55 protein-coding genes (1 of these 55 running past the window's edge) are annotated in these 57671 nt (G+C 70.1%); 38 read left to right on the top strand and 17 right to left on the bottom strand.

The window, feature by feature from the left end:
• Together gcvPB and HY049_12885 are read left to right on the top strand one after the other, a co-directional pair.
• A protein-coding gene (gene gcvPB / locus HY049_12890) for an aminomethyl-transferring glycine dehydrogenase subunit GcvPB (GenBank protein MBI3449799.1) crosses the window boundary here: on the top strand, positions 1–236 show its final stretch. The gene continues 1489 nt to the left of window position 1, outside the view; the window shows 236 of its 1725 coding nt (coding positions 1490–1725); its start codon lies beyond the left edge, outside the window; it ends in the stop codon at positions 234–236.
• The gene (locus HY049_12885; GenBank protein MBI3449798.1) at positions 237–2636 is read left to right on the top strand and encodes an ABC transporter permease; all 2400 of its coding nucleotides are present in this window, start codon (positions 237–239) and stop codon (positions 2634–2636) included.
• Between the two features lie 6 nt (positions 2637–2642).
• Here HY049_12885 and HY049_12880 read toward each other — a convergent pair whose 3' ends face one another.
• Positions 2643–3491: a DoxX family membrane protein gene (locus tag HY049_12880; protein MBI3449797.1), complete on the bottom strand. Its 849-nt coding sequence runs from the start codon at positions 3489–3491 to the stop codon at positions 2643–2645.
• A 273-nt stretch (positions 3492–3764) separates the two neighbouring features.
• On the opposite strand from HY049_12880, the gene HY049_12875 reads away from it, so the two are divergent.
• Both HY049_12875 and HY049_12870 read left to right on the top strand, forming a co-directional pair.
• Complete coding sequence (locus HY049_12875) at positions 3765–4289, top strand: sigma-70 family RNA polymerase sigma factor (protein ID MBI3449796.1); 525 nt, start codon at positions 3765–3767, stop codon at positions 4287–4289.
• 1 nt (position 4290) lies between these two features.
• Positions 4291–5043: an anti-sigma factor gene (locus tag HY049_12870; GenBank protein ID MBI3449795.1), complete on the top strand. Its 753-nt coding sequence runs from the start codon at positions 4291–4293 to the stop codon at positions 5041–5043.
• 15 nt (positions 5044–5058) lie between these two features.
• On the opposite strand, the gene HY049_12865 is transcribed toward HY049_12870, so the two are convergent.
• Positions 5059–6561 carry an amino acid permease gene (locus tag HY049_12865; GenBank protein MBI3449794.1) on the bottom strand — a complete coding sequence of 501 codons (1503 nt, stop codon included), beginning with the start codon at positions 6559–6561 and terminating at the stop codon, positions 5059–5061.
• A gap of 66 nt (positions 6562–6627) precedes the next feature.
• Positions 6628–7197 carry a septum formation protein Maf gene (gene maf / locus HY049_12860; protein ID MBI3449793.1) on the bottom strand — a complete coding sequence of 190 codons (570 nt, stop codon included), beginning with the start codon at positions 7195–7197 and terminating at the stop codon, positions 6628–6630.
• 94 nt (positions 7198–7291) lie between these two features.
• Between maf and HY049_12855 the strand changes: the two genes are divergently transcribed.
• From HY049_12855 to HY049_12775, 17 genes are all read left to right on the top strand, one after another.
• Positions 7292–7507 carry a hypothetical protein gene (locus HY049_12855; protein MBI3449792.1) on the top strand — a complete coding sequence of 72 codons (216 nt, stop codon included), beginning with the start codon at positions 7292–7294 and terminating at the stop codon, positions 7505–7507.
• Positions 7508–7591: 84 nt separating this feature from the next.
• Positions 7592–8764, top strand: a complete 1173-nt coding sequence (locus tag HY049_12850) for a hypothetical protein (GenBank protein ID MBI3449791.1) — start codon at positions 7592–7594, stop codon at positions 8762–8764.
• Between the two features lie 56 nt (positions 8765–8820).
• Positions 8821–9297, top strand: coding sequence for a Holliday junction resolvase RuvX (gene ruvX, locus HY049_12845; protein MBI3449790.1), 477 nt, complete (start codon positions 8821–8823; stop codon positions 9295–9297).
• Positions 9294–10319, top strand: coding sequence for an endolytic transglycosylase MltG (mltG, locus tag HY049_12840; protein ID MBI3449789.1), 1026 nt, complete (start codon positions 9294–9296; stop codon positions 10317–10319). Before ruvX ends, mltG begins: the two co-directional genes overlap by 4 nt.
• A complete protein-coding gene (locus HY049_12835) occupies positions 10316–11557 on the top strand; it encodes a hypothetical protein (GenBank protein MBI3449788.1) in 1242 nt (413 codons plus the stop codon). Before mltG ends, HY049_12835 begins: the two co-directional genes overlap by 4 nt.
• Positions 11554–12579, top strand: a complete 1026-nt coding sequence (locus HY049_12830; protein MBI3449787.1) for a CPBP family intramembrane metalloprotease — start codon at positions 11554–11556, stop codon at positions 12577–12579. The genes HY049_12835 and HY049_12830 overlap by 4 nt, the downstream gene beginning before the upstream one ends.
• 182 nt (positions 12580–12761) lie before the next feature.
• On the top strand, positions 12762–13073 hold the full coding sequence (locus HY049_12825) for a DUF721 domain-containing protein (GenBank protein MBI3449786.1): 312 nt from the start codon (positions 12762–12764) through the stop codon (positions 13071–13073).
• Positions 13074–13493: 420 nt separating this feature from the next.
• The gene (locus HY049_12820; protein MBI3449785.1) at positions 13494–14516 is read left to right on the top strand and encodes an ATP-binding cassette domain-containing protein; all 1023 of its coding nucleotides are present in this window, start codon (positions 13494–13496) and stop codon (positions 14514–14516) included.
• A complete protein-coding gene (locus tag HY049_12815; protein MBI3449784.1) occupies positions 14513–15283 on the top strand; it encodes an ABC transporter permease subunit in 771 nt (256 codons plus the stop codon). The genes HY049_12820 and HY049_12815 overlap by 4 nt, the downstream gene beginning before the upstream one ends.
• 6 nt (positions 15284–15289) lie before the next feature.
• Complete coding sequence (locus HY049_12810) at positions 15290–16864, top strand: GldG family protein (GenBank protein MBI3449783.1); 1575 nt, start codon at positions 15290–15292, stop codon at positions 16862–16864.
• On the top strand, positions 16861–18270 hold the full coding sequence (locus HY049_12805) for a DUF4340 domain-containing protein (GenBank protein ID MBI3449782.1): 1410 nt from the start codon (positions 16861–16863) through the stop codon (positions 18268–18270). Before HY049_12810 ends, HY049_12805 begins: the two co-directional genes overlap by 4 nt.
• The gene (locus tag HY049_12800; protein MBI3449781.1) at positions 18267–19205 is read left to right on the top strand and encodes a peptidylprolyl isomerase; all 939 of its coding nucleotides are present in this window, start codon (positions 18267–18269) and stop codon (positions 19203–19205) included. The genes HY049_12805 and HY049_12800 overlap by 4 nt, the downstream gene beginning before the upstream one ends.
• 11 nt (positions 19206–19216) lie before the next feature.
• Positions 19217–20872, top strand: coding sequence for a glycosyltransferase family 39 protein (locus HY049_12795; protein MBI3449780.1), 1656 nt, complete (start codon positions 19217–19219; stop codon positions 20870–20872).
• Between the two features lie 65 nt (positions 20873–20937).
• Positions 20938–22062 (top strand): peptidylprolyl isomerase, encoded by a 1125-nt coding sequence (locus tag HY049_12790; protein ID MBI3449779.1) that lies wholly within the window; start codon positions 20938–20940, stop codon positions 22060–22062.
• 32 nt (positions 22063–22094) lie between these two features.
• The gene (locus HY049_12785; protein MBI3449778.1) at positions 22095–23261 is read left to right on the top strand and encodes an MFS transporter; all 1167 of its coding nucleotides are present in this window, start codon (positions 22095–22097) and stop codon (positions 23259–23261) included.
• 20 nt (positions 23262–23281) lie between these two features.
• Entirely contained in the window at positions 23282–24460 is a 1179-nt protein-coding gene (locus HY049_12780; GenBank protein ID MBI3449777.1) for a class I SAM-dependent rRNA methyltransferase, read from the top strand.
• Between the two features lie 10 nt (positions 24461–24470).
• Positions 24471–25379 (top strand): hypothetical protein, encoded by a 909-nt coding sequence (locus HY049_12775; GenBank protein MBI3449776.1) that lies wholly within the window; start codon positions 24471–24473, stop codon positions 25377–25379.
• Here HY049_12775 and HY049_12770 read toward each other — a convergent pair.
• Positions 25366–26331 carry a tetratricopeptide repeat protein gene (locus tag HY049_12770; protein MBI3449775.1) on the bottom strand — a complete coding sequence of 322 codons (966 nt, stop codon included), beginning with the start codon at positions 26329–26331 and terminating at the stop codon, positions 25366–25368. The genes HY049_12775 and HY049_12770 overlap by 14 nt on opposite strands.
• A 248-nt stretch (positions 26332–26579) precedes the next feature.
• Here HY049_12770 and HY049_12765 point away from each other — a divergent pair, with 248 nt between their 5' ends.
• The 8 genes from HY049_12765 (at position 26580) to HY049_12730 (ending at position 35536) form a co-directional block, all read left to right on the top strand.
• Positions 26580–28112, top strand: a complete 1533-nt coding sequence (locus HY049_12765) for a PLP-dependent aminotransferase family protein (protein MBI3449774.1) — start codon at positions 26580–26582, stop codon at positions 28110–28112.
• Between the two features lie 47 nt (positions 28113–28159).
• On the top strand, positions 28160–29041 hold the full coding sequence (gene pdxS, locus HY049_12760) for a pyridoxal 5'-phosphate synthase lyase subunit PdxS (protein MBI3449773.1): 882 nt from the start codon (positions 28160–28162) through the stop codon (positions 29039–29041).
• Positions 29035–29631 (top strand): pyridoxal 5'-phosphate synthase glutaminase subunit PdxT, encoded by a 597-nt coding sequence (gene pdxT / locus HY049_12755; protein MBI3449772.1) that lies wholly within the window; start codon positions 29035–29037, stop codon positions 29629–29631. Before pdxS ends, pdxT begins: the two co-directional genes overlap by 7 nt.
• A 64-nt stretch (positions 29632–29695) precedes the next feature.
• A complete protein-coding gene (locus HY049_12750; GenBank protein ID MBI3449771.1) occupies positions 29696–30991 on the top strand; it encodes a hypothetical protein in 1296 nt (431 codons plus the stop codon).
• Entirely contained in the window at positions 30988–32529 is a 1542-nt protein-coding gene (locus tag HY049_12745; GenBank protein ID MBI3449770.1) for a hypothetical protein, read from the top strand. The genes HY049_12750 and HY049_12745 overlap by 4 nt, the downstream gene beginning before the upstream one ends.
• Positions 32530–32557: 28 nt before the next feature.
• Positions 32558–33565 (top strand): DUF1028 domain-containing protein, encoded by a 1008-nt coding sequence (locus tag HY049_12740; protein MBI3449769.1) that lies wholly within the window; start codon positions 32558–32560, stop codon positions 33563–33565.
• The gene (locus tag HY049_12735) at positions 33562–34185 is read left to right on the top strand and encodes a hypothetical protein (GenBank protein ID MBI3449768.1); all 624 of its coding nucleotides are present in this window, start codon (positions 33562–33564) and stop codon (positions 34183–34185) included. The genes HY049_12740 and HY049_12735 overlap by 4 nt, the downstream gene beginning before the upstream one ends.
• Before the next feature lie 37 nt (positions 34186–34222).
• Complete coding sequence (locus tag HY049_12730) at positions 34223–35536, top strand: hypothetical protein (GenBank protein MBI3449767.1); 1314 nt, start codon at positions 34223–34225, stop codon at positions 35534–35536.
• 12 nt (positions 35537–35548) lie between these two features.
• On the opposite strand, the gene HY049_12725 is transcribed toward HY049_12730, so the two are convergent.
• On the bottom strand, positions 35549–36196 hold the full coding sequence (locus HY049_12725) for a cyclase family protein (protein MBI3449766.1): 648 nt from the start codon (positions 36194–36196) through the stop codon (positions 35549–35551).
• A gap of 119 nt (positions 36197–36315) precedes the next feature.
• Between HY049_12725 and HY049_12720 the strand changes: the two genes are divergently transcribed.
• Genes HY049_12720 through orn form a run of 5 tightly spaced genes read left to right on the top strand, consistent with a single transcriptional unit; the run spans position 36316 to position 41814 of the window.
• On the top strand, positions 36316–37998 hold the full coding sequence (locus HY049_12720; GenBank protein MBI3449765.1) for a DUF1538 family protein: 1683 nt from the start codon (positions 36316–36318) through the stop codon (positions 37996–37998).
• Entirely contained in the window at positions 37995–38378 is a 384-nt protein-coding gene (locus HY049_12715; GenBank protein MBI3449764.1) for a P-II family nitrogen regulator, read from the top strand. The genes HY049_12720 and HY049_12715 overlap by 4 nt, the downstream gene beginning before the upstream one ends.
• The gene (locus tag HY049_12710; protein ID MBI3449763.1) at positions 38375–39583 is read left to right on the top strand and encodes a DNA polymerase IV; all 1209 of its coding nucleotides are present in this window, start codon (positions 38375–38377) and stop codon (positions 39581–39583) included. Before HY049_12715 ends, HY049_12710 begins: the two co-directional genes overlap by 4 nt.
• Before the next feature lie 2 nt (positions 39584–39585).
• On the top strand, positions 39586–41214 hold the full coding sequence (locus tag HY049_12705) for a glycosyltransferase family 39 protein (protein ID MBI3449762.1): 1629 nt from the start codon (positions 39586–39588) through the stop codon (positions 41212–41214).
• A 42-nt stretch (positions 41215–41256) separates the two neighbouring features.
• Positions 41257–41814 (top strand): oligoribonuclease, encoded by a 558-nt coding sequence (gene orn / locus HY049_12700; protein ID MBI3449761.1) that lies wholly within the window; start codon positions 41257–41259, stop codon positions 41812–41814.
• A gap of 22 nt (positions 41815–41836) precedes the next feature.
• On the opposite strand, the gene HY049_12695 is transcribed toward orn, so the two are convergent.
• Genes HY049_12695 through HY049_12660 form a run of 8 tightly spaced genes read right to left on the bottom strand, consistent with a single transcriptional unit; the run spans position 41837 to position 48323 of the window.
• Positions 41837–42163, bottom strand: a complete 327-nt coding sequence (locus HY049_12695) for a DUF59 domain-containing protein (protein MBI3449760.1) — start codon at positions 42161–42163, stop codon at positions 41837–41839.
• Positions 42141–42545 carry an iron-sulfur cluster assembly accessory protein gene (locus tag HY049_12690; GenBank protein MBI3449759.1) on the bottom strand — a complete coding sequence of 135 codons (405 nt, stop codon included), beginning with the start codon at positions 42543–42545 and terminating at the stop codon, positions 42141–42143. Before HY049_12690 ends, HY049_12695 begins: the two co-directional genes overlap by 23 nt.
• Positions 42546–42572: 27 nt before the next feature.
• Positions 42573–43034, bottom strand: coding sequence for an SUF system NifU family Fe-S cluster assembly protein (locus HY049_12685; GenBank protein MBI3449758.1), 462 nt, complete (start codon positions 43032–43034; stop codon positions 42573–42575).
• Positions 43034–44281 carry a cysteine desulfurase gene (locus HY049_12680; protein ID MBI3449757.1) on the bottom strand — a complete coding sequence of 416 codons (1248 nt, stop codon included), beginning with the start codon at positions 44279–44281 and terminating at the stop codon, positions 43034–43036. Before HY049_12680 ends, HY049_12685 begins: the two co-directional genes overlap by 1 nt.
• Positions 44278–45621 carry a Fe-S cluster assembly protein SufD gene (sufD, locus tag HY049_12675; GenBank protein ID MBI3449756.1) on the bottom strand — a complete coding sequence of 448 codons (1344 nt, stop codon included), beginning with the start codon at positions 45619–45621 and terminating at the stop codon, positions 44278–44280. Before sufD ends, HY049_12680 begins: the two co-directional genes overlap by 4 nt.
• Complete coding sequence (sufC, locus tag HY049_12670) at positions 45621–46388, bottom strand: Fe-S cluster assembly ATPase SufC (GenBank protein ID MBI3449755.1); 768 nt, start codon at positions 46386–46388, stop codon at positions 45621–45623. The genes sufD and sufC overlap by 1 nt, the downstream gene beginning before the upstream one ends.
• 4 nt (positions 46389–46392) lie before the next feature.
• A complete protein-coding gene (gene sufB, locus HY049_12665; GenBank protein MBI3449754.1) occupies positions 46393–47835 on the bottom strand; it encodes a Fe-S cluster assembly protein SufB in 1443 nt (480 codons plus the stop codon).
• Positions 47832–48323, bottom strand: coding sequence for an SUF system Fe-S cluster assembly regulator (locus HY049_12660; GenBank protein ID MBI3449753.1), 492 nt, complete (start codon positions 48321–48323; stop codon positions 47832–47834). The genes sufB and HY049_12660 overlap by 4 nt, the downstream gene beginning before the upstream one ends.
• Before the next feature lie 169 nt (positions 48324–48492).
• Between HY049_12660 and HY049_12655 the strand changes: the two genes are divergently transcribed.
• Positions 48493–49479 (top strand): ornithine cyclodeaminase family protein, encoded by a 987-nt coding sequence (locus HY049_12655; GenBank protein MBI3449752.1) that lies wholly within the window; start codon positions 48493–48495, stop codon positions 49477–49479.
• Here HY049_12655 and HY049_12650 read toward each other — a convergent pair.
• The gene (locus HY049_12650) at positions 49476–50372 is read right to left on the bottom strand and encodes an oxidoreductase (GenBank protein MBI3449751.1); all 897 of its coding nucleotides are present in this window, start codon (positions 50370–50372) and stop codon (positions 49476–49478) included. The genes HY049_12655 and HY049_12650 overlap by 4 nt on opposite strands.
• A complete protein-coding gene (locus HY049_12645; protein MBI3449750.1) occupies positions 50369–50695 on the bottom strand; it encodes a GIY-YIG nuclease family protein in 327 nt (108 codons plus the stop codon). The genes HY049_12650 and HY049_12645 overlap by 4 nt, the downstream gene beginning before the upstream one ends.
• Here HY049_12645 and HY049_12640 point away from each other — a divergent pair.
• Positions 50694–51272 (top strand): CoA pyrophosphatase, encoded by a 579-nt coding sequence (locus HY049_12640; protein ID MBI3449749.1) that lies wholly within the window; start codon positions 50694–50696, stop codon positions 51270–51272. The genes HY049_12645 and HY049_12640 overlap by 2 nt on opposite strands.
• 310 nt (positions 51273–51582) lie before the next feature.
• Positions 51583–53886 (top strand): serine/threonine-protein kinase, encoded by a 2304-nt coding sequence (locus tag HY049_12635; GenBank protein ID MBI3449748.1) that lies wholly within the window; start codon positions 51583–51585, stop codon positions 53884–53886.
• 6 nt (positions 53887–53892) lie between these two features.
• Here the strand turns inward: HY049_12635 and HY049_12630 are convergent, their stop codons facing one another.
• Positions 53893–55272, bottom strand: a complete 1380-nt coding sequence (locus HY049_12630; GenBank protein ID MBI3449747.1) for an FG-GAP repeat protein — start codon at positions 55270–55272, stop codon at positions 53893–53895.
• 116 nt (positions 55273–55388) lie between these two features.
• The gene (locus tag HY049_12625; protein MBI3449746.1) at positions 55389–56066 is read right to left on the bottom strand and encodes a type IV toxin-antitoxin system AbiEi family antitoxin domain-containing protein; all 678 of its coding nucleotides are present in this window, start codon (positions 56064–56066) and stop codon (positions 55389–55391) included.
• Positions 56067–56600: 534 nt separating this feature from the next.
• On the opposite strand from HY049_12625, the gene msrA reads away from it, so the two are divergent.
• The coding region (gene msrA / locus HY049_12620; protein MBI3449745.1) for a peptide-methionine (S)-S-oxide reductase MsrA at positions 56601–57671 on the top strand (1071 nt) is incomplete at its 3' end.

Genomic DNA, 57671 nt, shown 5'->3' with positions numbered 1-57671 from the left:
ACCCCCCGACGATCTACTTCCCCCTCGTGGTGCACGGCGCGATCATGATCGAGCCGACGGAGACGGAGTCGAAGGCCGAGATCGACGCCTTCATCGCCGCCATGCGCTCCATCGCCGCCGAGGCGGACGAAGACCCTGAGATGGTGCGGAAGGCGCCGCACACGACGCCGATCGGCCGGCTCGACGAAGCCGAGGCGGCGAGGCGCCCCCGGCTCCGGTACACGCGCGAGGGGTAGCTGAGCCGGTCTCTCCGCGCCCTCTCGCGACATCCGGGGGCGGCGGCCCTCGCGATCGCGACGCTCGCACTGGGGATCGGCGCGGGGACGGCTGTCCTCAGCGTCGTCGACGCCGTCCTCATCCGGCCGCTGCCGTACCCCGAGCCTGCGCGCATCCTCCAGATCTGGGGGGGCTCCGCCGGGCGGGACGCGGATCGCGTCCCCTTCTCGCACCAGCGGTTCCTCGCCCTCGCCGATCAGGGGCGATCGTTCGGAAGCGTCGCCGCGTCCACGATCGACACCGTCAACCTCACCGGGGTCGCCGAGCCGGAGCAACTTCGGGCGCTGCGCGTCTCCGAGCGGATCTTTGACGTCCTCGGCGTGATGCCTGCGATCGGCCGCGGCTTCAACGCCGCGGAGGAGATGAAGGGAGGCCCCGACGCCGTCCTCCTCGGCCACGCCCTCTTCGAGTCGCGCTTCGGATCCGATCCGGGCGTCGTCGGCCGATCGATCTCGCTGAACGGGACGCCGCACACCGTCGTCGGCGTCCTCCCCGCCGACATCGGCTATCCCGCGACGGCGGCCGACCTCTGGATCCCGCGCGTCTTCGAGCCCGGGTTCATGACCGCGGGCGCCGTCGATCGCGGCGCCGGATATCTCGACGTCCTCGCCCGCCTCCGCCCCGGAGTTTCGCGCCCGGAGGCGCAGGCCGAGCTCGACCTTCTCGCGGATCGGGACAAGCGACCCGAGGGGCTCGACGCCAACCTCTCCTACGCGAGCGCCCCTCTGGGCGAGCCCCAGGCCGCGGCCGCGCGCCCGACGCTTCTCCTCGTCGCGGGGGCGGTCGCCTTCGTCCTCGCCATTGCGTGCGCGAATGTCGCGAACCTCCTCCTGGCGCTCGCCGCCTCCCGCGGGCGCGAGATCGCGCTCCGCGCCGCGCTCGGCGCGAGCCGCGGACGCCTCATCGCGATGTTCCTCGGGGAGAGCCTCGTCCTCGCCCTCGCGGCGGGGGCCGTCGGCGTCGCGCTCGCCCGGGGCGCCCTCGCCCTTCTCGCCTCGGGGGCCGCCGCGCAGATCCCGCGCGCCGCGGGGGCGACGATCGATCTCAGGGTGCTCCTCGCGGCGACGGCCCTCTCGCTCCTGACGGGAATCGTCTTCGGCCTCGCGCCGGCTGTCCATGCTTCAAAGGCGGACTTGAACGCTTCGTTGCGCGAGGCGGGGCCGGCTTCGGCCGGGGGACATCGCGAGCGCCGGACCCGGAGCGCGCTCGTCGTCGCCGAGGTGGGCCTCTCGATCGTCCTTCTGATCGGCGCGGGCCTTCTCGTGCGGAGCTTCATCTTCGTCCTGCGGACGGACCCCGGTTTCGATCCCCATCACATCCTCGTCGCGGAGCTCCACCTGCCCCCGTCGAAGTATCCGGGCCCGCCGCAGATCCGCGCCCTCTTCCAGCGCGTCGAGCAGGAGGTCTCTGCTCTGCCGGGCGTCGTCTCGGTCGGCTCGGCGGAGGCGCTCCCTCTCGCCGGCACCGGGGCGCAGACGCTCATCGCGGTGGACGGCGGGGCGATCCCGCCGCCGGGGGAGCGGTCGGTCGTCTCCTTCGACACGGTGAGCCCGGGGTTCTTCAGGACGCTGGGGATCCGCGTGACGCGCGGCCGGGTCTTCACCGGCGCCGACGACGGCGCCTCGCCGATCAAGATCGTCGTCACCGAGGAGTTCGCGCGCCGGTTCTTCCCCGGGACCGAGGCGGTCGGGCGGCACGCCGTGCTCGGGAAGGGGGCGACCCTCTTCGAGATCGTCGGCGTCGTGTCGGGGATGCGGGATCAATCGCTCGACGCCCCGGCGCGCGAGGCCTTCTACCTCTCGTCGAACCAGCGCGCGATCGCGTCGATGTCGGTGATCGTGAGGACGGCGGGGGAGCCGCTCGCGCTGGCCGGGACGCTGCGCGCGCGCCTTCGCGCACTCGACCCCGATCTTCCGATCGCGAGCCTCCGCACGATGGACGACGTCGTGTCGGGTTCGGTCGCCGGCCGTCGCTATCTCCTCACGCTCGTCGCCGGCTTCGCGGCGCTGGCCGCGGCGCTCGCGGGTGTCGGGATCTACAGCGTGACGTCGTACTGGGTGAGCCGTCGGCGATCGGAGATCGGCATCCGCATGGCGCTCGGCGCCGAGCCGCGCGAGATCGTGAGCCTTGTCGTGGGAAGCGCGCTGAGGCTCACGCTGGCCGGCGTCGCGATCGGGGCGGCGGGGGGTTTGGCGCTCGGGCGGACCCTCTCAGCGCAACTCTACGGCGTGGGGGCTGCGGATCCCCTCACGTTCGCGGTCATCGCCGTCGGGCTCGTCGCGGTGTCCGTCGCCGCGAGCGCCGTCCCCGCCCTTCGCGCCGCCCGGGTGGACCCGTGGGGGGCGATCCGGCACGAGTGAAGCGATCTACGTCACCTTCACCCTGAGGGACATGCCGGCCTTCTTGTGTCCGCGCATCGGGCAGTAGACCTCGTAGACGCCCGGTTTCAGATCGAGCTCCAGGGTCGTCGACTGACCGGCTTCGACTCCGTCCTCGATCTCCTCCTCGATCCCCTTCCCCTCGATCTCGAAGCGATGGAGCATCGTGCCGGCGTTGGTCACCTTGAACAGCGTCCGGCCGGCGCTCCACTCGAGCGGCATCTCGATCCGGTACTCGGTCAGCCGGACCTCGACCGTCCGTGCCCCGCCCTGCGAGGCAGTGTCCGCGGCGAGGGCTCGACCGGAAGCGCCCGCGATCACCAGGCCGGCCGCGAGGATCGACACAACCGTCTTGCCGAGCACGAAGCGCCTCGCGAGAGACGGAGCTTCGATCTCCTCGCGGGCGAAGAGGGAGTCGAGAGAGAGGGGGCCGGCCCCGACCCGAAGAAGGAAGATACAGGCGAGGAGCATCGAGACGTCAAGACGCGCCTCGTGGGCCGCCTTGAAGAAGCCGTCGTGGAGGAGCATGGGGATCTTCGTCGAGGTGATGGCGACGATCATGTTGACGATCATCGAGATTGCGCCGAGGCGCGTCATCAGCCCCAGGATCAGGAGGACCCCGCACGCGATCTCGAACACCCCGTCGAAGGGAGCGAAGAAGGAAGGGAACGGAATTCCAATCTTGACGAACCGCCCGACGCCCAGCTCCTGGGGGTTGATGAATTTCAGTATCCCCTCGAGGAGAAACACCGCGCCCACGACGGCGCGGACGAGGAGAGTCGCCGGGGGGGCCGTGCTGGCGGTGATGCGGGTCGTGAACGGCCCATGACGCGTCATCGAATTCGGGCTCATCTGAGCACCTCCATGGAGTGTGGTTACGGGACACACCCGCAAGGACCGGGATCGCCTCGCGTTTAATCCCGGGCCCGCTCCCGACGCAACTCCGGGAATAACGAACCGCGATCGGCGGTCTTACCTGGAGGAGAGGAGCGAGGAATCGACAGGATGGGACCCGCCCGGCGTGTGATACCGTTTCCGCCCGCCCGACGGGCGCCGCGTCCCTCACGGACCCAGGCGCACGCCGAGCCGGATGCGAGGTCCCATCGCTCCATGGACCCGACCGAGCTGGAACGGTTCGAGCGCACGCTCCTGCCCCACATGAGCGCCGCCTACAACCTCGCGCGCTGGCTGACCCGGAGCGATCAGGATGCCGAGGACGTGGTCCAGGAGGCCTACGTCCGCGCCGTCCGATTCTTCGGCGGATTCCGGGGCGGCAACAGCAAGGCCTGGTTCCTGACCATCGTCCGGAACACCGGGTACTCCTGGCTCGAGAGATCGCGGGGGGAGGAGCTGACCACCGCTTTCGACGCGAACCTTCACGACGTCGAGGACGCCGGCCCGGGCCCCGAACTCGAGCTGCTCCGGCGCGCGACGCGGCAGGAGCTCTTCGCGGCGCTCGAGAGCCTTCCCGTCGAGTTCCGCGAGGCGCTGGTCCTCCGGGAGCTCGAGGGGCTGAGCTACAAGGAGATCGCCGACGTCAGCGGCCTGCCGATCGGCACCGTCATGTCGCGCCTGGCCCGCGCCCGGCAGAGGCTGCGGCAGATCCTTACCGATCGCGGTTCGAAGGAGGATTGAGGTGGCCTGCCCGAAGACGAAAGACCTCATCGAGGCGTACGGGGACGGCGAGCTCGATCTCGGATCGAGCCTCGAGATCGAGCGGCACCTCGCCGGCTGCGAGGCGTGCGCGGCGGTGCTCGAGAGACACCGGGCCCTGCGATCCGCCCTCGCCGGCGCCTCCCTCCACTACGACGTCCCCCCACGCCTCGCCGCGCGCGTCCGGTCGGCGGTGCGGAAGGAGGCGAAGGGACGCGCCACGGGGTGGCTTCCTTCCTGGCGGTGGGCCGCTGTCGCGGCTTCCGTCGCGCCGCTGGCGATCCTGACCTGGGCCCTGGTGGCGCTCTCGAAAACCCCCTCGCCGGGAGATCTCCTGAACCAGGAGATCGTCTCGGCCCACCTCCGATCACTGATGGGGAACCACCTGATGGATTTCCCCTCCTCCGATCAGCACACCGTCAAGCCGGCCTTCGCCGGTCGGATCGACTTCTCGCCGGATGTCCGGGGTCTTTCGGGAGTGGGGTTCACGCTGATCGGCGGGAGGCTGGATTACCTGGACGGCAGGCCTGTGGCGGCCCTCGTCTACGGGCGGCGCAAGCACGTCATCAATCTTTTCATCTGGCCGTCGGCCGGCGGGGAAGGGGCGAGGGGTGTGGAGACGAGCCTCCGCGGCTACAACCTGCTGCGCTGGAGCCGCGCGGGGATGCTCTACTCGGCCGTCTCCGACCTCAACGCACCCGAGCTGCGGGAGCTGCGGAAGGCGTTCGAGGAGTAGAAGAGTCCGGCCGATCTACTTCTTCCCCGCCGCCCTTCCCACCGCCAGCACGCTGTGGTGCCTGCCGTAGCCGAAGTAGATCATCAGCCCCAGCCCCAGCCACACGAAGAGTCGCAGCCAGTTCTCGGACGGCAGCGAGACCATCAGGAGAAAGCAGCTCAGGATCCCCATGACGGGCACGAAGGGGACGAGAGGAGCCCGGAACGGCCGCTCCGCCTCGGGGTGCGTCCGCCGCATGATCAGCACCGCAGCGCAGACGATCATGAACGCGAGGAGCGTCCCCATGTTGACGAGCATCAGCAGCACGTCGATCGGAAGGAACGCCGACAAAGACCCGACGAAGAGCCCTGTGAGGATCGAGGATTTCCACGGCGTGAGGAACTTCGGGTGGACGGCGGCGAAGAACCCCTTCGGCAGCAGCCCGTCGCGCGACATCGCGAGGAGGATGCGCGGCTGGCTCAGCATCATGACGAGGAGCACCGAGCTTATCCCCGCGACCCCCCCGACCGCGATCAGGAACTGCGCCCACGGGAGGTTCACCTTCGCGAAGGCGTCGGCGATCGGCGCGCTGATGTCGAGGTCTTTGTAATTGACCATCCCCGTCATCACGGCGACCACGGCGATGTAGAGGACGGTGCAGATGAGGAGCGACGCGATGATGGCGATCGGCACGTCGCGCTGGGGCTTCTTGGCTTCTTCGGCCTGCGTCGAGACGGCGTCGAAGCCGATGTAGGCGAAGAAGGCGAGGGCCGCCCCCGCGAGCATTCCCATCGGCTTTCCGCCCGCGTCGGCCTGGCCGAAGACGTGGCCGAAGAGCTTGAGGCCCGTGAATCCGTAGGGGGCGAAGGGATGCCAGTTCTCGGGCTTGACGAAGAAGGCGCCCACGCCGATGACGAAGAGGACGCAGAAGAGCTTGATGAAGACCATCACCGCGTTGAAGTTCGCGCTCTCCTTGATCCCCACCACCAGGACGATCGTCATCGCGGCGACGATCAGGACCGCCGGTAAATTGATCCACGAGCCGGTCGACACGAAGTGCCCGATCGAAGGGTCGTAGTTCCACATCGGGCCGGCGACCGCGTGCGGGATCTTGATGCCGAAGATCCCCAGGACCGATTGGAAATACCCCGACCAGCCGTTCGCGACCGTGGCGGCGCCGACCGCGTACTCGAGGACGAGGTCCCAGCCGATGATCCAGGCGAAGAGCTCGCCGAGCGTCGCGTAGGCGTAGGTGTAGGCCGATCCCGCGACGGGCACCATCGAGGCGAACTCGGCGTAGCACAGGGCCGCGAAGATGCAGACGCATCCGGCGGTCACGTACGAGAGCATCAGCGCGGGTCCGGCCGTCTCCTTCGCGATCGCGCCGGTCGTCACGAAGATGCCGGCGCCGATGATGGCGCCGATCCCGAGGGCCGTCAGCGTGACGGGCCCGAGGACGCGGCGGAGGCGCTGGCCCCCCTCCATCTCGGCGAGGATCATCTTCAGGGGCTTGGTCGCGAACAGGTTGCTCTTCGCCATGCGCGGGCCTCCAGGGTCCCCAGGGCGTTCAAGGCGCGGTCAGAAGAGCATTCGGCCCGGGGCGAGTCAAGACCGCGCGAGGAGCCGCGCCGTGAGATCGAGCGGGAGCCCGACGACGTTCGAGTACGATCCGTCGACGCGGAGGACGAAGCGGGCCGCGCCTCCCTGGATCTGGTAGGCGCCGGCGGCGTCGGCCGGCTCCCCGGTCGCGACGTAGTCGCGGATCTCGGCCGCCGAAAGCTTGCGGAAGACGACGCGCGTCACGCGCCGTCCGGCCCGGACCTTCCTCTCCGCGCCGGACCACACCGCCACGCCGGTGACGACGCGGTGCGTCCGTCCCGAGAGAAGCCTCAGCATGCGCCGGGCTTCGGAATCGTCCCCGGGCTTTCCCAGGACGAGGTCGCCGAGCGCGACGATCGTGTCGGAGCCGATCACGACGGCGCGGGAGCGGGCGAGGCCGGGATTCAGGGCGCGGGCGATGGCGAGGGCCTTGTCCTTCGCGAGGCGCGTCGCGAGCGACTCGGGCGTCTCGTGGGGGAGCGGCGTCTCGTCGACGTGCGCGGGGCGGACGGCGAAGCGGGAGACGATCACCCGCAGAAGATCCTTCCGGCGCGGAGAGCGGGAGGCGAGGATGATGCGGGCGTCGGGGCGCACGGCGCCGAGCCTAACACAGGCCTCGGCGGCCGCCGCGTTTGCGCCCCAGGCGGCGCGTTCCTATAATCACGCCTCCATGATGCGCAGACTCGTCCTCACGCTCGCCGTCGTCGCGCTCTTCCTCGCGGTGACCGCCGCCTCGGCCCAGGACCCCTCGACCCAGCCCTCACAGCCCGCGCAGCCCGTGCTCCTCGGCGCCGATGAAGGGCCGCTCGTCATTCCCGGGGACACCCCCGACCTCATCCTTGAGTTCACGGCGAAGGTCGCCGGGTACATCGAGCCCTGTGGGTGACCGCACAACCCCGCGGGGGGACTGGCCCGTCGGGCCGGCTACATAGACCTTCTCAAGAAGACCTTTCCGCAGTCGCGCGTCGTCATGATGGAGCTCGGCGATTTCGCGTCGACCTTCGACGAGGCGGGGAAGATCAAGACGGGAGCCTACGTCGACGGCCTCACCCGGATGAACTACGACGTCGTCGGCATCGGCGACAGCGAGCTGGCCGGCGGCCTCGACGCCTACGCGGATCTCTTCGGGAAGGCCCCGTTCCCGGCGATCAGCGCCACGTACACGATGCGCGGGAGCGAGAGGACATTCCTTCCTCCGTACGTCGTGAAGTCCTTCGATCTGCCGTCCGGGAAATCGATCCGCGTCGCCTTCCTCGCCCTCTCGCAGTACAACTCGCTCCTCGCCCGCACGGCGACGGACGGCCGGATCGTCGTCAGCCGCGACCCGGCCGATCAGGCCCGGCGCTTCACGGCCGAGCTGAACGGAAAGGCGGATCTCGTCGTCCTCCTCGCCAATCTGAGCCCGCAGGATCTCCTCAGGGTGGCCCAGGCCGCGGGGGGGAGCATCCAGATCGCGGCGGCGGGGTTCGGCGATCGCCTGACGATGACCGAGATCGAGGAGATCGGCGGCATCAAGGTCTTCTACCCGGGGAACGAGGGGAAGCGGCTCGGAGAGATCCGCGTCTACCTCGACGGCACGAAGATCAAGCAGCTCCGGGCGAGCGTCATTCACCTCACGAAGCGCTTCCCCGAGGAGCCGAAGCTCCAGGAGATGGTCCAGTCGACGCTCGTGCGCGTGAACGACGCCATGAGGAACGCGGCCGCGGCGAGCGCGCCGGCCCCGTCGGCCGCGTCGGCGCGGCTGGCGCTTCCGCCCCCCGAGTCGCCGACGGCGGCCCGCAAGTACCTCGGCACCGCCGCCTGCAAGGACTGTCACCACGACGCCTATCGAGTGTGGACGGAGAGCCGTCACGCGAGCGCCATGCAGACGCTCGTGAAGGCCACGCAGGACTTCAACCCCGAGTGCGTGAAGTGCCACGTGACGGGCTACGGCACCGCCGAAGGATTCCAGACGAACACGGCCACCCCCGCCCTCGCCAACGTCCAGTGCGAGGCGTGCCACGGCATCGCCGGCGCGCACATCCAGGACACTTCGAGGCAGGGGTACGGGCGCGTCGCCCCGCGCGTCTGTTACGCCTGCCACACGCGCGAGAACTCGCCCGAGTTCTCCTTCTACAAGTACTGGGAGCAGATCAAGCACTGAGATCGCCCTTCACTATCCCGCCCACATCCGCGCGCGGCTGGCCTATAGTGCGCCGCATGGGTCGCCTGATGGGCGTGGACGCCGGCACGGTCCGCGTCGGGATCGCTCTCTCGGACGAGCTCGGCGTGATGGCGCGCCCCGCCGCCACCATCCCGCGCCGCGGGGATCGCGGGACGGCCGAGGCGATCCGCGACCTCGCGCGCGAGTCCGGCGTCGATCGCATCGTCGTGGGCCTTCCCCTCTCCATGGCCGGAGGCGAGCAGGCGTCGAGCGTCGACGCGCGCCGTCTCGCCGAGGCGATCCGCGTCGCGACGGGGCTTCCCGTCATCACCTGGGACGAGCGATTGACCACGGCCGCGGCCGAGCGCTCGCTCATCGAGTCGGGGGTGCGCCGCGAGCGGCGCCGCGAGATCGTCGATCAGGTGGCGGCGGCCGTCCTCCTCCAGGGGTATCTCGACGCGGGGGCGCCGCCCTCGCCCGCGCCCCCCGTCGCGTCCCGGGACGCGCGCGATCCCGAGGAGGGAGGGGGATGAAGCTCAGCCGCCGCGAGCAGCTCCTCTTCGTCCTCCTCATCGGCGTGGCCGCGTGGGCGCTGGGCGGCGCCTTCGCGAGGTTCGACACCCAGTACGCCGGCTACCAGGGGGGCTCGGCGATCGTCGTGATCCCTGCGGGCTCGTCCCCCGCGAGCGTCGCCTCCGCTCTCGGCGACGCGCGGGTCATCCGCAGCCCGCTGACCTTCCGCTGGCTCGCGCGCTGGCACGGCGTCTCCTCGAAGCTCCAGGCCGGCGAGTACCTCTTCGATCGCCCGCAGACGACCTCTCAGGTGATCGACCGGCTCGTGCGCGGCGACGTCCTGCTCCACCGCGTGACGATCCCGGAGGGGCTCACCGGCGCCGAGGCTCTCGCGCGCGTCGCCGAAGCGCGCCTCGCGTCGGTGCGGGACCTTGAGGCCGCGCTCCGCGACCCGGCGGCGATCCGGGATCTCGATCCGAAGGCCGCGGACCTCGAGGGGTATCTCTTCCCGGAGACGTACCGGTTCGCGCGCGGCACGCCGGCCTCGCGCATCGTCGCCGAGATGGTGGGGCGGTTCAAGGGGGCGTTCGACGCGTCGATGCGCGCGCGCGCGGGGGAGCTCGGGATGACGGTGAGACAGGCCGTCACGCTCGCCTCGCTCATCGAGAAAGAGACGTCGCTCCCGGCGGAGCGCGGGCTCGTGTCCGCGGTCTTCCACAACCGGCTTCGCGCCGGGATGCTCCTCCAGTGCGATCCCACGGTCATCTACGCCCTCGTTTCGTCGGGGCGCTACCGCGGAACGCTCACGACGTCCGATCTCTCGTTCGCCTCCCCGTACAACACCTACGTCTCCCCGGGGCTCCCGCCGGGCCCCATCGCATCGCCGGGACGCGCGTCGCTCGAGGCCGCGCTCCATCCGGCCGACTCGCGCGCCCGCTACTTCGTCGCGGACGGGAGCGGCGGCCACCACTTCTCGGAAACCCTCGAGGAGCACGCGCGCGCGGTCGAGCGGTGGCGCCGGATCGTGAAGCGCGGCGCATGAGGCGGCCCCGGGCAATCGCCGCCATTCTCGCGATTCTCGCGGCGGGCGCGGCGACGATTCCCGTCGCGCGCGGGGGGGAGACCGCCCGGCGTGGCGGGCCCCTCGACCCGGCTCTCGGGAGCGCGCTCGTCGCGATCGAGTCGTCTCTCGCGAAGCTTCGCGGTATCCCGTTCGAGCGCGACGTCACGACCGCCGCGCTGACCCACGCAGGGGCGCGGGCGTACGTGCGGGATCTTCTGCACGACGAGTACCCCGGCCACCGGCTCGTCGACGAGCAGGAGTCGCTCCGGTACTTCGGGCTCCTCGGGCCGGACCAGGACCTCGAGGCGATCTATCTGAACCTGATGGAGGCGCAGGTCGCCGGCCTCTACGACCCGCCCACCCGCACCCTCTACGTCGTCGAGGGGCCGCTCTCGGGGGCCGTTCCCCTCGCGCACGAGCTGGCGCACGCCCTGATGGATCAGGCCTTCGATCTGGACGCCCTCGAGAGGGGGGTGAGGGACGACGACGATCGCGCGCTCGCCCTCTCCTCCCTGGTGGAAGGGGAGGCGACGATGGTCATGACGCTGTGGGCGATGGAGCACGCCAGAGACCCCGACGTCGCCGCCCTCGGCGGGGCGGACGGCGAGGCGGCGATGAAGGCCTCGTCGAAGGGTCTGGACGAGGCGCCCCCCTTCCTCCGCGATCTCCTGATGTTCCCTTACGTGTCGGGAATGACCTGGGCCGCCGAGATCATGAAGCAGGGGGGAGGGCTTCGGGCCCTCGACGCGTACTTCAAGGAGCCTCCCGAATCGAGCGAGCAGATCCTCCACCCCGCGAAGTCGATCGCGCCGCGCGACGTCCCGTCGTCGATCGACGAGTCGCTCGCGAGCGCCGGCCTCCCCCGCGGGGCCGAGGTCGTGAAGTCGGGATCGATGGGGGAGTTCGCGATCCGGTTCCTCCTCGGAGGGGGGGCGCCCGGGTCCGCGGCGGCGGCCGGATGGGACGGCGACCGGTTCGCGCTGGCGCGCGCGGGAGGCGCCGCACATCTTAACTGGGTGAGCGTCTGGGACACCGCAGAGGACGCCGAGGAGTTCGCCGCGGCGGCGAGGAGATGGCTGGGCGCCAGGAACACGGCGCGTGGCCCGGCCGAGCTTCGCGTGAAGGGGACGGTCGTCCTCCTCGCGGAAGGGGGAGACGCGGCGGACCGTGTCGCCGCGATGGCGTCCCGATCGGCCGCGGAGATCCGTCTCCGTTGACGCCGCCGCCGGCCACGCCGAGCGCGCGGTCCATCCTCTCTCTCGGGATCTTCATCCTCGTCGTCGCCGGAGCGGCGGCGCGGTACCTCTTCGAGAGGTCGATCTCCCCGGGGGAGATCGCGGCCCCCTACACCGCGTTCATCCTCCTCCTCATCCCCTACGTGGGGTGCGGCTACCCCGAGATCGGCGCGATGTACCGGAAGCTCGGGCTCGCCGGGCCCGTGGGGGCGGCGCTCCTCCTCGCCACGGTCACCCTCCCTCCCATCGTCGCGCTCGTCTCCATCCGCGGCATCTCCGCGTCGTGGATGGCCGCCGTCGGGCTCATCCTCTACGGCGCGGCGCTCGCCGGATTCCTGAGATGGGCGGATCGCGTCGGCCCGCCCCCGAACGCGGTCGACGTCCTCGCGGTCCTCTGCGCGTGGCTTCCGGTCGAGCTCGGGTTCCTCCACGGCCTCTGGTCGCACGGCCCGGCGGATCCTTCCTATCTGATCGGCAAGACCCTCTCCCTCTCGGTGCTCCTGATGGGTTACGTCGCCATCCGGCCGCTCGAGGGGCTCGGATATCGGTGGAGGTTCCGCTTCGAGGACTTCGGGGCGGCGATCGTTGCGCTGTCGGCGTTCCTGATCGTCGCGATACCCATCGGCATCGCCACCGGTTTCGTCGTGTGGGAGCCGAAGGGGGTGTCGTGGACCGGGATCGTCTTTCGCGGGATGGCGATCGGGCTCTTCATCGCCCTCCCCGAGGAGATCCTCTTCCGCGGCGTGATCTTCAACCTCCTCCAGAAGTGGACGATGGGGCGCTACGGCCCGTACCCGGCCCTCGTCGCCTCATCGGTCATCTTCGGCCTGTCGCACCTGAACAACTTTCCGTACGGCGACATGCGCTACGTCGTCCTCGCCACGTACGCCGGCTTCTGCTACGCCTGGTGCTACCTCAAGACCGGCAACCTCATGGGCGGCATCCTCACCCACATGGGCGTCGATCTGATCCACCGGCTGTACCTGGTGACTCCCCCCCAATAGCTAGGGGTCGGCGCGCTGCGGCCCACTTCGCTCTCTTGACCCCCTCCTCGCGAATCCGGTAGGATGCGCGCCTTCAATACAATTCAGAACAGGGGTGGAGCGTGGGGAGGAGGAAGGCCCATGACTTCCTCAGTCTCGAGGAAGTCGGCCGACTCGCCGGCACCGCCCGAGCGGGTGGACCGATGCGCCGATTGGCGATCGTCGGCGCGTGGTCCCGGGCCGTCGGCCCGACGCTCGGGGCGGTTTCGCGCCCGTCGAAGCTCGCGCGCGGGTGCCTGATCGTCGACGTGGGCAGCGCCGTCTGGCTCCGCGAGCTCGAGCACCTCCGCGCCGTCATCTTGAGTCGCCTCAACGAGTGGCTCGCCCCCGAGTCGATCGACGCCCTCGCCTTCTCCCTGCGCCCGGGGCTCCATCGGTCGCCGCCGACGGCCCGCGTCGCCGGCGCCTCGATCGACAGCGTCGTCGATCCCCGACCCGTGCGCGCACGCACCTGAACCAACAACGAGGCCGCGGTGTTGGCCCATGTCGCCACGGAGGAGCGTCTGGGACGAGGCCACGAGCGCCGCGAGCCGGCGAGCGGCTGCCCGCGAGATTCGGCCGCTGCGGTCTGCGGCCGAAGGGTACCCGCGCAGGCGCTTGGCGCCTCCTGTCATCAAACGCTCCGGCGCCGCCGGAGTGGGTGGCCGAGCAAAGCCGAGGCCGAGCGCGATTACCTCACGCGCGCAGGCCGTCTCCTCCGCGGCGACATGGGCCAGCACCGCGCCGCGATCCCTCCTTGACATCCCGAAGATCTCTCCGCTATAGTTTCGGCCCGTTGTAATCCCATGCAATAACAGGGTTTATCGTCGCAACCAAATCCCCATTCGAAGAGCACAAGATGACGAAGGAGCCAGGTTCATGGAGGGAGTCATTCCGTGATTGAAGTGCATGGATTGACCAAGTCGTTCGGCGGGCGGCCCGCCATCAGGAAGGTCACTTTCAACGTCGGGAAGGGAGAGATCCTCGGCTTCCTCGGGCCCAACGGCGCGGGCAAGACCACCACGATGCGCATCCTGACGTGCTACATGCCTCCCGACGAGGGGTCGGCGACGATCGGCGGATTCGATGTCTTTGAGAGCCCGATGGAGGTGAAGCGGCGCATCGGCTACCTTCCCGAGAACCCCCCGGTGTATCCCGAGATGTCCGTCAGGGCCTACCTCGAGTTCGTCGCGAGGATTCGAAAGGTCCCCTCGTCGCAGGTCCGGCAGAAAGTCTCGGGCGCGATCGAGCGGTGCGGCCTCGCCCACGTCGCCTCACGCGTGATCGGAAACCTGTCGAAAGGATTCCGGCAGCGCGTCGGCCTCGCGCAGGCGATCCTCCACGATCCCCCGGTGCTGATCCTCGACGAGCCGACGGTCGGCCTCGACCCGGAGCAGATCATCGAGATCCGGAACCTCATCAAGTCGCTCGGCGGCGAGCGGACCATCATCCTCTCGACGCACATCCTCCCGGAGGTCACGGTCACCTGCTCGCGCGTCGCCATCATCTCTTACGGTGAGATCGTGCAGGAGGGGAGCCTCGAGGGGCTCGCCGGGGCGGGGTCCGGGGCCGAGAGGCTCCGCGTCCGCGTCGCGCGCGACGGCGAGACTGTGTCGGCGGCGCTCCGCCAGATCGAGGGGGTCGCGTCGGTGGCGCCTCTCGGCGACCCGGGCGGCTACCTCGTCGAGGCGCGGGCCGGCGACGCGGTGCGCGAGGAGATCGCGCGCGCGACGGTCCGCGGCGGCTGGGGGCTGGTCGAGATGACGCAGGTGACGCGGACGCTCGAGGAGATCTACCTCGAGGCGACGCGGCGGATCGCGCCGGCCGCGGAGAGAGGCGAGCCCTCGAACGGGCGACCGGCCGCGCCGGTCGGGACACCCGGGGAGACGCTGGCGGCGGCTCAGGGAGGTGCCCTGTGAGGACCACCTTCGCCATCGCGCGGCGCGAGCTGTACGCGTACTTCGTCTCACCGCTCGCCTACGTCGTCATCGGCTTCTTCCTCGCCGTGACCGGGCTCTTCTTCGATCTCTTCGTGCGCTCGTACTCGCAGTACACCCTCCAGGCGGGGATGAACCCCTACATGGCGGAGCAGCTCAACCTCCACGACGCGCTCATCCGGCCGCTGTACTCGAACTTCCACGTCATCCTCCTCTTCATCGTGCCGCTCGTGTCGATGCGGCTCCTCGCGGAGGAGAAGAAGCAGGGGACCGCGGAGCTCCTCCTCACCGCGCCCGTGAAGACGTCGGAGCTGGTGCTCGGGAAGTTCCTCGGGGCGCTGTCGTTCCTGATCGTCATCATGCTCCTGACGGTCCAGTACCCGCTCTTCCTCTGGATCTCGGGCTCGGCTCCGCCGCTGGGGTCGTTCCTGTCGGCGTTCGGGGGCGCATGCCTTCTCGCCGGGGCGTTCCTCTCGGTCGGGCTCTTCATGTCGTCGCTCACCGAGAACCAGATCGTCGCGGCGGTGACCTGCTTCGTCCTTCTCCTCGTGCTCTGGGTGATCGGCTTCGCCGGGCAGATGGCGGGAGGGAAGGTGGAGACCCTGTTCAAGGCGATCTCGCTCACGGAGAACACGGAGGAGTTCTCCAAGGGGGTCGTCGACACGAAGAACGTCGTCTTCTTCCTCTCCTTCATCGCATTCAACCTGTTCCTGACGCAGCGGGCCGTCGAATCCCGCAGGTGGAGGTAGAGAGCCGTGAATTCACTCAAGGCCTTCTCCGGCCCGCTGGGCGTGGTCCTGCTCCTGGCCGGGGGCGGGTTCACCACCTTCGCCCCCGAGCAGCGGCTCGCGGGCTTCGTGCTCATGGCGGTCGGCGGCGTGCTGGCCATCACCGCGGTCGCGCTGAACCTCGAGGACCTCGCCAACATCCTGAAGGGGCGCGCCGTCCGCTACGGCGCGAACGCCGCCTTCTACTCGCTCGTCGTCCTGCTCATCGTCGGCGCGGTCAACTTTCTCGCGGCGCAGCACCACAAGAGGTTCGATCTGACGGCGGAAGGGGCGCACACCCTCTCGCCGCAGACCGTGAAGATCCTCAAGTCGCTCCAGAAGGACGTGGAGCTGGTCGCCTTCTTCACCGAGACCAACGAGCAGCGGCGCAAGCTCGAGGACCTGGCCGACGAGTACAAGTACCAGACGGACCACCTCAAGGTCCGGATGGTCGACCCGATCAAGTCCCCGTCGGAGGCGAGGAAGTACCAGATCTCGCAGGACGGGACGCTCGTCGTCCTCGCCGACACCGGCGAGGCGCGCACGACCAACGTCTCCGAGGAAGATCTGACCAACGCGATCATCAAGTCGAGCCGGAAGGACAAGAAGCAGATCTGCTTCACGACCGGGCACGGGGAGGACGCAACAGCCGACGCCAAGCAGGGAGGCTACTCGCTCGTCGCCGACGCGCTCCGCAAGGAGAACTACGACCTCAAGGATGTCCTGCTCCTCCAGACCCCGGCCGTCCCCGCCGAATGCAGCGCGGTGGTCGTGGCGGGGCCGACGACGGCGCTGCTTCCCCCCGAGGTCGACTCGATCACGAAGTACCTCGACGCCGGGGGGCGCGTCTTCGCCCTCAAGCGCGACCCGTCGAAGGAGACGGGGCTCGCGCCCCTTCTCGAGAAGTACGGCCTCAAGCAGAACAGCGATGTCGTCGTGGACCGGCTCTCGCGGGCGATCGTGGGCGACGAGACCGTGCCGATCGCCGCCGACTACGACGACCACCCGGTCACGAAGGAGCTGCGCGACAGCCGCGTGGTGAGCATCTTCCCGGTCGCCTCTTCGATCGAGAAGACGCAGCCCACCGAACCGGGGATCACCTCGCAGATCATCGCGAGGACCGGAGCCGACGCGTGGGGCGAGACGGGGGACCGGATCGAGTTCGACCCGAAGGTCGATCACCCGGGCCCCGCCGGCCTCGTCGCCGTCGCGTCCGGCAAGACCGCCGGGGCGGAGGCGAAGGATCCGAACGCCCCCGCCGATCCGAACGCCGCGCCGCCCGCGCCCCCCGGGAAGGAAAAGCGGCTCGTCGTCATCGGCGACAGCGACTTCGCGTCGAACACGTACCTGCACCTGTCCGCCAACAAGGACCTCTTCCTGAACTCGGTGGCGTGGCTGACCGAGGAGTCGGATCTGATCTCGATCCGCTCCAAGGAGAAGAGCCCCCAGCCGATCACGCTGACCGCGTCGCGCCAGAACCTCCTGTCCCTCATGACCTACGTCTCGCCGCTCCTCGTCGTGATCTGCGGGGTCGTGATCTGGCAGCGGAGGAAGAAGCTGTGAGGTTCCGGAACACGTTCCTCGCCGCCGCCGTCCTGGCGGCGCTCGCCTCGTGGATCTACTTCTACGAGTACCGCGGGGAGGAGGGGCGCCAGAAGGAGGAGGCGGCGAAGAAGAAGCTCCTCGAGTTCGATCCCAACGGCGTGGCGGGTCTGGAGCTCGTCCGGCAGGACGGCGCGATCCGCATCGCGAAGGAGGCGGGCGGGTGGCGCCTGACGTCGCCGGTCCTGGCGCGCGCCGACGAGGAGGAGGTCCAGGGGCTGCTGTCGACGCTCTCGTGGCTCGAGACCGACCGGACCCTCAAGGCCTCGGCGGACGACCTCGGCGCCTACAAGCTCGCGCCGCCCGCGCTGAAGATCGTGGTGAAGAGGGTGGACGGTCGGCCCGACGTCACGCTCCTGGTGGGCGACAAGGCGGCGGTCGGATCCGCGTATTACGCCCGCCGCGGCGAGTCGGGCGACGTCGTCACGACGTCCACGTCCATCGACAGGCTTCTCCAGGCGACGCCGGACAAGCTCAGGTACAAGAAGGTCGTCGGGATCGATTCGTGGAAGATCGCGCGCTTCAAGATCTCCCGCGGCGGCGCGACCGTGGCCTTCGCGAAGACGGGCGAGGAGTGGCGCCTCGAGTCGCCGATCGCGTTTCCGGCGGATCGGGCCAAGGTCAGCAACCTTCTCTTCGACGCCTCCGCGATCGCCGCGGAGGGGTTCGAGCCCGAGGGGACCACGGCCGAGGCCGCGGGGCTCGCGCACCCCGGGACGACGCTGAGCCTGACGGATCGGGACGGGAAGGCGATCGAGGTCGCCTTCTCGGCGAAGGATCCCAACGGGCTCGTGCGCGCGAAGCGGGCCGATCTCCCCGAGGTCTTCAGGGTGAAGGGCGAGACGGTGGACAAGCTGTCGGTCGTCGTCGCGGACTATCGCGACGTGAGGATCGCCCCGGTCGATCGGTACCAGCTCACCGAAATCCGGGCGACGACCCCCGAAGGGCAGACGGCTCTCGTGAAGGACGGCGAGGCCGTGTGGCACTCGGGAGGGGCCGCGGGGCCCGCGGTCCCTTCGAAGGCGGTCGACGATTTCCTGACCGCGCTCGACGCGGCCCGCGCCGGAGGCTTCATCGATCCTCCGGACGCGTCCGGCCGGACCGTGGGGACGCCCGCGCTGACGCTGAAGCTCAAGGCGAAGGATGTCGCCGCGCCGGTCGAGCTGACGGTCGGCGCGATCGCCCCCGGCAAGGTCCTCGTCGCTTCGAGCGCGACGGCGGCGATCTACCAGCTCGACGGATCCCTCGCGGGAAACCTCGTGGGGAGCGTGTCGGCCCTGCGGGCGCCGCCCCCCGAGGCGGCGTCGGCGGCCGGCGCGAAGCCCGCCGCCCCGGCGGCGGCCCCGAAGCCGGGGGGATCCCGGTGACGCGCGCTCTTGCGGCCGTCGCGGCGTGCGCGGCCCTGCTCGCGGCGGTCCCGGCCGCGGCGGATCAGGGCGCGGTGGACGTCGGGGCGATCGCGCGCGTCGAGCCGACGATCCTCGTGGCGCGCCTCACCTACGATCTCGACGAGGGGATCGTGATGCAGCTCACGCTGAAGAACCCCTCGAACGTCGCGGTGACGGTCCCCGAGGCGTGCTTCGAGGGGAGCGCCGTGTCGATCCTCCCGGTCGGCGAGGGAAAGGCCGTGCGCTACTCGGGAGCGATCGGCGACGGGAAGGCCCTGATGCTCCCCCCGCGGACCGAGCGCCGTTTCGATCTCGAGGTCAGCCGGCGGGCGAAGATCCGGAAAGCGGGAAGGTTTCGCATCGCCTGGACGTGCGGCGAGTGGGAGACGTCGCACTACGACTTCTTCATCGCCCCACCGTACGACAGGGAGCGGGATCGGATCGCCGTCGTGACGACCGATCTCGGGACGCTCGAGATGGTCCTCATGCCGGAGCAGGCGCCCGTTCACGTCAGGAACTTCGTGGACCTGGCGCGCGGCGGTTTCTACGACGGGCTGCCGTTCTACCGCGTGATGCCCGGCGTCGAGGCCGACACCGGCGATGCGACCGGGACGGGGAACGGCGGGTGGCAGAACCAGCTCGCCCCCGAAATCGACGAGTCGATCCGGCCGGGGCGGGGGCTGGTCGGGGCGGTGCGCCGCGAGACCACGCTGACGAGCGCGACGATGTTCTTCATCCTCCTCGACGTCCAGCCGGCGTACAAGGGGCTTCACACCTTCTTCGCGTACGTCCGCGCCGGCCAGGAGGTGCTCGACGCCCTGAGCGCCCTCGAGGTCGACGGCGTCGGCGGCGCCGCCACCTTCCGCCCGCGCAAGGCGATCTCCATCCGCCACATCGAGATCAAGGGGCCCTGAGGCCCTCCGCGTTGGCCTCGACTCTCGCCTCCCCGCGCGCGCGGGCGCTCCTCGTCTTCACTCTGGCGATCGTCGTGCGCCTCGGGTATGGGGCGGCCATCGCCGACACCGGGTGCCTGGCGATCAACGCCGATCCGATCTCCGACATGGACACGTTCCACCGCTGGGCGCTGCGGATCGTCGACGGCGACTGGCTCGGCCGCCAAGACTTCCATCCGTATCACCCGTGGCAGCGCGCGATCGCGCCGGAGGCGACGTGGCTCGGCTGGTACGGTCCGAAGGTCTTCCACCAGGATCCCCTCTATCCCTACTTCGTGGCGCTCGTCTACGCGCTGGCGCCGCGCGAGCCCCTCTCCGTCGTCCTGCTCCAGTTCCTTCTCGGGGCCGTGACCGCCGCCGGCGTGTACCTGCTCGCGCGCCGCCTCGCCCCGGAGCGGGCGGCGCTCCTGGCGGGGGGGCTCGCGGCGATCTACGGCCCGTTTCTCTACTACGAGTCGCTCCTTCTCAGGGACACCCTCCTCGTCACGCTCACCGTCGTCTTCCTGATCGCGGTCGAGGCGGCGCGCCGCGCGGGGGGCCCGGCGCGCTGGGGGATCGCCGGTGCGCTGGCGGGAGCGATCTACCTGACGAAGCCGAACGTGCTGATCTTCCTCCCGTGCCTGGCCGCGTGGATCTTCCTCTCGCGCGAGTTGAAGCGCCCCGCGCCCGCGGTCGGCGCGCTCGCGTGCGGATTCCTGCTGGCCCTCGCCCCCGCCATCGCCCGGAACGTCGCCGTGGGCGCCCCCGCGCTGCGGACGACGACGCGCGGGCCGATCGAGTTCATCAACGGCAACAACCCGTACCACATCGGCATCGGCTGGTTCGACGGCGACGACGCGCGCGTCACCGGCTACGCCCGCGAGGTGCTCTCGAGGACCGGTGGCGGGCTCGCCGGCACGATGGGCACGGTCCTCTCGACGTGGCGCGGGCGCTACTCCGAGCTGATCGCCCTGCAGTTCCGAAAGCTCGCGTACTTCCTCGCCCCCTTCGAGATGCCGAACAACGCGTCGTACGCCTACTTCCGGATCAACTCGCCCCTCCTCCGGGCCGGCCTCCCGACCTTCTACGCGGTCTCGCCCCTGGCGGCTCTCGGCCTGGTGGTGTCCTTCGGATCCTGGCGCCGCTTCATGCCGCACTACCTCTTCCTCGCGGCGGGGATCGCCGGGACGGTGGCGTTCTACGTGATCGCGCGCTTCCGCATCCCGTACGTTCCGCTCATGCTGGTCTTCGCGGGGCTGGGGATCGATCGGCTGCTGGCGGACGCGGCGTCGGGGCGCCCCCGCCGCCTCGTCGCGGCCGGCGCCCTCGTCCTCGCCCTCCTCGCGCTCAACACGGCGACGAACTATCCCGATCTCGATCTGGTCCGGCCGCAGGACTACGTCATCGCGTCGCGGGCGTACGCCGCGCGAGGGGAGGGAGGGAGGGCCGCATCGGAGCTCGATCGGGGCGTGGCCGTCTTTCCGGAGTTCGCCCCCCTGCGCGTTTTCGCCGGCCGGCTTCGTGAGGAGCAGGGGGATCGTGCCGGCGCCCTCAGGAATTTCGAGGCGGCCCTGATCCTGGAGCCAGGGTCGGTCGAGTCGAGAGAGGCCGTCCAGCGGCTCGCGCCCTCCGAACCGGCCGTTCCTTGAAAGAAACCGGCGCCGTCCCTATGATCTGCGGCCTTCCGATGAACGCAAGCCCGGGATCTCAGCCCATGACTCGACACGCCGTCCGCGTCGCGCCCGCGCTCGCCGCGTGGCTCCTTCTCGCCGCCTGCGGGCAGGGAGCCCCCGGCGCCGGAGCCGTCGCCCCCGCTCCCGCCGACTCGAACGCCGCCGCGGCCGCGCCGGCCCCCGCGGTGCCGCCCGGGACGAAGCCCGCGACGACGGGGAAATCGGTTCCGGCCGCGGAGGACCCCGCCGAGCACCTCACCCCGCCGATCGCGACGGTCAACGGCGAGACGATCTACCGGTCGACCTACGATCAGATCCTCACCGCGCTGCGGGATCAGGTTCGCGACGGCGACCCCGAGTCGGTCGAGAAGTACGTCGGGGCGCGCCAGATTGCGCTCGACAAGGCCATCGACGAGGAGCTCCTCTACCAGGAGGCGGTGCGGACGGGGTACGAGCCCAAGGGCGCCGAGATCGACGCCATCTACGCGCAGAAGTGCGACGCCACGGGCTCCGAGTCGAAGTATCTCGCGACGCAGCGGAGCCGCGGCCTCTCGAAGGCCGAGGTGAGGCACGCCTACGCCAAGACCCTGGCGCTCGAAAGGTACGTCAAGGCGGAGATCGAGGCGAAGTTCACCGTCTCGGACGACGAGACGCGCGCCTTCTACGACCACCATCCCGAGCTCTTCACCCCGGATCGCTGGCTCCGCATCGGGCAGATCTTCGTGAACGCGCCGCTCGGCAAGCCCCAGAAGGAGCGTCTCGCGGCGCAGGTCAAGCTGACGCAGGGGTACGACAGGATTCGCGAGGGGAGATCGTTCGAGTCGGTCGCGCGCGACATCTCCGAGGATCGGACGGGCCCGGGCGGCGGGATGGTGGGCTGGGTCCGGCGGGGAGGGCTCCCGGAGGCTCTCGATCGCGCGGTCTTCGCCCTCAAGCCCGGGGAGATGACCGGCATCGTCGAGAGCGAGAGCGGCTACCACGTCGTGAAGGTCTACGAGGAACGAGGTGGGCGCCTCGAGACGTACGACAAGGTCAGGGACGCCGCCCGCGAAAAACTCCGTCTCAAGAGGCGGGGCGACGCGATCGCGTCCGTCCTTTCCCGCCTGAGGACCACCGCGAAGATCGAGGGCCTGCAGATCCCGGCGGAAGCGGACGAGCCGCGTTGACATCGCCCGACCGCAGTCCCTAACATCGCCGCATGCCACGCAAGCGCGCGCTCGCCGTCCTCTACTTCACCGTCTTCCTGACGATTCTGGGGTTCGGCATCATCATCCCGAACCTCGCGTACTACGCCCGGGACTTCAACGCCACCCCCTTCCAGGTGGGGCTGCTCATGGCCTCGTACTCGGTCATGCAGTTCCTCCTGTGTCCCTGGTGGGGTGGGCTCTCCGATCGGTTCGGCCGCAAGCCGATCCTCGTGCTGGGACTTGCCGGGGCGGGGGTCTCGTTCGTCCTCTTCGGGCTGGCCTGGAGCCTCACCGTTCTCTTCGCGGCGCGCCTCCTGTCCGGGGCGCTCGCCTCGGCGGCGCTGCCGACGGCGATGGCGTACGTCGCCGACGTCACCGACGAGAAATCGCGCGGGGCGGGGATGGCGTGGGTCGGCGCCTCGATCGGCCTCGGGTTCACCTTCGGGCCGGCGATCGGTGGAGAGCTGAGCCGCTTCGGCCACGACGTCCCGTTCCTCGTCGCCGGGGCGCTGACCCTCGTGACCGCCGCGCTGGCCGCGCTCCTCGTCGAGGAGCCGCCCGATCACAAGCGCGCCGCGCGCGTCTCGGTCCCCATCAGGGAGGCGATGCTCGGCCCCCTCGGGTCGTTCTTCGTTCTCGCGTTCTTCGTCAGCTTCGCCATGGCGGCCATCGAGACGACCTTCCCTCAGTTCATCGCCGACACGCTCGGCCTCGGTGCGTCGGCGATGGGGCGCATGTTCACCATTCTCGGAGTCATCCTCATCGCGCTGCAGGGGGGCGCGCTCGGCCGGCTCATCAACGCCTTCGGCGAGGAGACGATTCTCGTCGCCGGTCTCGGCCTCAACATCCTGGGCTGCCTCCTGCTCGCGCGGGCTTCGGGAGCGACGTCCGTGACGGCCACTCTCATCGCCGCCGGGGTCGGCAACCAGATCATCCGGCCGACCAACTCGTCGCTCATCTCGAAGAGGACGCCGTACGGCCACGGAGCCTCCATGGGAATCCTCGACTCGATGGACTCGCTCGGCCGCGTTCTCGGGCCGCTGGCGGCGGGCGCGGTCTACGCGTACGGCCCGGGCTGGCCCTTCAACACCGCGGCGGCCGCCCTGGCGCTGATCGCCGCGCTCTACGTTCCCGCGTACCTCAGGCGCCGGGCCGCGGCGCCCCAGAGGTCCGTCTGAGCGCCGCGACGGCCGCGGCCGTGACGCAGGGGCAGATCGTGCTCCGCCGGCGCGAGGAGAAGCGGATCCTCGCCGGCCACGCATGGGTCTTCAGCAACGAGATCGAGCGCATCGAGGGGGACCCGCTGGCCGGGAGCGTCGTCGCGGTCACGCGGGCGGAGGGGAAGCTCGTCGGCTACGGCCTCTTCAACCCGAAGAGCCTCATCGCCGTCCGCATCTTCTCGCGGCGCCGCAGCGTCGTCGACCACCCCTTCCTCGTCGAGCGGATCCGCAAGGCGCAGGCGCTGCGGGAGCGCCTGTACCCAGGCGCCGACGGCTGCCGGGTCGTGCACGGCGAGTCGGACGGGCTCCCCGGCCTGATCGTCGACAGGTACGCGGACACCCTCGTGCTCCAGACGCTCGCGCTGGGGATGGACCTCGTGAAGGAGACGATCTGCGACGTGCTCGAGGAGATCTTCCGTGCGCGCGCGATCGTCGAGCGCAACGAATCGGCCCTGCGCGACTACGAGGGGCTGCCGCGCTCGGCCGGCCTCCTGCGGGGGACGCCGCCCGGGCCGGTGACGATTCACGAGGGGGACGTCGCGTTCGAGGTGGACGTCCTCCGGGGGCACAAGACGGGCTTCTTCTACGATCAGCGCGAGAACCGCCAGGCGGTGCGCCGGGTCGCGAAGGGCTCGCGCGTCCTCGACCTCTACTGCCACGACGGGGCCTTCGCGCTCCACGCCGCGCGCGCCGGCGCCCGCGAGGTGCTGGGCGTGGATGTCTCCGAGGAAGCCGCCTCCCGCGCGCGGCGCAACGCGGAGATCAACGGCCTGGCGGCGAGCTCGCGGTTCGAGGCGGCCGATGCCCCGGAGGCCATGAAGGCGCTCTACGACGCCGGCGAGAAGTTCGACGTCGTGGTCGTCGATCCTCCGTCCTTCACGCGCTCGAAGAAGAACGTCGCGGAGGCGAAGCGCGGGTACGTCGACGTCAACCGCCGCGCGATGCGACTCCTGGCGAGGGAGGGGTTCCTCGCGACGGCCTCCTGCTCGCATCACGTCACCGACGAGACCTTTCTCGAGTGCGTGAAGGAATCGGCGCAGGGCGTCGACCGCTCGCTGCGCCTGATCGAATGGCGCTCGCAATCGCCGGATCACCCGATCCTCCCGGCGATGCCGGAGACGCGCTACCTCAAATTCGCGCTGCTCCAGGTGGATTGAAGGGGAGACGGTGAGGCGGGCCGGCCGGAGCGCGCATCCTCTCGCGGCGATCGCCGCGGCCCTCGCCGTCGCCGCCGCGGCGACGGTCCGCCTCCCGGCAGCCGCTGCGGGGGGCACCCCGGGGGTGCCGATCGATCCCTCGTTCGCGGCCGATCCGATCTGGGACGACGGCCTGGCGGAGGTCGCGACGTACGCCGCGCAGCGGACGATCTACGGCGCCGCGCGCGATCACGAGCTCACGGCGATCCTGGTGAAGGAGGACTTCTCGGACGCCGCGCACGTGAAGGCCGACCCCCCGTACGAGGGGCGGGCCCTGACGACCGTGCTGAAGCTGAACCTCGTGGCCGGCATCCCGACCGAGAACTACACCTACCACTTCCTGACGTCCGTCTACGTCGCGCGCGCGGACGTGTCCCGGCTCGTGAAGGCCACCGCCGGCATCCAGGAGTGGTGCGGGAACACCTTCAAGGAGATCGTCACGTGGGGCGGGGCCCCGAGCCTTCACTACCACTCCTACTTCGACGGGCAGGGAGACGGGGAGCGGCCGCTGGATCTCGGCGGAGGCGCCCTTCTCGACGAGCAGCTCCTCGTCGTCGCCCGCGCCGCCGCCCTCGTCCCGGGCGCGCCGGCGCGCGTCAGGGTCCTCGATCCGATCACGGCGGGCGGGGCCTCCGGCCTCGACTCCCGCGAGGCGACGCTGTCGGTGGAGGGGGAGGAGGACGTCGCGGTACCCGCGGGGGTCTTCCATGCGCGCCGGATCGTCCTGCGCGAGGCGTCCGCGGTGCGCGCGACGTACTGGGTCGAGGGATCGGGAGCGAGGGCCCTCGTCCGGATGGAGGCCATCGATGGCCGCCGTCTTCTCCTGAAGAGCCGGGCCCGCCGCGACTACTGGTCGCGGCCGCCTCTCACCGGTCGCTGAGGCGCTTCCACCGCGCGTAGATGACTTCCTTGAGCTCCTGGTCGACCGGGTACCCGAGCTGCTGCGCCTTGACGATGTGCGTCCACGCCCCCTCGTAGTCCCTCAGGTAGTACGCGACGATGGCGACGTTGTGCCACGCGCTCGCCTCCTTCGGCCGCGCCTCGAGCTGATCGACGAACTGCCCGCGGAGGTGCTCGAAGACCGGGCGCGCCTCCTCGATCCCCGTCACCGCGTTCGCCGAGTGCGGATCGATTGCGGCCGCCGTGCGCAGCTCCTGGAGCGCCAGGTCGAACTGCCCGGCGTGGTTGAGCGAGAGCCCCAGGAAGATGTGGGAGCGGAGATCGCGCGGCTTCAGCTCGATCGCCCTCGACAGGAACGTGCGCGCCTCGGAGAGCCTGTCGGTCATGAAGAGCACGGCGCCGAGCCCGGCGTTCGGCTGCACCAGGTTGGGGTTGAGCGCGATCGCCTCGCGGTACTCCGCCTCGGCCTCCTGCAGCCGGGACCGCCTCTCGTAGAGGCTTCCGAGGCTCACGTGGGGGCGGGGGTTGTTCGGGTCGGTGGCCGCCGCCATGCGGTACGAGCGCATCGCCTCGTCCAGGCCGTCCTCGCGCTGCGCGAGGAGGTCGCCGAGCTCGAGGCGCAGATCGGCTCGGGACGGATCGATCTCGGCCGCCCGGCGGCACTCGTTGACGGCGTCGTCGCGCCGCGACTGCACGCGGCGGATCTCGCAGAGCAGCTTGTGGACCTCGGCGCTGTTGGGATCGATCTCGAGCGCGCGGTCGGCCTCCTTCTCGGCCTTGTCGAGGCGTCCCGAGGCGAGGTACTCCCGGGAGCTCGCGATGCGCTGCGGGGCGTCGTCCTGCGCGAGGGCGCCTGCCGCCGGCACGGCGAGAAGGATCGCGAGGAGCGCGACAAGGGAAACCGATCTCCCTCCCCGAACCCTCTCGCCCATCAAGGTCCTCGTTCGTCCGGTGATTGGTCTCGAGCCGGCGGTCGCCTGCGGTCCCGATCGAAATATAACCGATCCCTCCCTGCGGTGCGCGACGGCCGCCGGCTTCATGCCGTCCCGGCATCGCGGGGGCCCGGATGATTGGATGCATCCACTCATCCAATATTTCCCTTGACTTGGCCATGACCTGCCGTAGGATGGAGGTATTCCTGCGTCCACCCGGCGACGGGGGCGCGGGCGGGGGTCACGCGATGGACATCGCACTCGATCGTTCCACGGGGGTTCCGCTGTCGCGCCAGATCGCCGACGCCGTGCGGAGCGCCGTTCACTCCGGGACCCTCGCCGCCGGCGCCCGGCTCCCCGCGGAGCGGGCGCTGGCCCTCACGCTGGGCGTGGATCGGATGACCGTGGCCCGGGCCTACGAGGAACTCGCCGGGTCCGGGTGGCTCGTCCGCCACGTGGGGCGCGGCAGCTTCATCCTCGACCCCCCGCCGAGGGGTCCCGCCGGGGTCGCGGCCTCCCGCGGGGCCGCGGTCGTGGACGGCGGGATGCTCTGGTCCTCGGCCTTCGCGACGCGCGCCTCCGGGATGGTCCCCGGCGCGACCGCGGCGCTGCACGCCTCGCCCGCCGACGGCGCCATCAACCTCTCGAGCCACTTCCCCGACTCCACCCTCTTCCCGGTCGACGCCTTCCGCCGCGCGCTCGACGCGGTCGTCCGGCGCGAGAGGGGCCGCCTCTTCGGCTACGGCGCGGCGGGCGGGTACGCCCCGCTGCGCCGGCAGATCGTCGAGACGCTGCGGGCCCGCGGGATCGACGCGGAGGAGCGCGACGTCGTGATCACGAACGGCTCCCAGCAGGGGATCGATCTCGTCGCGAGGGCCCTCCTCGACCCGGGGGATCGCGTCGCGGTGGAGAACCCGACCTACACCGGAGCCGTGCAGGTCTTCCAGAGTCACGGCGCGCGCGTCCTGGGAGTTCCGGTGGACGAGGAGGGGATGGTCCCGGCCCGCCTCGAGGAGGCGGTCTCGCGCAGCGGCGCGAAGCTCGTCTATATCATCCCCAACTTCCAGAATCCCACGTCGGGGACGATGAGCCTCGCGCGCCGCCGGGCGATCCTCGACGTCGCGAACCGGCAGCGGCTCCCCGTCCTCGAGGACGATTTCGGCGGCGACCTCAGGTTCGAGGGGGAGGAACTCCCCGCGCTCAAGGCGCTCGACGGCGGAGGCGGGGTGATCTACCTCGGGTCGTTCGCGAAGAAGCTCTTCCCCGGCATCCGCATCGGCTGGCTCGCCGCCCCCCGCGAGGCCGCGGAGCGGATCGCCGCCCTCAAGCAGATCACCGACTGGAACACGAGCCTTCTTCTCCAGGCGGCGGTGCACGAGTTCTGCCGCCGCGGGGATCTCGATCGCCACCTGCGCAAAGCGGCGGCGATCTACCGCGCGCGGCGCGACGCCATGGTCGAGGCGATGGCGGAGCACTTCCCGAAGTCCGCCCGCTTCACGCGGCCGGCCGGAGGCCTCGTCGTCTGGGTGACGCTCCCGCCGGGCCTCGATGCCGACGAGATCGCCACCGAGGCGCAGGGGAGGGGCATCTTCGTCGGGCGCGGCGATCTCTTCTACGTCGACGGCGGGACGCACAACAACCTGAGGCTCGTCTACGCGCAGGCCGAGCCGGCCGAGATTCGCAAGGGAATCAGGATCCTGGGTTCGATACTCCACAGGAAAGTCCGGGAGCGGCGCACGTCCGCCGCGTCGGCGGCGACCGCCGCGCTCCCGATCATCTGACCTCGGGGCGCGCCCAGCGCGCCCCCGGAGAGGAAGCGAGGAACACGATGGCTGAAGGGACGATGAGGCTCAAGACGGGGCTCGCCGAGATGCTCAAGGGCGGCGTGATCATGGACGTCGTCAACGCCGATCAGGCCCGCATCGCGGAGAAGGCCGGCGCCTCGGCGGTGATGGCCCTCGAGCGGGTGCCGGCCGACATCCGGGCCCAGGGAGGCGTCGCCCGCATGGCGAACCTCAGGATCATCCGGGAGATCATGAAGGCGGTCACGATCCCCGTCATGGCCAAGTGCCGCATCGGGCACTTCGCCGAGGCGCAGATCCTCGCGGAGCTCGGCGTCGACTACATCGACGAGAGCGAGGTGCTGACCCCCGCCGACGAGAAGCACCACGTCGACAAGTTCGCGTTCAAGGTCCCCTTCGTGTGCGGCGCGCGCGATCTCGGCGAGGCGCTGAGGCGCATCGGGGAAGGGGCCGCCATGATCCGGACCAAGGGGGAGGCGGGCTCCGGGAACATCGTCGAGGCGGTCCGCCACATGCGGCGCGTCGTCGAGCAGGTCCGGAGGCTCCGCACGCTGGGAGACGACGAGCTCATGGCCGAGGCGAAGGAGCTCGCCGCTCCCTGCGAGCTGGTTCGCCTCGTGGCGAAGGAGGGGAAGCTTCCCGTCCCGAACTTCGCGGCGGGCGGGATCGCGACCCCCGCGGACGCCTCCCTGATGATGCAGCTGGGCGCCGAGGCGATCTTCGTTGGCTCGGGGATATTCAAGTCAGAGGATCCGGCGCGCCGGGCCGAGGCGATCGTGAAGGCGACGACGTACTTCAACGATCCGAAGGTGCTCGTCGAGGTGAGCGGCCTCCTCGGCGAGGCGATGCCGGGGATCGAGATCGGGACGCTCAAGGAGGATCAGCTCATGCAGAAGAGGGGATGGTGACGGCGAAGGTAGGCGTCCTCGCCCTCCAGGGGGACTTCGCGGCGCACGTCGCCGCCCTCGCGCGCGTGGGAATCGAGTCGATCGAGGTCCGCTACGCGGCGCAGCTCGACGCGATCGACGGGCTGATCCTCCCCGGAGGGGAGAGCACGACGCTGCTTCGCCTGATCGCGGACCTCCGGCTGGAACCGCCGCTCCGCGCCTTCCGCGCGCGCGGCGGGGCGATCTTCGGCACGTGCGCGGGGGCGATCCTGATCGCGAGGGAGGTCTTCGGCCCGAAGCAGCCGTCTCTGGGTTTTCTCGATATCGACGTGGAGCGGAACGCCTACGGCCGCCAGAGGGAATCGTTCGAGGCGGAAGCCCCCGCCGCGGTCTTCGGCGACGCCCCGCTCCCGATGGTCTTCATCCGCGCGCCTCGAATCGTCCGCGTGGGGGCCGGAATCGACGTGCTCGCGCGCCACGGCGGTGAGCCGGTCCTGGTCCAGCACGGGGCCGTGATGGCCGGCACCTTCCACCCCGAGATGACGCCGGATGGCCGCGTCCACCGCCACTTCGCGTCGCTCGCCGCATCGCGGGTGGGCGCTGCTTCTTGACGCGGCCAAGCCCTTCCGTATATTGAACCTTGAGGCCCGAGCCCTCAGGGCCGCACGGAGACGGATGACCAGGAAACTCGGCGAGGTCCTCACCGACGACGGCCGCATCACCGAGGCGCAGCTCGAGAAGGCTCTGAAGGCTCAGCTCATCTTCGGCGGCCATCTCGGGACGAGCCTGATCGAGCTGGGCTACGTCGATGAGGAGACCCTCGGGGAGACCCTGGCCCACGCGTTCAACGTCCCGTACGCCTCGTACGACGTCCTCCAGAACGTCCCGTACTCCGTCATCCGCGCCATCCCCGCGAAGCTCGTCGAAAAATACAAGGTCGTCCCGATCCGGATGGACGGGAAGGTCCTGCAGCTCGCGATGATGGATCCGAAGAACCTGATGGCGCTCGACGAGATCTCGTTCGTCACCGGGTACAAGATCGATCCCTGGGTCGCCCCCGAGATCCGCATCTTCCAGGTCCTCGAGAAGTACTACAACATCCCCAGAAGCCAGAGGTACATCACGCTCGCGCGCGAGCTGAGCCGCCTGCGCTCGCGCGGCGAGAAGATCCGGCCCCCGGGCGCGCCCGCGCCGCCCCCCGGCGGATCCGACCCTCATGAGCCGGACCCCGGGATCGCCGTGATGATCGAGCGTCCCCCCACCGTCGCCACGCCTCCCTCGTCCTCTCCCGCGGCCGCGGCCCCCGAAGCGCACCCCCGGGGTCCCGCCGATCCGTGGGAGAAGTACGGCTACGGAAAATCGTGGCGGGAGTTCGCCGACGCGATGGAGAAGAAAGGTCCGCCGGGGACCGCCGTCAGCGCCGCCGTTCCCGAGCCCGCCCCCCCCCCGCGCTCGACGGGGCCGGGAGCCTCTCCCGAGCTGGAGCTGGTCGAGGCGGCGAAGCGGCTCGCCGCGTGCACCACCCCCGACGAGGTCGCGGAGACGGCCCTCGCGTTCGCCGGCCGGTTCTTCGTGCGCCGGGCCTTCTTCGTCCTCCGCGGCGACAGCGCGGTCGGGTGGGACGGATCGGGTGAAGGCCTCTCCCCGGGACGCATCAAGGGGATGAACGTCGAGCTCGTGCGCGACTCGCTCTTCTCGCTCATCGACGACGGGCGCCCGCACTACCTCGGCCCCGTCCCCCCCCTCCCGTCGATCCGGAGGTTCTACCAGGATCTGGCCCTGTCGATGCCGAAGTCCGCCTTCCTCCTCCCGATCCAGATCAAGGACAAGACCGCCTCCGTTCTCTACGGCGATGGCGGCGACGAGGACGACCTCAGGACGCTCGACGTGCAGGCCTTCGAGAGGCTCGGCCAGAAGGCGTCGCTCGCCCTCCAGATGCTCATCCTGCGCGGCAAGATTCTCGGCCGTTGAACTCCCGCCGGACTCTGGCGGCGGCGTTCCTTCTCGCGTGCGTCCTGGCGGCGTACGCCCCTGGTCTCGACAACGATTTCGTCGGCGACGATCTCGAGTGGGTCCGCTTCGCGCTGCGCGTGCGCGCCGAGCCCTCGCTCGCCTTCTCCCTCTTCAGCGGGTTCGTCACCCCCGTCATGAACGCGACCGCGGGATTCGACGCGCTGGTGGCCGGCACCGCGCCGTGGATCTACAACCTCACGGGGCTCGCGTTCCACCTGCTCAACGTCGCTCTCCTCTTCGCGCTCCTGCGCTCCGCGCTCTCGGGGGAGTGGTTCGCCCCCTTCTGGGGGGCGGCGTGGTGGGGGCTTCACTACCGGCTGGACGAGGCCGTGCTCTGGCTCGGCGGGCGCCCGCACGTCCTCGTCATCACCGGGATCCTCCTGGCGCTCGCCGCGCAGCGGCGCTGGCTCGCGACCGGGCGCGCCCGCTGGCTCGCCGCGATCGGCGCGGCGGGGATCTTCGCCGTCCTCTCGAAGGAGAGCGGGGTCATGGCGCTGCCTGTCGCCGCCGCGTGGATCATTCTCTTCACTCCCGAGGGACTCTCGCGCGCGCGCCCGTCGCGCTGGGCCGGGCCGGCGCTTCTCGCCGCGATCGACGCCGCCCACGCCGCGATCCTCCTCGGCGTGCGGGGGGAACACCAGAACTACTACCGCGCCGACCTCGGCTTCGTGGGCCGGCTCGCGGCGTCGCACCTCGCGGCGCTCGGTGTTCCGGCGGGAGATCCCCCGGCGGCGTGGCTCATCGTCCCGGTCGCCGTCGTCTGGGCGCTCGTCTGGTGGCGCGGGGGGAAGCTCGCGCGGTTCGGCCTTCTCGTCATGCTCGTCGGGACGGCTCCCACGATGCTGATCGAGTTCCAGCCTCCCCGGTACCGGTACTTTCCCCTTCTCGGGGCCGCGTGCGTCGTCGCCGCCGCGCTCGATCTCGCGATCGCGCGGGCGCCCGCGTGGCGCCGGCCGGCGGCCGCCCTCCTCGCGCTCGTCTGCGTCTACTTCGCCGTCGGCGTCCGCAACGACGAGGCGTTCCTCGACGAGGCCGGGAGGATCCACCGCACGGTGCGCGACGGCTTCTGCGCCGCCGCCGATCGCGTCGAGCCGGAGCGGCCTCTCGCGGTCGTCTACCGGCCGTCCCTCGGCTCCGTCGCGGCGATGCGCGAGGCCGCGAACCGCGAGGTGGCGATCGAGGTGCGGAACTACCCGCCGATCTACGTCCGGGCGGCGGGGATCGAGGGGCTCGCCGAGGCCGACACCCTGGCGGCGCTGTGCGACGGCGGGCGGCTCGCGAGCCGCGCGCGCCTTCTGCCTCCCGAAGGCGCCCGCGCCGCGATCGAATCCGGGGCCTTCTCGCTCATCGCCTACGAGCCCGGCGCCTTTCTTCCCGAGGAGCTCGCCGCCCGCGCGGCGCTCGTCGCCGCCGCGCGATCGGGGCCGCTTCCCGCCGCGCTCCCCGGAGGGCGCCGCCTCGCGGTGATCGATCGCGGATCAGGACCCCGCTGGTAGAATGAGGCCTTCCTTCAAGGAGGATCCCATGCGCCGAAGCGTCGTCACCGTCGCTCTCGTCTCCGGCTGGCTCATCACCGGGGGCTCCCTCCGCGCGGAGGAGTCCTCCTTCGCGCGCCCGGTCCACACCTTCTCGATCGTCGCGCGCGACGAGGCGACGGGGGAGATGGGCGTCGCCGTGCAGTCGCACTGGTTCTCCGTGGGCGCGGTCGTCCCGTGGGCCGAGCCGGGGGTCGGCGCGGTCGCGACCCAGAGCTTCGTCGAGGCGAGCTACGGACCCCTCGGCCTCGCGCTCATGAAGGAGGGGAAGAGCGCCCCCGAGGCGCTGGCCGCGCTGCTGGCGAAGGACGAGCACCAGGACGTGCGGCAGGTCGCGATGGTCGACGCGTCGGGGAAGGTCGCGGCGCACACCGGAAGCCACTGCATCGCCGCGGCCGGGCACAAGACCGGCGCCGGCTTCTCCGCCCAGGCGAACCTGATGGCCGACGCGTCGGTCTGGCCCGCGATGGCCGAGGCGTTCGAGCGCTCGAAGGGGGATCTCGCGGAGCGGATGCTCGCCGCGCTCGAGGCGGCGCAGAAGGCCGGCGGGGACATCCGGGGGCGCCAGTCGGCCGCGCTCCTCGTCGTCGGGCCGAAGAGGTCGGCCTCTCCGTGGAAGGACCGTCTCTTCGATCTCCGCGTCGACGATCACCCCGATCCCATCGTGGAGCTGCGCCGGCTCGTGGGGCTGGCGCGCGCCTACCGCGTCGAGAACGCGGGGGACGACGCCGTCACCGAGAACCGCGCGGAGGACGCGCTGAAGCTCTACTCGCAGGCGGAGGAGCTCGTCCCCGGAAGCGACGAGTTCGTCTTCTGGCACGCGGTCGCGCTCGTCTCGATGAAGCGCGTGGACGAGTCGATCCCGGTCTTCGCCCGCTGCTTCCGCATGAACGCGGCGTGGCTGGCGCTCGTCCCGCGCCTGCCGGGCTCGGTGCTGCTGCCGGACGATCCGGCGCTCCTCGCGCGCATCCTCGCGGCGGGGCCGAGGGCGCGTTGATCCTCGGCATCCTGCTGATGCTCGCGGCCCCCCCGGACCCGGCCCCCGCCTCCGAAACGCCGTGGCGCATCGTCTTCAAGAACTCGCTGCCGGTCGTCAAGGTGCAGGACGAGGACGCGGGGATCTTCTACGTGAAGCTCGTCTTCTGCGGCGACGGTCCCGTCGATCCGAACTCGGGTCGCCCCGACTATCGCGCGCTCCAGGAGCTCAAGACGATCACCTACGGCCGGCCGATCGAGGGGAAGAATCTCCCGGGGCGCGCCATCGACATCAGCAAGAAGGAGCTGATCGCGCGGAAGGAGGACGATCCGGCCACGCTGATTCTCACGGACAAGGGACGGAAGCGGACGATCTACGAGGGGACGGTTCCGGCGGGGGCCGCGTGGCTCAAGGTGCGCTACGACACGGCGATCTTCACCCGCAAGGAGGGGTCGCACTTCCCCGGCGCGCGGAACTGGATCGCGATGCCCTTCCCGCTGGCGCCGGAGGATCGATGGATCCGCCTCGATGCGGTCCCGAGCCCCTGCGCGACGCGCATCCTCCAGATCGAAGCGCTCGTGAAGGGGACCTTCCCCGACGAGCGCGACTTCACGGTCGAGGTGGGGGCGCGGTGTGAGTGACGCGGCGCGGCGCGCACCGCTTCTCCTGGCGGCGACGATGGCGGTCGCAGCGTGCGCGGTCATGCACCCGGATCTGGTCGGCATCTATCACGGCGAGGCCCGGCCCAGGCGCGCGGTCGTCTTCATTCCGGGAGTCTTCGGCTCGCGCCTGAGGGACTCGATCACCGGTCGCGTCGTCTGGGGGAACGCGGTGTCGTTCCTCGCGAAGCTCTATCGGCCCTCGCACCCGGGGAAGGATCTCCTCGATCTCCCGATCGACGCGGACGATCCGCTCCGGAATCGGGACGGGCTCGTCCCCGACGGCCCCATCGAAAAGGTGGCGGGTCACGAGTACTACCTCAAGCTGATCCGCGCGCTGCGCGACGCCGGGGGATTCGTGCCGGGCGACATCCACGACCCGCGCCCCGGCGCCGATCTCTACGCGTTCGACTACGACTGGCGCCGGGACGTTCCGGAGACGGCGGCCGCGCTGGGCGCCGCGATCGATCGCGTCCTCTCGGCCCGAGGAGATCCGGGAGGGAAGGTCGATCTCGTCGCGCACAGCCTCGGCGGCCTCGTCGCGCGCTACTACGTGAGGCACGGCGGCCGCGACGTCCTCGCGGGGGAGCCGTCGGCGCCCACCTTCGCGGGGGCGCCGCACGTCGGGACCGTCATCCTCCTGGGGACACCGAACGGAGGGACCCTCGACGCCCTGAGGTCGCTCCTCGAAGGCGAGCGCGTGCCGAGGCTCCTCCCCCCCGAGGCGATCTTCACGATGCCCGCGGCCTACCAGCTCCTCCCGGCGCCGGGGCCGAGCTACCTCGTCGACGTGGACGGCGCGCCTGTCGCGGACGACATCTACGACGTGGCCACTTGGGAGAAGCTCGGCTGGTCGGTCTTCAGCCCGGACGCCCGGCGGGATCTTCGCGACAAGCTCCGGGCGAGGATCGGCCGCGAGGGGTCGGAGAAGGTCTACCTCGAGAGGATGGAGGCGTCACGCCGGTTCGCCAGGTGGGCGCTCGATCGGGCGCGGCGCTTTCGGGAGGCTCTCGAGGGGGAGTGGGACCTCGAGGGGCGGGTGCGCTACGCCGCGCTCGGGGGGGACTGCACCCCCACGCCGTCGCGCGCCGTCGTTCAGTTCGACGGGTCGGCCTACCATACGTACTTCGATCCCGCCGACCTGCCGCCGGGACTGGGGACGCCGGCGCTTTCGGGGGTGATGAGCGCGCCGGGGGACGACACGGTGACGCGCGCGAGCCTCCTTCAGGGTGTCCCGACTCCCACGGCGATGTTCCTCTGCGAGTCGCACAAGGGGCTGACGCAGAGCCCGGCCTTTCACGACGCGATCCTCCACCTGCTGCTCGAGCCGTAGACGTCCGCCGCGTCATCCCGCCGGCGGGGGATCGATCAGGATCGCGCGGATCGGGGAGGCCTCGACCCCGGTGAGCCTGAGGGGGAGCGCCACGAGGTGGTATCGGCCCGGAGCGATCGCGCGAAGGTCGAGCCACTCGAGGACCGCCACGTCCGCCTCGGCGAAGACCCGGTGCACCGGAAGGCCGGCGGCGCCCGGAGCGTCGACGGAGGGTGTGTCGATCCCCACCAGGCGCACGCCGCGCTCGACGAGGCGGCGGGCCGCCTCGGGGGTCAGGCTCGCGAAGGAAGGCGGGAGGTACGGGACGGTCTCGGCGCTTCCTGTCCGGATCAGGAGCCGACCTCCGTGGAGCGCCCCCGGCCCGGCCCCCTCGAGGTGGCGCGAGATCGCATCCCATCCGATGGGGGCGTCCCCCGGAAGATGGATGACGCGCGCGTCCCCGATCAGAGAGTCGAGCGCGACCGAGTCGATCGCGCCTCCCCCGGGGCGGACGTGGGACGGCGCGTCGACGTGCGTCCCGGCGTGCGCGCCGAAAGAGAGGCGGGAGACGTCGCACGCACCCCCCGCCGACATCGAGGCGATCCGCGTGATCTCGACGGGCGGATCGCCCGGCCAGGACGGGAACCCCGTCCCCAGCGGCCTCGTGATGTCGCGGATCACGGACCGGCGGTCCTCGCGAGCGTCATGGCCGCAGACTAACACCCGGCGGGGTCGGTTGAGGAATCCTCCGCGGTTCGTGTAAGGTGCCCGCTTTCCGCGCCCCAGGGGAGGGTTCGAGGTTGGCGCGTCGCCCGTCGATCGAGATGACCTACGAGCAGCTTCACGGCGAGGGGAGGATCCGCGTCTCCTTCGCCGAGGCCTGCACGATCCTCGGTCACCATTTCCGCGCCCGCCTCGTCGAGCAGCTCCGCTCGGTCCTCCCGGTGATCGCGTACCTGCTTCTCTTCCAGGTCGTGATCCTGCGAACCTCGATCCTCCACTCGATTCCGATCTGCCTGGCCGTCCTCGCGGTGGTCATCGGCCTCCTCTTCTTCATGGATGGGCTCAGGCTCTGGCTGATGCCCGTCGGCGAGGCGATCGGCAACTCGCTCCCGAAGAGGACCTCCCTCCCGACAATCCTCGGCTTCGCCTTCCTCGTGGGGGTCGGGGCGACGTACGCGGAGCCCGCGATGGGCGCGCTGCGGGCGGCCGGCGCCGGGATCGACGAGGCGCAGGCGCCTCTTCTCCACGCGCTGTTGAACCGCTACGCGGGGGCGCTCGCGGCGGCGGTCGCCGCCGCGGTCGGGACCGCGGTCCTCCTCGGCACGCTGCGCTTCCTCCTCAACTGGCCCCTCAAGCGCCTCCTCGTGCCGATCGTCCTCCTGCTCCTCGGGCTGACCGCGTGGGCGTACGCCGTCCCGGCGCTCCGCGGGATCATCGGCCTCGCGTGGGATTTCGGCGCCGTCATCGTCGGCCCCATCACGGTGCCGCTCGTCCTCGGCCTCGGCCTCGGCGTGTGCAACGCGTCCGGGCGCGTCGACACCGGGATGTCGGGGTTCGGCGCGGTGACGCTCATCTCGCTTTTCCCGATCCTCGCGACGCTCGGCGTCGCCTTCTTGATCCACTACTCGGGAGCGGCCGGACACGGCGTCGCGGCGGTCGCGGCCGCGGCAGCCGGGCCCGGGGCGGGCGCGCCCGCCGGCCCATGGCTCGACGCCCTCATCTCGTCGTCGCAGGCGATCCTGCCCCTCACGATCTTCCTCTTCGCGGTGCAAGTCTTCCTCCTGCGCGAGCGGATCGCGGCCGGCGACGAGGTCGCGGTCGGCCTCTCCTTCGCCCTCTTCGGGCTGGTGCTGTTCAACGTGGGGCTCGCCGCCGGGCTGACCCCCCTCGGCGATCAGGTCGGGGGGGTCGCCCCCGGCGCCTTCGCGCGGGTCCTCCTCGGGACTCCGCCTGTCGCGTTCGGCCCCCTGTACGGGAGCGCGGTGGGGAAGGGGATCATCCTCGTCTTCGCGCTCCTTCTGGGATACGGAGCGACGCTCGCCGAGCCCGCGCTGAACTCGATGGGCCTGCAGGTCGAGCAGATCACGGTCGGCGCCTTCCGCAAGGCGCTCCTCGTGCAGGCGGTCGCCTTCGGCGTCGGCGCCGGGATGGCGCTCGGCGTGGCCCGGATCATCTTCGAGATTCCGTTCGCGTGGCTCCTCGTCCCGACGTACCTGCTGCTGCTCGTCCTCTCGCTCGTCTCGACGGAGGAGTTCGTCAGCATCGGGTGGGACGCCGGGGCCACGACGACGGGGCCCTTCACCGTGCCGCTGGTCGTCGCCATCGGGCTCGGCCTCAGCGGCAACCTTCCCGGGGCGGCCGACGGCTTCGGGATCCTGAGCCTCGCGAGCGCCGGGCCGGTGGTCTCGGTGCTCACCGTCGGCCTTCTCCTCCGGACCGCGCCGAGCCATGAGCCGGCCGTTCGCGGGGCCGCCGCATGACGGAGCCGCGCAAGCGCAAGTACCTCACGAACCTTCAGCTCATCACGTGCATCGTCGAGCGGGGACGAGCCGACGAGGTCGTGAAGGCCGCGATGCGCGCCGGCGCCCCGGCCGCGACGATCCACTTCGCGCGGGGCTCGGGGATCCGCGAGCGGCTGATGGTCCTCCTCAAGGTCGCGATCAGCCCGGAGAAGGAGGTCATCGACATCGTCGCGGCCGCGGAGAGGGCCGACGCCATCTTCGAGGCGATGATCGAGGCGGGGCAGATGGATCTCCCCGGCAAGGGGTTCATCTACATGACGCCGGTGACGAAGGCGGTGACCCACATCCCGACCGCCGAGGAAGAGGCGGCCGCGAAAAGGCGCCTGACCAAGTTTTGATCGTCCTCCACCTCGACATGGACGCCTTCTACGCCTCGGTCGAGGTGCGAGAGAATCCGAAGCTCGCGGGACTTCCCCTCATCATCGGGCACCGCGGCCCCCGCGGCGTCGTCTCCACCTGCTCCTACGAGGCGCGGGAATTCGGCGTGCGGAGCGCGATGCCTAGCGTCACGGCGGAACGCCTCTGCCCCGGGGGGACGTGGCTTCCCGGCCGCATGGAGCTCTACGTCGAGGTCTCGCGGAGGATCCTGCGCCTCCTCGACGACTTCTCCCCCGTGGTCGAGCCCCTCTCGATCGACGAGGCCTTTCTCGACCTGACCGGCATCTCCCGATCGCTTCAGGACGCCGGGGCCGCGGGGCGGCGTCTCAAGGAAAGGATTCGAGCGGAGGAGGGGCTCACCGCGTCCGTCGGCGTCGCGCCGAACAAGTTCCTCGCGAAGATCGCCTCCGAGCTGGACAAGCCCGACGGTCTCGTCGTCCTCCCGATCGAGGACGTCCCGTCGCGCCTCTGGCCCCTCCCGGTGCGGGCCCTCTGGGGGGTCGGGCCGAAGACGGCCGACTCCCTCAAGGGCCTGGGTCTCCGGACGGTGGGAGACATCCTGCGCGCCCCGCGCGCACGCCTCGGCGCCCGGCTCGGCGATCGGCTGACGGATCACCTACGCGCCCTCGCCGCCGGCCGCGACGATCGAAAGGTCGAGCCGTCTCGCGAGGCGAAGTCGATCAGCGAGGAGCGCACGTACGCGGTGGACCTCACCGACGAGGGCGAGATCGGGCGGCAGCTCCTCGCGCGCGCGGACGGCGTCGCGAGGAAGCTGAGGGACGACGGCCTGCAGGGGTGGACGGTCAGCTTGAAGGTGAGAGCGGGGGATTTCACGACCTGGACGCGCTCCGTCACGCTCGGGGGACCGACGCGCTTCGCCGGCGAGATCCACGCGGTGGCCACGGCTCTCCTCAGGGAGAGGGTCGACCTGGGAGGGAAAGGGGTGAGGCTCCTCGGCCTCGGCGTCTCCCATCTCGAGCCCGCCTGCGCGATCGATCAGCCGGATCTCTTCCCCGATCCCGAGCGGGCGCTCGGGGAGCGCGCCGCGGCGGCCGAGGACGCCGTGCGCCACGCCTTCGGAGAGGCCGCCATCACGAGGGCGAGGCTCCTCGGGAAGAAGGGCGAAGAGGATCCGGAAAGCGCCAGCTCGCTTCCGGCGCTGTGACCATGGACGCCGCGCGATCCCGGCCGGCGCGGCTCGTCACGGCGGCGGCCTTCGCCCTCCTCCTCGCCGCCCTCCTCGCGAGAACCTTTCCGTTCGCCGCCACGATCGACTCGCTCATCTGCGCCATCTCCGTGGCCGACTTCCGCCCGGGATTCCTCGACGGCAAGCCGACGTACGTCTTCCTGGGGCAGGCGGTCGCCGTGGTGAACGGCGCCCTCGGCGGCGATCGGGCGGCGCTGATGCGGCTCCTGGCCCTCTGGTCCGCCCTCTTCGCGTGGGGGATGCTCGTCGCGGCGTGGCTCCTCGCGCGCGAGCTGGGCGGCGGCTCGCGCTCCGGCGCGTGGTGGGGCGTCCTGCTCGTCGGCTCCAGCCCGATCTTCCTCTTCATGGCCGCGATCGTCGAGAAGTACACCGTCGCCCTCCTTCTCGTGATGATCGCCGCGCTCTTCTGGCTGAAGCGCCGCTACGCGGTGTTCGGGATCTTCTGGGGGCTCGCGATCGGCGCCCACGTCACCGCGGCGCTCCTGGCCGTTCCCTGCGCCGTGAGCCTCCTGGCGGAACCCGATCGGCGCGGCGATCGCCGCCGGGCGGGTCTTGGCGCGCTAAGGGCGGCCGCCGTCGCGGCGCCGCTGTACGCGTGGGTCGTCGCCGCGTCCCCCGGCGCGGCGGCGTACCTCCGCGGCGTGCTTCACACCGTCTTCGGCACGTACGCGTTTCTCCACGAGCTCCGCCCGGAGCAGCTCCTCGCGCCGCGCGCGGCGCTCGCAATCCTCGCCCTGATCGCCGCGGGGGCGGCGCTCGCGTTCCTCGCGCGCCGGCGCGGAAGCCCAGAGGCGCCGATCGAGCCCGCGCTCTGGGGCGCGGGCGCCGGCGCGACGGGGATCGTCGCGTGGACGCGCGCCCCGTATCTCCCTCCGTTCCTGGCTCTCGCGGGGCTCCCGCTGCTCGTGGTCGCCGGCCTCTCGCTCGCCCTGCTCTGCGTCGAACGCGTTCGCACGCGTCACGGCGCCTCGCGGCTCGATCCGCTCGCGACCTTCGTCGTCCCGTGGCTGGCGACGAACCTGCTCTTCTTCATGGCGTGGGATCACTTCTACGGTCAGTTCAGCGTCTTCATCGTGCCTCCGCTCGCCCTCGTCGCCGCCCGTCTCGGCGCGCGGCCCCCCGGAAGCGGTCGGGTGGCCGTGGGGGCGCTCGCCCTCGCCGCCGCGGTCGCCGCCGGGCTCTGGATCTCGCGGGACGTCGTGGACCGGGAGCGCTGGAAACTGACCGTCGAGAACGACGCCTTCGCGCGGGAGGCGGCGCGTCGCATTCCGAAGGGGAGCCTCGTCGTCGCCTCGTGGGACGGAGCCAACCTCGAGTATTACGCCCCCGGGGTGGAGGTCGCGGCGGTGACGCCGGGGGGGACCACCCCGGGCGCGGAGACACCGGGGGGCGGCGGCCCCTCGGACCTCGTGGCGTCGGTCCGCGCGGCGCTCGCCTCCGGGAGGGAGGTCTACGTCACCTCCCGCTTTCTCGACGCTCCGGCCGACCCGATCGTCGATGCCGAGCGGAGCGCCCTCGAGCGGACGTTCGTGAGGGTGCCCGCGGGCGACAAACTCTACCGGATCGTCCCGCGCGATCCGGGGAGGTGACGCGCTTCTGGTTCCCTTCGCCGATCGGATAGCATGGCGGTCATGACGAACGGGATCGGCGGGGGCGCGGGGGTGGATCCGCTCGTCTGGATCGACATGGAGATGACGGGGCTTCACCCCGAGTCGGCCACGATCCTCGAGATCGCGTCGGTCGTCACCGACGGACAGCTCGGCGTCGTCGCGGAGGGGCCCGACCTGGTCGTGCACCAGAGCGACGCGGTGCTCGACTCGATGGACGAGTGGAACACCAAGCACCACGGCGAGAGCGGGCTCATCTCCGCGTCGCGCGCGACGACGATCTCGATCGCGGAGGCGGAGCGCGCGACGCTCGAGTTCGTGAGGGGGCACTGCGCGCCGGGGAAGTCCCCCCTCGCCGGGAACTCGATCGGCCAGGATCGGCGGTTCCTCTTCAAGTACATGCCCGGGCTCGAGGCCTTCCTTCACTACCGGAGCGTGGACGTCTCCTCGATCAAGGAGCTGGCCCGGCGCTGGTACCCGGGGCTGATCCCCCCGGAGAAGAGGAAGGCGCACCGCGCCCTCGACGACATCCTGGAGTCGATCGAGGAGCTGCGCTTCTACCGGGAAAAGGTCTTCCGGTAGAAGCCCGGCATCACCCCGCCCCTCAGAGGTTGAGCTGGAGCTTGGCCGCTTCGGACATCATGTCCGGGGTCCACGCCGGCTCCCACGTCACCTCGACCTTCACGTCCGTCACTCCCGGGATGCCGGCGATCTTGCGCTCGACCTCCGGAGGGAGCGATCCCGCGACGGGGCAGGCGGGGGAGGTGAGGGTCATGAGGACGTGGACGGAGCCCGGCAGGTCGACGTCGACCCGGTAGATGAGCCCCAGCTCGTGGATGTTGACGGGGATCTCGGGGTCGTAGCATCCCTTGAGGACCTCGAGGACCTTCGCCTCGAGGATCGAGGCGTCAATGGGGGTGCTTGTGTCCATGGTGTCCTCCGTGACCGGCCGCCTCGGGCTCGGCCTTCTTCTGCTCGGAGAAGGTGTGCCCGCAGCCGCAGCTGTGCGCGGCCTTCGGGTTCGTGAAGAGGAATTTCACCGAGCCCATTTCCTGCCGGACGTCGAGCTGGAGCTCGTTGACGTGGGGGAGGCTCGCGTCGTCGATGAGGATGCGCACCCCCTCGCTCTCGAAGGCGTGATCCTGCGGCTTCGCCGGGTTCACGTCGAAGTCGAGGACGTAGCGGAACTGCGTGCCGCTTCCCTCGCAACCTTCCGTGGTGACGCCGAGGCGCAACGCCGCCTGCTCGGGGATGTTCTCCTGGCTCTTGATCTTCTTGAGGACTTCGCCCGCGGTGGGCGTCAGCGTGATCATTCGGGTCTCCTTGTGAGCCGTCGGATTCTACTCGGTCGTCACCGACTCGAGGACTTCGGATCGGGCCGCGAGCGCTGCCTTCAGCGTGTGCCACGCGAGGCTCGCGCACTTCACCCGGACCGGGAACTCGCGCACCCCCTCGAAGACGGCGAGCTTGCCCAGGTCCTCGGCGGAGAAGGCGGGGTCGGCGTGGCCCGTCACCATCCCGTGGAATTTCTCGAACAGCGCCTCCGCCTCGGCGAGCGTGCGCCCCTTCACCGCTTCGGTCATCATCGAGGCCGAGGCCTTCGAGATCGCGCAGCCGGCGCCGACGAATCCAATATCGCGGACGACCCCCTCCTCGATCCTGAGCGTGACGCTCAGGCGGTCGCCGCACAGGGGGTTGTGCCCCTCCGCGCGCCGGTTGGCGCCCTGGACGAGGACGAAGTTCCTCGGCCTCTTGTTGTGGTCGAGAATGACCTCCTGGTAGAGATCGTCGAGCTCCGACATCAGCGGAAGACCTCGAAGACACGGTGGATGGCGCCGACGAGCGCGTCCACCTCGTCGCGCGTGTTGTAGAAGGCGAACGACGCCCGGGCCGTCGCCGGCAGGCAGAGGCGATCCATCAGCGGCTGCGCGCAGTGATGCCCGGCGCGCACGGCGACCCCCTGCTTGTCGAGGATGGTGCCGATGTCGTGCGGGTGGACGCCGTCGAGCGTGAACGAGACGACGCTTCCCTTCCTCGGCGCGGTGCCCACGATCGTGAGGCCGTCGATCCGCGAGAGCTGGCGCGTGGCGTATTCGAGGAGATCCCGCTCGTGCGCGGCACGCGGGTCGAACCCGATCGACTCGAGATAGTCGATCGCGGCGCCGAGGCCGATTGCCCCGGCGATGTCGGGAGTCCCGGCCTCGAACTTGTGCGGGATCTTGTTGTAGGTGGTCTTCTCGAAGGTCACCGAGGCGATCATGTCGCCCCCGCCCTGGAACGGAGGGCTGGCCTCGAGGAGGGCCGCCTTTCCGTAGAGGGCACCGATCCCCGTCGGGCCGAAGAGCTTGTGCCCCGAGAATGCGTAGAAGTCGGCGTCGAGGGCGCGGACGTCCACCTTGAGGTGGGGCGCTCCCTGCGCTCCGTCCACCACGGCGACGGCCCCCGCGGCGTGGGCCGCCTCGATGATCTCCTTCACCGGGTTGATCGTCCCGAGGGCGTTCGACATCTGCACGATCGAGACGATCTTCGTCCGGGGCGAGAGCATCCGGAGGTACTCGTCGAAGAGGAGCTCGCCGGTGTCCGCGATGGGGACGATCTTCAGCTTCGCGCCGCGCTCCTCGCAGAGCATCTGCCAGGGGACGATGTTCGAGTGGTGCTCCATCGTCGAGATGAGGATCTCGTCCCCCTCCCGGACGTTCTTCCTGCCCCACGTCCACGCCACCAGGTTCAGCGCCTCGGTCGTGCCGCGCGTGAAGACGATCTCGTCGTTGACGGCGGCGTTCAGGAATCGGCGGACCTTCCCGCGGGCCCTCTCGTACGCGAACGTGGCGCGCTCGCTGAGCGTGTGGAGGCCCCGATGGATGTTCGAGTTGTCCCGCGCGTAGAAGTGCTCGATCGCCTCGATGACGGCGCGGGGCTTCTGCGTCGTCGCGGCGTTGTCGAGGTAGACCAGGGGGCGCCCGTGCACGAGCTGGTGGAGGATTGGGAAGTCGGCGCGGATCCGCCGGATGTCGAAGACCTCCGGCGCGACGGCGGTCTCGGCGCTCACGCGATCCTCCCGCGCCCCTGCGCGCCCAGCTTCGCGGCGAGGAGCGACTCGAGGGAGGCCCTGACGGCCTCGTGCCTCACGCGCGAGACGACGTCGCTCACGAAGGCGCGCATGAGCATCTCGCGGGCCTCGGCCTCGCCGACGGCCCGCGAGCGCAGGTAGAAGAGCATCCCGGGGTCGATCTGGCCGATCGTCGCGGCGTGGGTGCACTTCACGTCGTCGGCGCGGATCTCGAGCTGCGGTTTCGTGTCCACGAGCGCCTCCTCCGAGAGGATGAGGTTCCGGTTCACCTGGCGCGCGTCGGTCTTCTGGGCGTCGGGGCGCACGATGATCTTCCCGTCGAAGACGCCGCGCGACCGGCCGTCGAGAACTCCCTTGTAGAGCTCCCGGCTCGCGCCGTTCGGCGACGCGTGGTCGATCGTCGTGTGGTGGTCGACGTGCTGGGCCCCGGAGAGGACGTAGAGGCCGTTGAGCGTGGCGTCGGCTCCCTCGCCCGCGAGGACGGCGTTCACGTCGTGGCGCACGAGCGCGCCGCCGAGGGCGATGGAGTGCGACGTGAACGTGGCGCTCCGGGAGAGCTCCGACTGAAGCGTCGAGACGTGGTAGCTCCTCTCCCCCTCGTCCCCGATCCTGCAGTGCTCGACGACGGCTGCGGGCCCCACGACGATCTCGGTCACCGCGTTGGCGAAGCCGGCGCTCTCGCCGCCGCCCGTGTGGATCTCGACGACGGAGACCTGCCCCGCCTCCTCCGCGACGACGAGGTTTCTCGGGTGCGACGCGTTCGCGCCGCCGCCGGGGGCGGAGATGAAGACCAGGTACACCGGGGAATCGATCGCCGTCCCCCGGGGAACGTGCACGAAGGCGCCGTCGGTCATGAACGCGGTGTTGAGCGCCGTGAAGGCGTGGCTCCGGAACTCCGCGAGGCGGCCGAGGTGCGGCTCGACGAGCGGTCGATGCCCCTCGAGGGCCGAACCGAGGCTCGAGACGACGGCGCCGGCCGGAACGCGGGCGAGATCGGAGCGGTCGGCCGCGAAGTGGCCGTTGACGAAGACGAGCCGGATGGCCCCTTCGGGGACGAGCCGCGCGGCGGGATCTGCGGCTCTCGCGCTCGCCCCGTTCAGCGGGCGCGGGCTCACGCCGTAGGGGAGCGCCGCGATCGGCGCGACGCTCGTGTAGCGCCACTCCTCGTCCCGCGTCGTCGGGAAGCCGAGGGCGCGGAAGGCCTCGATCGACGCGCGGCGGAGCGGCCCCGTCCAGGCGAGAGAGGATGGGAGAAGCGCCTTCTCGAACGCGTCGAAGGCCGCCGGGTAGGCGCCGGTTTCCAGGATCTGCGCGCCCATCAGGCCCGGGCCCCCGTCCTGCGCGCCTCCTCCTCGATCCACGCGTAGCCGGTCTTCTCGAGCTCGAGCGCGAGCTCTTTCCCCCCCTCCTTCACGATGCGGCCGCCATGGAGGACGTGGACCCTGTCGGGGACGATGTAGTTCAGGAGGCGCTGGTAATGCGTGATGACGACCATCGAGCGGCGGCCGTCGCGGAGCGAATTCACGCCGCCGGCGACGACGCGGAGCGCGTCGATGTCGAGCCCCGAGTCGGTCTCGTCGAGGACGGCGAGCTTCGGGTCGAGGACGGCCATCTGGAAGATCTCGTTGCGCTTCTTCTCGCCCCCCGAAAACCCCTCGTTGACCGCGCGGTTGAGGAGCGACTGGTCCATCTCGACGATCTTCATCTTCTCCTTGACCAGCGCGAGGAACTCCATCGCGTCGAGCTCGGGGGCGCCGCGCTGCCGCCTGATGGCGTTGAGCGCCGTCTTGAGCATGTAGGTCGTGCTCACCCCCGGGATCTCGACGGGGTACTGGAACGCGAGGAAGACCCCTTCGCGCGCGCGCTCCTCGGGGGACATCGCGAGGAGATCCTTCCCCTCGAAGAGGATCTGGCCCGAGGTCACGAGGAACGACTCGCGCCCGGCGAGGACGTGGGCGAGCGTGCTCTTCCCCGAGCCATTCGGCCCCATGATGGCGTGGACTTCTCCAGGCATGACGGTGAGGTCGATCCCCCGGAGGATCTCCTTCCCGGCGGCGCCGGCGCAGAGATTCCGGATCTCGAGTATCGGGCTAGCCAACGCTTCCCTCCAGGCTGACTTCGAGCAGCTTCTGGGCTTCGACGGCGAACTCCATCGGCAGCTCCTTGAAGACTTTCTTGCAGAATCCGTTGACGATCATCGAGACGGCGTCCTCTGCGGAGATGCCGCGCTGGCGGCAGTAGAAGAGCTGGTCTTCGCCAATCTTCGACGTGGACGCCTCGTGCTCGAGCTGGGCCGTGCTGTTCTTGACCTCGACGTACGGGAAGGTGTGCGCGCCGCACTTGTCCCCGAGAAGGAGCGAGTCGCACTGCGAGTAGTTCCGCGCGCCGACCGCGCCGGGAAGGATCTTCACGAGCCCCCGATAGGTGTTCTGGCCGTGACCGGCGGAAATTCCCTTGGAGATGATGGTGCTCTTCGTGTTCTTCCCGATGTGGATCATCTTGGTGCCGGTGTCGGCCTGCTGGTAGTTGTTCGCGACCGCGACCGAGTAGAACTCGCCGACGGAATTGTCCCCCTGGAGGATGCACGAGGGGTACTTCCACGTGATGGCCGAGCCCGTCTCGACCTGCGTCCACGAGATGCGCGAGTTGACCCCTGCGCACTTCCCGCGCTTGGTCACGAAGTTGTAGATCCCGCCCACGCCCTTCGCGTCGCCGGGGTACCAGTTCTGCACCGTCGAGTACTTTATCTGCGCGTTGTCGAGCGCGACCAGCTCGACCACCGCCGCGTGGAGCTGGTTCTTGTCGCGCATCGGCGCGGTGCACCCCTCGAGGTAGCTGACGTACGCCCCCTCGTCGGCGACGATGAGCGTCCTCTCGAACTGCCCCGTGTCGGCCGCGTTGATGCGGAAGTACGTGGACAGCTCCATCGGGCAGCGCACACCTTTCGGGATGTAGCAGAACGAGCCGTCGCTGAAGACCGCGGAGTTGAGCGCGGCGAAGAAGTTGTCGGAGTGGGGGACCACCGATCCAAGGTACTTCTTGATCAGATCGGGGTGGGTCCGCACAGCTTCCGAGAAGGAACAGAAGATGATCCCCATCTCGCCGAGCTTCGCCTTGAAGGTCGTCGCCACCGAGACGCTGTCGAAGACGGCGTCGACCGCGACCCCCGCGAAGAGCTTCTGCTCGGTGAGCGGGATCCCCAGCTTCTCGTAGGTGCGGAGGAGCTCCGGGTCGACCTCGTCGAGGCTCGCGAGCTTCTCCTTCGATTTCGGCGCGGAGTAATAGATGATGCCCTGGTAGTCGATCTTCGGGTAGCGGACCATCGACCAGGTGGGCTCCTCCATCGTGAGCCACCGGCGGTACGCCTTCAGGCGCCACTCGAGCATGAACTCGGGCTCGTTCTTCTTCGCGGAGATGAGCCGCACGATGTCCTCGCTGAGGCCGCGCGGGATCTCGTCGCTGTCGATTGCGGTGACGAACCCGTACTTGTACTCCTTTGTCGCGAGGTCGCGGACGTTCGTCTCTTTTCTCATGGCGCCGCCTTCTCCATCGCGGGGGCGGCCGAAGGCGAGGTCCCGCCGCGCCACGGCCCGAGGGTGACGAGCCTCTCGCCGAGGGGGCGCGCCAGCTCCGAGAGGGTGATGCCGCCGAGCGCGTTCAGGACGACCTGGTTGATCTTCTGCCAGTTGGAGGCGACCGGACAGTTCGTCTCGAGCTCGCACTGCGCCTCCTCGTGCGAGCTGCAGTCGGTGATGGCGACGGGCCCCTCGAGCGCCTCGAGAATCTCGGCGACGGTGATCTTGTCGGGCTGCCGCGCCAGCACGTAGCCGCCGCGCACGCCGCGGTGGGAGACGAGGAGCCCTTCCTTTGCGAGGAGCTTGAGGATCTTGCCTACCGTGGGGAGGGGGAGATGGGCTTCGGCCGCGAGATCGCGCGTGTTGTGAAGCGGCCGCTCGGGGTGACGGGCGCAGACGGTGAGGAGCACCATCGCGTAATCGGTGAGGCGTGTCATTCGAATCATGGCGTTTTCTGGGGACCCCAGGACATCTCTTCCGCCGGCCGCAGACCCTCTGTTTCGCTGCACTTCCGATTAGGGACTGAACCGGTCCGGTTTCTTGGAAAAATACAGGACGGATTTGGTGCTGTCAAGGCGGTTTCCCGATCGGGATCGCGTCTGGCATAATCCGGGCATGCCGAAAGTGCTGCTCCTCGACGAGGCCGCCGTCGCCTCACTCCTGACGATGAACGACCTGATCCCCCTCATGGAGCGTGCCCTGGCAGAGTTCTCCGCGGGGAGGGTCGACCAGCCGGTGCGGACGGTCGTCGCGCCGGCAGGCCACCATTCGATGCTCGCGGTGATGCCCGGACACGTGCCGTCCATGGCCGCGCTGGGCGTGAAGGTGGTGACGGTCGCTCCGGGGAACGCCGACCTCCACCTGCCGACGCACCTCGCGACGATCCTGCTCCACGATCCGGCGACGGGGGCGCTCCTCGCGCTGATCGACGGCCGCCTCGTCACCGAGATGCGGACCGCGGCCGTCTCCGCGGCGGCGTCGAAGGCGCTCGCGCGGCCGGGGGCGAGGCGCCTCGCGATCGTCGGATCCGGCGTCCAGGCCCACAGCCATCTCGAGGCCTTCCGCGAGGTCCACGATCTCGACGAGATCTCCGTGTTCAGCCCGGCGCCGGCGAGCCGCGAGGCCTTCGCCGCCCGGGAGTCGAAGCGCCACGGGATCCGCGTGCGCCCCGTCGGCTCCGCGGAGGAGGCGGTGACCGGGGCCGACCTCGTCGTGGTTGCGACGGCGAGCCCGACTCCCGTGGTCCTCGGGAGGTGGCTCGCCGAGGGGGCGCACGTCACGGCCGTCGGCGCGTGCGTCGCCAACCGGCGCGAGATCGACGGCGAGGCGGTCGCGCGCGCGCGGGTCTTCGTCGATTCGATCGCCGCGGCGCGCGTCGAGGCCGGCGACATTCTCCTCGCGGAGAGCGAAGGGTCGGTGAAGGGAAACGCCGTCGCCGGTGAAATCGGAGCCGTCTTCGCGGGCGGGCTCCCCGGACGGACGAGCGATCGCCAGATCACCCTCTTCAAGTCGCTGGGGCTGGCCGTCGAGGACGTGGCGGCCGCGAGCCACCTCCACCGGCTCGCGCGGGAGCGGCGGGCAGGGGTCGAGATTTCGCTCTAGCCGTACGACTCGTACTCGATCCGATCGTCCGTGACGCCGAGCTCCCGGAGCCCCGCGAGCGCCGCCTCGAGAAACCTCGGCGACGGCGCGATCCCCTTCTCCTTCGCGGCCGCGCGATCCCACGGCCCCACCGCCGGCCCGCACGCGTAGACCAGGCACGTCCCTGGATCCGGGATGTGCGCCTTCAGAATGGGCGTGTCGACGCGCCCCTTGAGGACCTCCGGCCCGAACCGCCCCGCGTCGGTCTCCCTCGACAGGACGTGGACGACGCGGAGCCGATCGGTGTGCTGCCGGGTCAGCTCGGCGAGCTGTTTCCTGAAGATGACGTCCTTCCATGTCTTGTTCGCGTTGATCCACACGTGCCTGAGGCTCGGGAAGCTCGTGAGCGCGTGCTTGAGGATCGAGAAGTTCGGCACGCTGCCGGATCCGGCGCACAGGTGCACGAGCGTGTCCGTCCTCGACTCGACGTTGTCGGGAAGAGTGTACGGCCCCGTGAACCCGGTGACGATGAGGCGCATCCCGATCCGCGTCCGCCGCACGAGCATCGGCGAGAGGAGGGGCGGGAATTTCGTCTGCCCCGAGACGTACCGCTCCTCCTTGATGGTGACCGCGAGGTACTTCTCGTGCGGCGCCGACACCATCGAGTAGGCGCGCGGCGGCTCCTTCTTCCCCTTCATGTCCTCGAGGAAGGCGGTGAACCGCGCGAGCGAGTCGAACTGGTGCGGGTCAATCGTGAGGAAGTGCCCGGCCCGGTAGTCGAGCCGGTCGTTCCCGGTGAAGAAGACGAGCGTGGAGGTGTCGTGCGTCTCGGCGATCGTGTCCGCGACCATCACCTCCAGCTCCTTGATCCGCTTGCGCGGCGAGGCGTCGAAGGGGGCGCGCGGTTCGCTCATGGCGAAGGAAGTCTATCAGGAGGGGACGCTGCGCGGGAAGACGCGGTGCGCGACGCGCGGACGATCGCGAGCTTCTCCGCGCGGGGCATCCGTTTGAGCCGGGCCTCGAGCCGGAGCGCATCTCCCCACGTCCGGACGCGGCGCGAGAAGGCGAGGGCGACGGGGAGGCGCGAGCGCGTGTACCTCGAGGCGGTGCCCGCGCGGTGCTGCGCGACCCGGCGATCGAGGTCCTTCGTGGCGCCCGTGTACAGCGAGCCGTCGCGGCAGCGGAGGATGTAGACGAAGGGCACGGGGGAGTATAGTTGGAATCCCGTGACTCCCATGCAACCCATCGACCGGATCGCCGCACGCCTCGCCGCGCTCGAGCCGCGCCTCTCGCCCCCGGGCTCGTACACCGAGGAGGCGGCCGTGGCCGTTTGCCTCCGGCCGGCGGGAGCCTCGGCCGAGATCCTATTGGTGAGGCGCGCCGAGCACCCTCTGGACCCATGGTCGGGGGACGCCGCCTTCCCGGGAGGGAGGCGCGATCCGTCGGATCTCTCGCTCTCGCACACCGCCGTCCGCGAGACGCTCGAGGAGACGGGGTTGGATCTCAACGCCGGCGCGAGGCTCCTCGGCCGCCTCGATGACGTCCACCCGCGCGTCGTGTCGCTGCCGAGCCTCAACGTCAGCTCCTTCGCATTCGCCATCCCCGAGGGGGCGACCGCCTCGGCGCGCTCCGAGATCGTCGCCGCGCACTGGATCCCGATCGGCGAGCTCGTGAGCCCCGAGCGCCAGGCCTCGCGCGTGCATCAGGGGAAGGCGGGGGAGCGCGTCTTCCCGTCGATTCGCTACGGGGATCTCGAGATCTGGGGGCTCACGCACCGGATCCTCTCGCAGCTCCTCGACCTCGCACGGAGTTGACGCGCCGGCCCGGTGATATCATCGCGCACCGGCCGCGACCCGCGGCGCCCGAGGAGATCCCCCGTGCAGCTCGAACCCGGTTTCATGCTCGCGCACTACCGTCTCGCGTCGAAGATCGGCGAGGGGGGAATGGGCGTCGTCTGGAAGGCGCACGACACGACGCTCGGCCGCGACGTGGCGATCAAGGTCCTTCCCGACGCTCTGGCCGCCGATCCCGAGCGTCTGGCGCGGTTCGAGCGCGAGGCGCCTTGCGCAGGGGCCGATCTTCCTCGACGAGGCCCTCGCGGTCGCGCGCGACGTCGCCGCGGCGGTGGAGACCGCGCACGAGAACGGCGTCATCCACCGAGATCTGAAGCCGGCCAACATCCATCTCGGCCCCGACGGAAGAGTAAAGGTCCTCGACTTCGGCCTCGCGAAGGCCTTCGAGCCCGACGCGAGCTCGCCGGCGCTCTCCCTCTCGCCGACCCTCACGACGCCCGCCACGCGCGCCGGCGTCATCATGGGGACGGCGGCTTACATGAGCCCCGAGCAGGCGAAAGGGAAGCCGGTCGATCGTCGCGCCGACATCTGGGCCTTCGGCTGCGTGCTGTACGAGATGCTCGCCGGCCGGCGGCCGTTCGTCGGCGACGGCGTCTCGGAACTCATCGCCGCGGTGATCATGGGGCCGCCGAACCTCGAGGCGATCCCCTCGGGCGTCCCTTCATCGATCCGATCGCTCATCCGCCGCTGCCTCGACAAGGACCCGAAGCGCCGCCTCCGCGACATCGGCGACGCTCGGCTCGTGATCGAGGAGACGCTGGCCGGCGCCCCTGACGAGCGGGCCGGCGGCCCCGTCGCCGCGGGGGCGGCGGCCGGGGTCGACGGGACGAAGACGGCCGTGGGGCCGATCCTCGTGGCGGGGTTGATCGCGGGCGCGCTCGCCGGGGCCGGAATCCTCTGGGTCTTGCGTTCCCCCGCCGCTCCGGCGCCGCTCCGGCGCTTCGAGCTCTCGTCCAAGGGGCCTTTCCGATCGGCGCTCCTGGGCTCACTCGTCGCCATCTCCCCGGACGGCCGCCGCGTCGCCTACAGCGAGGCCGGGGGGCTCTTCATCCGGGAGCTGGATCACCTCGAGCCGAAGCAGGTGAAGGTCGCCGCCGCGCCGGGGTTTCTCTTCTGGTCCCCCGACAGCGCGTGGCTTGCGTACCAGGCCGGCGGCAAGATCTGGAAGGTGCCGGCGGGAGGAGGGGAGAGCCAGGTCGTCGTCGATCACCCGGGACTGCTCACCGGCGGGAGCGGCGCGTCCTGGGGGCCGAACGACCGCATCGTCTACGCGGGAGGCGAGGACGCGATCGACGAGGTCCCCGCGACCGGCGGCGACATCAAGAAGCTCGTGGCCAACGACCCGAACGAGAAGGGGGACTTCCACGATCCCTCGTGGCTCCCCGACGGGAGCGGCGTCCTCTTCGTGCGCCACGCTCCCGGTGGCCCGCCCAACGATCTCTCGCTCGTCGCCGGGGGGGCGCGAAAATCTCTCCTCAAGCTCGACGACCAGCAGATCTGGTACCCCGTCTACTCGCCGACGGGGCACATCCTCTACCGTCGCCAGCCGAACAACCCCGGGATCTGGGCGCTTCCCTTCTCGCTGTCGAAGCACGCGGCGACGGGAGAGCCTTTCCTCGTCGTTCCCGACGGGGATCTCCCGAGCGTCTCGAACGACGGGACGCTGGTGACGGTGAAGGGGGCAGGCGGAGGCGAGTCGCAGCTCGTGTGGCTCGATCGCTCGGGGAAGCTCACGGGAACGATCGGCAAGCCTCAGGCGCAGTGGCCCTTCCCCGCGATATCGCCGGACGGCCGGCAGATCGCGATCGCCGCCACCGAGAACGACAAGCGGGAGATCTGGCTCCACGACGCCGAGCGCGGCACGATGACGCGGCTGACGAGCAACAGCGCCGGGACGTGGTCGCCGGTCTGGACGCCGAAGGGGGATCAGGTCGTCTACACTGACGGCCAGGCTCCCCCCGCCCTCTCGATCCTCGTCAAGGCGGCCGACGGAAGCGGGGAGGCGAAGAAGCTCGTGGACGGCTGGGGTCCCTCCATCTCACCCGACGGCCGGTATCTCGCGTACGCCGCCAGCGATCCGAACAACGATTGGGATCTCTGGTATCTCGAGCTCGAAAAAGGCGGCCCCCCGGTCCTGCTCTTGAAAGCCCCCGAGACGCAGATATGGCCCCGCATCTCCCCGGACGGCGCCTTCTACGCCTACCAGTCGGGCGAGACGGGGCGCAACGAGGTCTACGTGAAGCGCTTTCCCTCGGGAGAGGGGAAGTGGCAGGTCAGCACCGACGGCGGCGAATGGCCGGCGTGGGGGCACCACGGTGACCGCATCTACTACGTGCACGAGGACACGATTCTCGAGGCCCGCTTCGCATCGAAGCCCGGCGTGTCGCTCGGCAGGCCCGTCGAGATCCTCACGCGCCCTTCCTACGGCGCGCCGCTGATGTTCGGATGGACCTCGGGGTTCGACGTGTCGGCCGACGATCAGCGCTTCGTCGTGGCCCGCGCGGTCGGCGGCACTCAGGTCGCGAGCGGCATCATCGTGATCGAGAACTGGCTCGCCGAGTTCCGGAAGAAGTAGCGCCGATCAGAGCCGCCCGCCGAAGTAGAGCGTCACGCGCCCGATGTGAGGCGCCAGATCGAGCCCGTCAGCCGAGGCGAGCACGTCCTTGTAGCCGTCCCCGTTGAAGTCCCCCGTCGCGGAGATCGCCGAGCCGAGGAAGTCCCCGTCGAGCACCCCTTCGACGAGCGCCGACCAGGTACCGTGGAGCCCGGAGGGGCCGCCGAGGAAGACGTAGACCTGGCCGATGTTCGCCGTGCCGTGGCTGTCGTAATCCCCGTAGCTGTAGGCGCCGATCGCCAGATCGGAGTATCCGTCGCGGTTGACGTCCCCCGCCGCGATGGCGGAGCCGAACCCGGTAACGTCGTGACGATCGAGCTCACCCTTCAACGTGAGGCTCGCCTTGCCGGCGGGCCCGCCGACCTTGCCGGGGAAGATCGAGACGATCTCGGACGTCCGGCTCGCGGCCGACGAGGCGGCGACGTCCTTGATGCCGTCCCGGTTGTAGTCGCCGGCGAGCGAGAGCTTGTACCCGAAGCCGGCGTTCGCGGTGTTCACGAGGAGCGTCGTGGAAGGGCCTGTCGACGGTTTGATGTTCCCGCCGGCGTAGACAAAGACCGCCCCCTGATCGGTCGTCTTGCCGTCGTATCCTGGAGCGCCGATGCCGACGTCGGGGATCCCGTCCCCGTCGACGTCGCCTACCGATACCGCGGCGCCGAAGAGCGCCCCCACGAGGTTCGATTCGACCGACCAGTCGGGGGTCGTGGAGGGGCCGTTCGGAGATCCGAAGAATGCGACGACCTTCCCTTCGTTCGTCTGGCCACCTGAGAACCACGGAGCCGCCACGAGGATGTCGCTGTAGTTGTCGTTGTTCAGGCGCCCCGCGGCGAGTGTGTAGCCGTAGTTTGCGCCGGCAACGTTCCCCTCGGTGGTCCAGTCCGGCGTCGCGCCGGGCCCGGTGGGCGAGCCGTAGAAGAGCCAGACCTTCCCTGCGTCGGCCTGGCCGTTGTCGTACCACGGCGCGGCGACGAGGATGTCGGCGTAGCCGTCGCCGTTGACGTCCCCCGCGCCGATCGCACGGGAGAGCTGCGCGCGGTACTGGTTGGACTCGAAGCTCCACGAGGGGGTCGTCGCCGGTCCCGACGGCCCGCCGAGGTAGAGATACACCCGCCCCTCCGCGAGTTCGCTGATGTCCCCGGAGTACGCGGCCGTCGCGGTGATGAGGACGTCGTCATACCCGTCCCGGTTCACGTCGCCGGCGCTCTGCACGTCGGCTCCGAACTGCGAGTTCGTCTGCGGGCCGTAGACCGTCCAGTCGGGGGTCCCGCTGGCGATCCCGGCGAACCCGAGAGCGCAGGTCGATACGAGAACCGCGGCCAGCGAGAGCTTTTTCGAGAGGGTAGGCATGCTCGTCTCCTCCGGGACAGTCGGGTCCTGGCCTCATGTCAGATGCTGTTACAACATCTCGCCGCACATTCTCGAGTGGCATACCGCCATTCGGACCCGGATGCAAGAGGGAAATTTCACAGGACCACGGCCTCGACGTAGGGGCGCATCACGCGTTCCACCCGGCACGCTCGCCCCGCGAGCCCGAGCGCCTCGATCGTCACCTTCCGGCGCCGCCACCCCTCGCGGAGCGCCTCGACGGCTAGATCCACGCCGAAGCGGCTCCGGCACTTGAAGAGATCGGCGATCGTCTTCGCGAGGGAGTAAACGCGGATCGGATCACCCCCGACGATCTTCGTCTCGATCCCGAACGTGAACGCGTCACCGCTGAAGCGTACGATTCGAAGCGGCGGGTACACGAGGGAGGGATCGCGTGTCCCGCGGCGGATGGCGATCCAGGTCCCTTCCGCGGCCTCCGTCGGCGATCCGATTCCGTGAATCGCCAGGGCCGAGACGAGACACACGACAGCCGCCGGCACCGCGCGCGCCGCCATGCGGGACATGAGATGCGGCTCCGCGTCGCCGTAGCCCGCTGCACGCTCGGCGACCCGGCCCGAGCGCACGTCCCCGCTGCGTCCGTGTCGCTGCCCGTGGCCGGCATGGTCTCGGTGCCCGCGGGGGGCGCCGAGGGCACGGTGGTCGCCGGGCACGTGGTAGACCCCGCGCGAAGCGCGCGCGAGCGCGCCGGCCTCGACAAGCCGCGTGAGCTGCTGGCTGTGGACTCCGGCCCGGGCGGCATCCTTCGCTGTCACCACGCCATGGCGCCGCGCAAGCGCCATCACGAGCTCTTGCGACGGTTGCCGGGTCGCGCTGAGCGGGGGCCGAGCCTGTTCGTGTTCGCCGCGGGGGCGGTGTGCGCGGTGCGACTCGAAGTGCGACTCGCGGCGCTGGCTAGTTGCGTCGTGGGACTTGTCGCGAGGAGGGTGCGTGCCATGTGTCATGGTGTGGAAGTGTAGACACTTAGTGCAATCTGTCAACGCTTTCACACACGCGTCGCCGGCCGCTCATCTCGGGCGCAGCCAAGGGCGTAGAGGCTTCTGCACATCTCTGTGGCCATCCGCCGCGTAGACACTTGTGCAAATCTGTCGACAGGTCTCACCGGAACACGTGGTGCTCCCCCCAGGGTCCGGTAGTTGCGGGCGCAGTTGCGAAACCCGGCCGCCCGCAGCGGCATCCAATTGTGCGTGGAGGCGCCTGGGGGCGAACGCTAGACTGGGCCGGGAGGTGGCCCTGACGTGATGAGAAGACGCATGGTTCTGACGAGCATGATTCTGGCCGCCGTCGCGACGATGATCGGTTGCGCGAATGCCGGGTCAGCCCCTGCCACTCCCACCGCCGCCGCGGCGCCCGACGCAACGAAGCGCGGCACCGCGGCCCCCGCCGGCTCCCCCGGCAAGATCGAGGTCGCGACGCTCGCGGGCGGCTGCTTCTGGTGCATCGAGTCGGCCTTCGACGATCTTCCCGGCGTCGTGGACGCCGTCTCCGGTTACACCGGCGGCCGCGAGGTGAACCCCACGTACGAACAGGTCTCATCGGGGACGACGGGGCACGTCGAGTCCGTCGAGGTCCATTTCTACCCGTCGGTCATCAGCTACGCGCAGATCCTCGACGTCTTCTGGAAGCAGATCAACCCGACAGACGGCGGCGGGCAGTTCGCCGATCAGGCGCCGCAGTACCGGACCTTTATCTTCTATCACGACGACGACCAGAAGCGTGTCGCCGAGGGGTCGAAGAGGTTTCTCGAGGCGAGCGGGTGGTTCGATAAGCCGATCGCGACGAAGATCGTCCCCGCCGTGACGTTTTACCGCGCGGAGGAGTACCACCAGGACTATCACCGGAAGAACTACGAGCACTACAGGATGTACAAGTGGGGATCGGGGCGGGAGCCCTTCATCGAGTCGTTCTGGAAGGGGAAGCCCGAGATCGTCCCGGTGCTCGAGCGGGTCGCGGCGACGACGCCGGGCTCGTCCGGGTCGGCCGCCGCATCGCCCGGAGGGAAGCGCGTGTACACGAAGCCGTCCGACGACGCGCTCAAGGCGAAGCTGACGGAGATGCAGTACTACGTCACGCAACAGGAAGGAACGGAACCGCCGTTCCGCAACGAGTACTGGGACAACCACGAGCCCGGCATCTACGTGGACATCGTGACGGGGGAGCCGCTCTTCTCCTCCACCGACAAGTTCGACAGCGGGACGGGGTGGCCGAGCTACTCGAAGCCCCTCGTGGACGAGAACGTCGTTGCGAAGGGGGCAGTCACGAGTTTCATCTTCGGCTCCGAGGTGAGGAGCAAGGTCGCGAACAGCCATCTCGGCCATGTTTTCAAGGACGGGCCGCCGCCGACGGGGCTGCGCTACTGCATC

It is taken from the genome of Acidobacteriota bacterium, from assembly GCA_016195325.1.
In the GTDB taxonomy this organism is placed as follows: domain Bacteria; phylum Acidobacteriota; class Polarisedimenticolia; order JACPZX01; family JACPZX01; genus JACPZX01.
The sequence above is the reverse complement of the archived record's forward strand: the minus strand, read 5'-3'. Positions and strand labels throughout refer to the sequence as shown.

Excerpts from the sequence above, each read along its gene's own strand:
- HY049_12695 (MBI3449760.1), bottom strand. The coding sequence starts at position 42,163 with ATGGACACAAGCACCCCCATTGACGCCTCGATCCTCGAGGCGAAGGTC.
- pdxS (MBI3449773.1), top strand. The coding sequence starts at position 28,160 with ATGGCTGAAGGGACGATGAGGCTCAAGACGGGGCTCGCCGAGATGCTC.
- orn (MBI3449761.1), top strand. The coding sequence starts at position 41,257 with ATGACGAACGGGATCGGCGGGGGCGCGGGGGTGGATCCGCTCGTCTGG.
- HY049_12660 (MBI3449753.1), bottom strand. The coding sequence starts at position 48,323 with ATGATTCGAATGACACGCCTCACCGATTACGCGATGGTGCTCCTCACC.
- mltG (MBI3449789.1), top strand. The coding sequence starts at position 9,294 with ATGAAGCTCAGCCGCCGCGAGCAGCTCCTCTTCGTCCTCCTCATCGGC.
- sufB (MBI3449754.1), bottom strand. The coding sequence starts at position 47,835 with ATGAGAAAAGAGACGAACGTCCGCGACCTCGCGACAAAGGAGTACAAG.
- HY049_12855 (MBI3449792.1), top strand. The coding sequence starts at position 7,292 with ATGATGCGCAGACTCGTCCTCACGCTCGCCGTCGTCGCGCTCTTCCTC.
- ruvX (MBI3449790.1), top strand. The coding sequence starts at position 8,821 with ATGGGTCGCCTGATGGGCGTGGACGCCGGCACGGTCCGCGTCGGGATC.
- HY049_12850 (MBI3449791.1), top strand. The coding sequence starts at position 7,592 with ATGATGGAGCTCGGCGATTTCGCGTCGACCTTCGACGAGGCGGGGAAG.
- HY049_12875 (MBI3449796.1), top strand. The coding sequence starts at position 3,765 with ATGGACCCGACCGAGCTGGAACGGTTCGAGCGCACGCTCCTGCCCCAC.
- HY049_12790 (MBI3449779.1), top strand. The coding sequence starts at position 20,938 with ATGACTCGACACGCCGTCCGCGTCGCGCCCGCGCTCGCCGCGTGGCTC.
- HY049_12650 (MBI3449751.1), bottom strand. The coding sequence starts at position 50,372 with ATGAGCGAACCGCGCGCCCCCTTCGACGCCTCGCCGCGCAAGCGGATC.
- HY049_12740 (MBI3449769.1), top strand. The coding sequence starts at position 32,558 with ATGCGCCGAAGCGTCGTCACCGTCGCTCTCGTCTCCGGCTGGCTCATC.
- sufD (MBI3449756.1), bottom strand. The coding sequence starts at position 45,621 with ATGGGCGCGCAGATCCTGGAAACCGGCGCCTACCCGGCGGCCTTCGAC.
- HY049_12765 (MBI3449774.1), top strand. The coding sequence starts at position 26,580 with ATGGACATCGCACTCGATCGTTCCACGGGGGTTCCGCTGTCGCGCCAG.
- HY049_12750 (MBI3449771.1), top strand. The coding sequence starts at position 29,696 with ATGACCAGGAAACTCGGCGAGGTCCTCACCGACGACGGCCGCATCACC.
- HY049_12770 (MBI3449775.1), bottom strand. The coding sequence starts at position 26,331 with ATGGGCGAGAGGGTTCGGGGAGGGAGATCGGTTTCCCTTGTCGCGCTC.
- pdxT (MBI3449772.1), top strand. The coding sequence starts at position 29,035 with ATGGTGACGGCGAAGGTAGGCGTCCTCGCCCTCCAGGGGGACTTCGCG.
- HY049_12655 (MBI3449752.1), top strand. The coding sequence starts at position 48,493 with ATGCCGAAAGTGCTGCTCCTCGACGAGGCCGCCGTCGCCTCACTCCTG.
- HY049_12630 (MBI3449747.1), bottom strand. The coding sequence starts at position 55,272 with ATGCCTACCCTCTCGAAAAAGCTCTCGCTGGCCGCGGTTCTCGTATCG.
- HY049_12865 (MBI3449794.1), bottom strand. The coding sequence starts at position 6,561 with ATGGCGAAGAGCAACCTGTTCGCGACCAAGCCCCTGAAGATGATCCTC.
- HY049_12640 (MBI3449749.1), top strand. The coding sequence starts at position 50,694 with ATGCAACCCATCGACCGGATCGCCGCACGCCTCGCCGCGCTCGAGCCG.
- HY049_12880 (MBI3449797.1), bottom strand. The coding sequence starts at position 3,491 with ATGACGCGTCATGGGCCGTTCACGACCCGCATCACCGCCAGCACGGCC.
- HY049_12645 (MBI3449750.1), bottom strand. The coding sequence starts at position 50,695 with ATGGGAGTCACGGGATTCCAACTATACTCCCCCGTGCCCTTCGTCTAC.
- HY049_12785 (MBI3449778.1), top strand. The coding sequence starts at position 22,095 with ATGCCACGCAAGCGCGCGCTCGCCGTCCTCTACTTCACCGTCTTCCTG.
- HY049_12825 (MBI3449786.1), top strand. The coding sequence starts at position 12,762 with ATGCGCCGATTGGCGATCGTCGGCGCGTGGTCCCGGGCCGTCGGCCCG.
- HY049_12730 (MBI3449767.1), top strand. The coding sequence starts at position 34,223 with ATGGCGGTCGCAGCGTGCGCGGTCATGCACCCGGATCTGGTCGGCATC.
- HY049_12685 (MBI3449758.1), bottom strand. The coding sequence starts at position 43,034 with ATGTCGGAGCTCGACGATCTCTACCAGGAGGTCATTCTCGACCACAAC.
- HY049_12715 (MBI3449764.1), top strand. The coding sequence starts at position 37,995 with ATGACGGAGCCGCGCAAGCGCAAGTACCTCACGAACCTTCAGCTCATC.
- HY049_12690 (MBI3449759.1), bottom strand. The coding sequence starts at position 42,545 with ATGATCACGCTGACGCCCACCGCGGGCGAAGTCCTCAAGAAGATCAAG.
- HY049_12835 (MBI3449788.1), top strand. The coding sequence starts at position 10,316 with ATGAGGCGGCCCCGGGCAATCGCCGCCATTCTCGCGATTCTCGCGGCG.
- HY049_12705 (MBI3449762.1), top strand. The coding sequence starts at position 39,586 with ATGGACGCCGCGCGATCCCGGCCGGCGCGGCTCGTCACGGCGGCGGCC.